The following is a 56091-nucleotide window of genomic DNA, read 5'->3' on the forward strand; positions in this document are numbered from 1 at the left end:
CGCCCGCCTTGCCCGCCCCCCGGGCAGCGCCTAAGACCGGAAGGCACAAGCCGCAGGAAGGGGAAGCCCATGAGATCGACCCTCAGCTACATGACCTGGCCCTTCATCGTCACCGGCGCCGGGCTGGCGCTGGCCGCCTTCCTCGGCTGGGAATATCACGGCACCGGCTCGGGCGCGCTGGCCTTCTTCCTGATCGCCGGCATCCTGGCGGTGCTGGAGATCTCGCTTTCCTTCGACAACGCCATCGTCAACGCCAACAAGCTCAAGCAGATGACGCCGAAATGGCAGCGCCGCTTCCTGACCTGGGGCATCCTCATCGCGGTCTTCGGCATGCGGGTGATCTTCCCGCTGCTGGTGGTGGTGATCGCCGCGCGGCTCGCGCCATGGGAGGCGGTGCGCCTCGCCGCCACCCAGCCGCAGGAATATTCCCGCATCATCCACGAGGCGCATCTGCCCATCGCGGCCTTCGGCGGCGCCTTCCTGATGCTGGTGGCGCTGAACTATTTCTTCGACGAGGCCAAGGACGTGGACTGGATCAAGGGCGTCGAGGCGGCGCTGCGCAAGCTGGGCGAGATCCGCGGCATGGAGGTCGGCTTCGTGCTGATCTGCATGCTGGTGATCGTCGGCCAGCTGCCGGCGGAAAAGGAACACGCCTTCATCATCGCCGCGATCTGGGGGGTGATCACCTACCTGCTGGTGGACATGCTGGGCCATGTGCTCGACCGCTGGGGCGGCGCGCCGCAGCCCGCCGACATGGCGCGCGGCGGCTTCGGCGCCTTCCTTTATCTGGAAGTGCTGGATGCCTCCTTCAGCTTCGACGGCGTGATCGGCGCCTTCGCGCTGACGCAGAACCTGTTCCTGATCGCCATCGGCCTGGGCATCGGCGCGATGTATGTGCGCTCGATGACGGTGATGCTGGTCGAGCGCGGCACGCTTGCCGCCTTCCGCTATCTCGAGCATGGCGCCTTCTGGTCGATCTTCGTGCTGTCGGTGCTGATGTTCGTGCAGACCCTGCGCCCTATTCCGGAAGTCGTCACCGGCCTGCTGGGCGCCTGCTTCATCGCCATGGCCTTCTTCAGCTCGTTGGCCTGGCGCCGCCGCCACCCGCATGGCTAGCCCGGCCCGCGGACGGCCGGGCGCGGCGTGTCTTGTCTTCTCTGTTTCCTAAATACCCCTGCGGCCGTGCCCGGAGGCGGCGTCGCGGGGGTATTTGGACAACAGAGAAGCCGTGCCGCAGTGCCTCACCGGGTCGCGCAGCGGCTGCACTGTCGCATGGGTATTTGGAAAGCGGAAAGGATAGCAGTCAGGCGCTGCCGCCCAGCGGTCGCGTCGCCAGGAAGAGCCAGTCGCGCACCTCGCCCTCGACCAGCGGCGATATCTTTTCCCAGACCCGGGCGTGATAGGCGTCGAGCCAGGCGATCTCGGCCGGGGCGAGCAGTCCCGGCTCGATCAGGCGCCGGTCGATCGGGGCGAAGGTCAGGGTCTCGAAGCCCAGCATCTCGCGGCCATCCGGGCTTTCGCGCTTCTCGACCACGATCAGGTTCTCGATGCGGATGCCGAAGGCGCCCTCGCGGTAATAGCCGGGCTCGTTCGACAGGATCATGCCGGGCTGCAGGGGGATGTCCGAGATGCGCGAGATCCTGACCGGCCCCTCGTGCACCGACAGCCCGGCGCCGACACCGTGCCCGGTGCCGTGGTCGTAATCCATGCCCTCGGACCAGAGCGGCGCGCGGGCCAGGGCGTCGATATGGCAGCCGGCGACGCCCTTCGGGAACTGCACCTGCGACACGGCGATCATGCCTTGCAGCACCCGCGTATAGGGCCGGCGCACCGCCGGATCGACCGGGCCCATCGGCAGGGTGCGGGTGATGTCGGTGGTGCCGTCCTTGTATTGCCCGCCGGAATCGACCAGCAGCACATGGCTGGGCAGGATGCGCAGGTTGCTTTGCCGGTCGACATGGTAATGCGGGATCGCGGCATGCGGGCCGGTGGCCGCGATGGTGTCGAAGCTGATGTCGAGGATGCCGCGCGCGACGCGCAATTCCTCGAGCCTTTGCGCCACGTCGATCTCGGTCAGCGGCTCGGCGTCCAGATGCGGCGCGCGGCTGTCGAGCCAGCACAAGAGCTCCGTCACCGCCGCGCCGTCCTGCAGATGCGCGGCGCGCATGCCGGCGATCTCGGCCGGGTTCTTGCAGGCTTTCGGCAGGATCACCGGGTCGGGGGCCTCGGCGATGGGGGTGTTCATGCTTTCGATCAGCGCGAAGACCCGGTCGGGCGCGCTGGCGGGATCGACCCGCACCGGGCCGGCAAGGTTGGTCAGCGCCGGGGTCAGCGCGTCCAGCGGCAGCACCGAGACCGCGTTGCCAAGCGCCGCCCGCACCTCGGCGCCGAACTTGGCCGGGTTGGTGAAAACGGCGACATGGCCGTTCTCCTCGATGATGGCGAAGCATTGCACCACCGGGTTCTTCGGCACGTCGGCGCCGCGGATGTTCAGAAGCCACGAGACCGAATCGGGCAGGGTCAGCACCGCCGCCTGCTGCCCGGCCTCGCGCAGCGCCTGGGCGATGCTGGCGCGCTTTTCGGCCGCGGTCTCGCCGGCGATCGCGTCGGGCCAGAGCCGCACCGCGCCCACCGGCGCCTCGGGCTGGTCGGGCCAGATGGCATCGACCGGGTTCGTGTCGAGCGCGATCAGCGCGATGCCCGAACCGGCCAGGCCCTTTTCCATCTCGCGGATATCGCGCCGCGTGTGCAGCCAGGGGTCGTAGCCGATGCGCCCGCCCTCGGGCAGGGCCTCGCGCAGCCAGTCAGCGGGCCTGGTTTCCGGCCAGGGCACCGGCGTGAAATGCGCCGGGTCCACCTCGGCCTTGACCTGCACGCGATAGCGGCCGTCGATGAACACCCCGGCGCGGTCGGGGGTGACGATGCAGAAACCGGCGCTGCCGGTGAAGCCGGTCAGCCAGGCCAGCCGCGCGTCGCGGGAGGCGACATATTCGCCCTGATGCGCATCGGCGCGCGGCACCAGGAAGCCGTCGAGCTCGCGCGCCGCCAGTTCGCGGCGCAGCGCGGCCAGCCGGGGCGGATGCGCGGCGGGGTCGGAATGGCTGTCGTAATTCTGGAACATGCTCGCCTCCGGGTCTTGTTCTGGTTTTCAGGCGCGGGCCAGCGCCGCGCTTGCGCCGGGCAGGGTGCGCGCGAGGCCGTCGGCCACCGCCTCGGCGCTGCGGCGGTGGTGGAACTCGGCGGCGACGCGGGCGCGGGAGGCCTGCGCCAGCCGCCGCGCTTCCTCGGGATCGGCGTGCAGCCGGGCGATCTCCTCGGCCATGATCTCGGGCCGCTCGGGCGGCACCAGGATCGCGTCGCGGCCCGAGGTGATCAGCTCGTGATTGCCGCCGACATCGGTGACGACCACCGGCATCTCCATCGCCATCGCCTCCATGATCGCGACCGAGATGCCCTCGTTCAGGCTGGCCAGCGCAAAGACATGCGCGCGCTCCAGCCCCTCGCGCACCCGATCCTCGCTGACCGCGCCCAGCAGCGTGACGGCATCGCCGAGGCCCTTCCCGGCGATCAGCGCGTCGAGCTGGCGGTGATAGCCCGAGCCGCCTTGCTCGTCCTCGCCGGCGATCTCCAGCCGGGCGTCGATGCCCTGGGCGCGCAGCAGGGCGACCGTCTCGATCAGGTGGTCATGGCCCTTGACCGCGTTCAGCCGGCCGCAGCTGAAGATCCGCAGGGCCTCGCCGGGGGCAGGGGGCTGCCAGGGCGTCCGGCGGCGGATCTGGTCGAGGTCCACCCCCATCGGCGCGACATTGATGACGGCGGGGCGGTCGGTGCCGATCTCGCGCTCGGCCACGCGCGTCAGCAATTGCGAGATGATGGTGGCGAAGCGCGCGTGGCGCCATTTCTGCCGCTGGTTCGGGCCATAGCCCTCCAGCGTCGGCCCGTGCAGGGTCAGGCTGTAGCCGGGTCCGCCCAGCCGTTCCGCGAACATGGCGATATTGGCGCTGTCGGCGCAGCTGTGGACATGGACATGGTTCCAGCCCTGCTGGCGGGCGATGCGCTTCAGCCGCGCGCCCATGGCCAGCAGCGCCAGCATCCGCAGCCGGCCCTTGACGCCCTGCGCCTCGGCGCTCAGCGCCGCGCCCAGGCCGCGCGCCCAGCCGGCCGGTCCCGAGCGCAGGAATTCCGCGACGATGCCGAAGCCCTCGCCGCCCAGCGGCATCAGGTAGCGGGTCCGGGCCTGCGCCTCGGCCGCCCAGGCGTGCGAGGCGACGGCGCGCGGCGGCGGCCGGGTCGAAACCAGATCAGCCTCGATCCCCAGTTCGGCCAGCGCCTGTCGTTCGCGCCACAGGAAGATATGCGTCTGGCCCGGAAACTCGGGAATGAAAAAGCCGATCTTCAACACGTCAAAGCCCCTTGGCCTGCGAGGCTGAAAGCGGCCCCGGTCCGGCGAAATTGGTCGCACGGGATGCGGGGCAGATCAAGCAGCCGGAATGGACAGGCTATCCCGCCCGGCGCTGGTTCATGGCGCGGGCGCGCTTCCTGGGATCGGCCTCGAACAGCGCGGCAAGCTGTTCGGTGATGGCGCCGGCCAGCTGCTCGGCATCGGTGATCGTCACCGCGCGCTGGTAATAGCGGGTCACGTCATGGCCGATGCCGATGGCCAGCAGTTCCACCTGCTTCTTGCGCTCGATCATCGCGATCACGTCACGCAGGTGCTTTTCCAGGAAATTCGCCGGGTTGACCGAAAGGGTCGAATCGTCCACCGGCGCCCCGTCCGAGATCACCATCAGGATGCGCCGCGCCTCGGGCCGCCGGGCCAGACGCCGATGCGCCCATTCCAGCGCCTCGCCGTCGATGTTCTCCTTGAGCAGCCCTTCTTTCATCATCAGGCCCAGATTCGGGCGCACCCGCCGCCAGGGGGCATCGGCGGCCTTGTAGATGATATGGCGCAGGTCATTCAGCCGTCCCGGCTGCGCCGGCCGGCCGGCGGCCAGCCATTTCTCGCGGCTCTGGCCGCCCTTCCAGGCCCGGGTGGTGAAGCCCAGGATCTCGACCTTGACCTGCGAACGCTCCAGCGTGCGGGCCAGCACATCGGCGCAGATCGCGGCGATGGAGATCGGCCGGCCGCGCATCGAGCCCGAGTTGTCCAGCAGCAGCGTGACCACGGTGTCGCGGAACTCGGTGTCCTTTTCGACCTTGAAGGACAAGGGCGTCGTCGGGTTCGCCACCACGCGGGCGAGGCGGCCGGCATCCAGCACGCCCTCTTCCTTGTCGAATTCCCAGCTGCGGTTCTGCTGCGCCTGCAGGCGGCGCTGCAGCTTGTTCGCCAGCCGGCTGACCGCGCCGCGCAGGGGCTCCAGCTGCTTGTCCAGATAGGCGCGCAGCCGCTCCAGCTCGGCCGGATCGGCGAGGTCCTCGGCGCGGATCTCCTCGTCGAAGTCCTGGGTATAGACCTTGTAGTCGGGGCTTGCCTCGCTGACCTGCGGCGGCAGGTCGGGGGGCGTCTCGGCCTCGGACATCTCGGCCTCGTCCACCAGTTCCTCGTCGGACTGGTCGTCCATGCTGACCTGGGCCTGGCGTTCGTCCTGGGTCTGGTCCTGGGTGCGTTCCGGGCTGGCCTCGGCCTCCTCGTCCTGGTTCTGGTCGCGGGACTGGTTGTCGCCGGCCTCCTCGTCCTGCTCGGCGTTCTCGTCGGCCTCGTCCTCCTGCGGCTCGTCCGGGTCCTCGCCCAGCTGGTCGCCATAGCCCAGATCGGCGATCACCTTGCGGGCCAGACGCGCGAAGGCGGCCTGGTCGGCGATCACCTGGCCCACGCCTTCCAGATCGGCGCCGGCCTGTTCCTCGACGAAAGGCCGCCACAGGTCCGCGACATGCTGCGCGGCCGAGGGCAGGGCGCGGCCCGTCGCCGCCTGCCGCACGATATAGCCCGCCGCGACGGCCAGCGGCGCATCGGCGGGCGCCTTGATCTGGCCATAGCCCTTGCGCTCGGCCTCCTGGCCCAGCTTGGCGTCGATGTTCGACAGCGCCCCGGGCATGTCGCGCGCCCCCAGAGCCTCGCAGCGCGCGGTCTCCATCGCCTCGTAAAGGTCGCGCGCCATGGGCCCGGCGGGGGCGTATTTCGCATGGGTCGCGGCGTCGTGGTGGCGCAGCTTCATCGCCAGGGCATCGGCGGTGCCGCGCGCCAGCAGCACCTCGTCGCGGGTCATGCGGCGGCTGACCTGCGGCAGGCGCATGGTGTCGCCCGCCACGCCGGACGGGTCGGCGGTGAAGGTCACGTTCAGCTCGTGATCCTCGGCCAGCGCGCGGGTGGCCTCGGTCAGGGCCTTCTTGAACGGATCGGCGGGGTTGTCGGATTTTTTCATAATTGTTCCTCGACTTGAGGCGCCGGTCGCGTGATGGTGGCTATCTGATCCCAGTTTTCGCGATAACGGTCGAGCCAACCCGCCTTATAAGGCGTATCTGGCCCCATCAATCTGGTGTAATCCGGCAAGAGGCGCCGGATGCTGGAGTCGTTGCGCTTTTGACCTCGCGTTCCCGGATTGGAAAGCCAAGTCTGGTGGCTGCTGCGGATCACCTCGGCAACGATCTGGCTAGGAACCACATGCACGACCGGCACGACCGAGGCGTCTTTGCCAAGGTCCACGAAACAATAGAATATGCATGGATTCTGCAGATTCTCGTGCTTTTGCCGCATGTGCCAGCCGCCATCACTTCCCTTGGCCCATCGGGTCTTGACTTGAAAGGCGCATAGCTGGGTGCCTTCCACCGATGTGACGACGATATCAAAGTTTGGGACGCCTTGTGGAGCCAGAGCGGCAATGTAGCCCCGTGATAGAAGCCGCGACATGACCAGGTGCTCACCCGCGGCTCCGGTCACTGTTGTGGCGTCTATCGCGTTCATCACCCCGCCTTGACCGCCGCGCTTTCCGGCAGTTCCTCGTCGAAGAGCCGCTGATAGAACTCGGCCACCGTCTGCCGCTCCAGCTCGTCGCATTTGTTCAGGAAGGTCAGGCGGAAGGCGTAGCCCACGTTGTCGCCGAAGATGCGGGCGTTCTGCGCCCAGGCGATCACCGTGCGCGGGCTCATCACCGTGGACAGGTCGCCCTGCATGAAGGCGGTCCGCGTCAGGTCGGCCAGCGTCACCATCTGGCTGATGATCTTGCGACCCTTTTCCGTGTTGTAGGTCGGGTTCTTGGCCAGCACGATGGCGGCCTCGGCGTCGTGGCTCAGATAGTTCAGCGTCGAGACCAGCGACCAGCGGTCCATCTGGCCCTGGTTGATCTGTTGCGTGCCGTGGTAAAGGCCGGTCGTGTCGCCCAGGCCGACGGTGTTCGCGGTGGCGAACAGGCGGAAATAGGGATTCGGCGTGATGACCTCGTTCTGGTCCAGCAGCGTCAGCTTGCCGTCGGCCTCCAGCACGCGCTGGATCACGAACATCACGTCGGCGCGGCCGGCGTCGTATTCGTCGAAGACGATGGCAGTCGGGTTGCGCAGCGCCCAGGGCAGGATGCCCTCGTGGAACACCGTGACCTGCTTGCCCTCGACCAGCTTGATCGCGTCCTTGCCGATCAGGTCGATGCGGCTGACGTGGCTGTCCAGGTTCACCCGCACGCAGGGCCAGTTCAGCCGCGCCGCCACCTGCTCGATATGGGTGGATTTGCCGGTGCCGTGATAGCCCTGGATCATCACCCGGCGGTTGTAGGCAAAGCCCGCCAGGATCGCCAGCGTGGTGTCGGGGTCGAACTTGTAGGTCGGATCGATGTCCGGCACCCGGTCGGACCGCTCGGCAAAGCCCTTGACCTTCATGTCGCTGTCGAGGCCGAAGACCTCGCGCAGGTCGATTTCCTCGGTCGGTTTCGCGTTCTGATCCAGCATGGGGCGGCCCTTTCGATTGTTCCATGCTTGATGAATGATTCCCCGCGCGGGTGCAAGCCGGGCGGGGCGCGGGAACCATTGCCGCGGCTGCGAATTGCGCATGGGTGCGCCGCCGCCTAGAGTGCCGCGCGGAAACCTGGGACAGGACGGATTGGCATGAGCGGATTGCTGGCGCTCTTGGACGACGTGGCGGGGATCGCCAAGATCGCGGCGGCTTCGGTCGACGATGTGGCCGGGCAGGCGGTCAAGGCCGGCGCCAAGGCGGCGGGCGCGGTGATCGACGACGCCGCGGTGACGCCGAAATACGTGCATGGCTTTTCCGCCGCGCGCGAGGTGCCGATCGTGATGAAGATCGCCCGCGGCTCGCTTTTCAACAAGCTGGTGATCCTGCTGCCCATCGCGCTGGTCCTGTCGGCCTTTGCGCCCTGGGCGATCACGCCCCTGTTGATGCTGGGCGGCTCCTACCTGTGCTTCGAGGGGGCCGAGAAGGTCCTGCATGCGCTCAGCCACCAGCAGGTCAATGAGCCGCATCTGACCGTCACCGAGGAAGGCGCCGCCGGGCTGGAAGAGGAGCGGGTGCGCGGCGCGATCAAGACCGACTTCATCCTCTCGGCCGAGATCATGACCATCGCGCTGGCCGCGATCCCGAACGGCGACGCGATCTGGATGAAGGCGCTGATCCTGGCCGTGGTGGCGGTGGGCATCACCGTCGCGGTCTACGGCTTCGTGGCGCTGATCGTGAAGGCCGACGATTTCGGCCTGCACCTGCACGAGCGCGGCGGCCCCGGCGCGGCGCTGGGGCGCGGCATCGTGCATGTCATGCCGGGCTTCATGAAGGTGCTGACCGTGGTCGGCACCGCGGCGATGATCTGGGTCGGCGGCCAGATCGTCATCCACGGGTTGCACGTGCTGGGCCAGCACCAGCCCTATGAATGGATCCACCACGTGGCCGAGGCCGCCGCCCGGGCCCTGCCCGCCGCGCCCGGCTTCGCCGCCTGGGCCACCACCGCCTTCTTCGACGGCATCTTCGGGCTGGTCTGGGGCATGATGCTGATTCCGGTGGCGCATTACGCCGTCACCCCCGCCATCGAGGCGGTGAAGGGCGCGGTGGGCGCAAAGTCCTGACCGCGGCTTGCCCTTGGCCGGCTGCCGCGACTATCAACTGCCATACCAATGCCGCAGGAGATGTCCATGCCGATTCCCGCCCCGGCCCTCGACGCGCTTTGTGCGCTTCTGGGCGCGCGCCTGTCCACCAGCGGCGCCGACCGCGACCTGCACGCCCAGTCCGAGACCTTCCACCGCGCCCCGCCGCCCGACGCGGTGGCCTGGCCGGTCTCGACCGAGGAGGTCTCGCGCATCGCCGCCATCTGTCACGACCATCGCGTGCCGATGATCGGCTGGGGCACCGGCACCTCGCTCGAAGGGCAGGCGCTGGCGCCGCAGGGCGGGCTGGTCATCGACCTGTCGAAGATGGACCGGGTGCTGGAGATCCGGGCCGAGGACATGCAGGTCAGCGTCCAGCCCGGCTGCACGCGCGAGGCGCTGAATACCGAATTGCGCGCCACCGGCCTGTTCTTCCCGGTCGATCCCGGCGCCAACGCCTCGCTGGGTGGCATGGCGGCGACGCGGGCCTCGGGCACCACGGCGGTGCGCTACGGCACCATGCGCGACAATGTGCTGGCCTTGGAGGTGGTGCTGGCCGACGGGCGGGTGATCCGCACCGGCACACGGGCGGCGAAATCCAGCGCCGGCTATGACCTGACCGGGCTTTTCGTCGGCTCGGAGGGCACGCTCGGCCTCATCACCGAGCTGACCCTGAAGCTGCACGGCCAGCCCGAGGAGGTCGCCTCGGCGGTCTGCGGCTTTCCGACGCTGGAACAGGCGGTGGAATGCGTCACCGCGACGATCCAGTCGGGCATCCCCATGGCGCGGATCGAGTTCATCGACGCCGACGTGGTGCGCGCCTTCAACCGCGCTTCGGGCACGCAGATGCACGAAGGCCCGCACCTGATGGTCGAGTTCCACGGCGCCCCCGCCTCGGTCCGGGGCGACGCCGAAACCTTCGGCGCGCTGGCCGCGGATTTCGGCGGCACCGACTTCGACTGGGCGACCACGCCCGAGGCCCGCGCCGCGCTGTGGAAGATGCGGCACAACGCCTATCGTTCCTGCCTGGCCTTGAGGCCGGGGGCGACGGCGGTGGTGACGGATGTCTGCGTGCCCATGTCGCACCTGCCCGCCGCGGTGGCCGCGGCAGCCGAGGACATCCGCGCCGAGGGCCTGCTGGGCCCCATCGTCGGCCATGTCGGCGACGGCAATTTCCACGCCCAGATCCTGGTGATGCCCGGCGACGAGGCCGAGCTGGCCGCCGCCAAGCGCGTGGCGCTGCGCATGGCCGAGCGCGCCATCGCGGTGGGCGGCACCATCACCGGCGAGCATGGCGTGGGCATCGGCAAGAAGCCCCTGATGCCCGCCCAGCACGGCGCGGCCATCGGCGTGATGGCGGCGATCAAGCGGGCGCTGGATCCGCAGGGCATCATGAACCCGGGCAAGCTGGTGCCGGGGGTGGATTGAGGCCGCCGCGCCCTCTCGCGAAACGAAACCGCGATGCGGCTTGCGCATCCAGCCGGGCGGCCGCCTGCTTGCAGCGCCGGCCAGCCCCAAGGGCGCCGGCCGATCTCGTGCGGCGGCTGGGCCATCCGCCCTGCCGTGCGCTGCATTGGCCCATGGCCTGCACTCAGCCAAAGATGAAATCGCCCGCGTCCAGCGCGGCCGAGTTGACGCCCACCAGCAGGATCGAGCCTCCGCTCGCCAGGTCGATCCGGCAATCCGCGCCAATGTCGGTGAGCACCAGATCGCCAAACCCCGCGCCGCCGGCGCCGGTAAACCGAATCTTGTCGCTGCCGTCGGTGTAATCTTGAATTCGGTCGCTGCCCTCGTTGGCATTATATTTGAAAAGGAACGTGTCGTTGCCGGTGTATCCCGTCAAGACGTCATTGCCGGCATCACCTGACAAGGTATCGTCTCCGGCCATGCCAAGCAGATAATCATTCCCGGCCATGCCGTTGATCTGATCGTTTCCGCCGCCGCCGATAATCGTGTCGCTATGCCAGGAAAAATCGAAGCCGTTGATCGTGTTATTTCCAGAGCCACCCCAGATTTGACCAAGAGAACCGCCCGCGGTCGAATAGAACTTTATGGGTGAAACATCTATGAGTCCGGTTCCTTCGATGATCAGGGTCTTGTTGGTCGTATTGACTAACCATTCCCCGAAGGAAACCTGCCCAAGCCTTATGGTGCAAAGCGTTCCACTGCTGCTGGTGGTTTCCGCATAGATATAATCAGTTCCTTCCCCTCCATTAATAATGTCGCCTGCGCTGGTAAAATAGTCGCTTGCGTCAGTCACCCTTATCGTATCGTCTCCCGCATCGCCATAAATGGTGTCCCGGCCATTTCCGCCCAGAATGACGTCATTGCCTCTTCCGCCCATAATCAGGTCGGCACCATCCATGCCGTAAAGCGTATCGTTTCCATCGCCGCCCGAAATATAGTCGTTGCTGCTGCTGCCGGTGATGCTGTCATTTCCAGAGGTTCCGTAGTAATTTGCCATGTTTATCTCCTGAGTTTGGTGAAAAATCTAATCAACTTCTGATTGCTGGCGTAGCCAAATCTGACTACGATTTCGACAAGGCGCAACATGTTTAACTGAACGGAATCGTTTTCATGCAACTCTCGTCAGCGAGCATAGCTCTCACCATTCTGAACTCAGGCAATTCGCCCTCGGCGCTCGTCGGGCAGGGCGTGGTGGCGGCAGACGCTTCGTCCGTCCATCAGCTTTCGCGGGCTGCTGCACCTGAGGTTGCCGCCGAGTTGTCGGGTTCAGACAAATATGTCCCGGCAGAGGTCGTTGCAGACATGGAAAGGTTTGAAGAAATTCAGGCCAGATTTGGCCAGATGGGAGAGTTCAACTATGCGCTCATGGAGGGCTCGAAAAGCCCGTTCGATGCAGAAATAATCGAATATACCGGCGCGCGGCGGGCGTGGGTGACCAGCAACTCCGACTCTCGCCTCGCTTTTCCCGGTGTGTTCATCTCCTCGCCGGGCGTAGCTGCGGGCACCCAGGCGCCGCAGCGCGATGCGGATTTCCCGTCGCGGCGCGATGCCATGGCCAATGCCTATCATTTCGCGAGCGCGTTGGTGGAAAACGTGAAATACGTCGTCTCGGATGCGCGCGAGATCGCCTCCGATCCCGACAAGTATCTGGACGCCTCCGGCCAGCTTTACGGTGCGGGCCCGGGGGGCGGAACCGCCGGCGGCGACTGGCAGGTCGCCATGGCGAAGGGCACAGACATGATGTTGTTCTACCGCGACAGGATGGAAAGCATGGCCGCCTCGCTGGCGAATATGTTCAGCTTCGATTCGACCAGCGTGACCGTTCCGGCCTATGACGGCGGCTTCCAGGGCTTCAGCATCACCCACGGCACGCTGGGCAAGATCATGGACGTGGCCCGGGACGGGTCGATCACGCTTTACGACGCCGAGGGCACGGCCTATTCGGCCGAGGAATATAATGTGGCCAATATCGACGGCGGCATCCCGCAACTGCACAACGACCTGATCAGGCAGGCCGACGACCGTGCCGCACTTGCCAGCCGCGGTCTCCGCAGCGAGGTATCGGGCGGGATCGTGCGCCTTTGACAGCGGCCTCTGCCGCCGCTGACAAACTCGTGACTGTCACGCCATCGTGACAGAGCCCTGCGCCTTTGCGATAAGGGCGGGAAGCGCCGAACACAGGCGCCAGGGCAGAGCGTCGGAACGGCGCGGGGCAGAGGGCAGACATGAAACTTCTGGGCAAGATTTTGACGGTGCTGGCGCTGGTCGCGCTGGCCGCCTGCGCGCGCGGGCCATCCAGCGGGCCGGCGGTGATGGCGGGGCAGGGACGGGGGCCGCAATTCGGCGACAGCGCGCCGCATCCCTGGGTCGGCGGCCATCCCTATGATCACCTGGTCCACGGCATCGACGTCTCGCGCTGGCAGGGCGACATCGACTGGCACCGGGTGCGCAATGCCGGCATCAGCTTCGCCTTCATCAAGGCGACCGAGGGCGGCGACCACGCCGATCCGAACTTCCGCCGCTACTGGTACGAGGCGGGACAGGCCCGCATCCCGCGCGGCGCCTATCATTACTTCTATTTCTGCCGCTCGGGGGCGCAGCAGGCCGCCTGGTTCATCGCCAACGTGCCCAAGGAACGCGGCGCCATGCCGCCGGTGCTGGACCTGGAATGGACCGCCTCCAAGACCTGCCCGCATCGCCCGCCCAGCCACGAGGTGCTGCGCGAGGCCAGGATCTTCAAGGACATCCTGCACCGGCACTATGGCCAGCGGCCGATCATCTACACCACGGTGGACTTCTACCGCGACAACAACCTCGGCTCCTGGCCCGAGGAGTTCTGGCTGCGCTCGGTTGCCGGCCATCCGCGCATCGTCTATCCTGGCCAGCCCTACAGTTTCTGGCAATATACCGGGACCGGAATCGTGCCGGGAATCAGGGGGAACGTGGACCTGAACGTGTTTGCGGGCTCGCCCGCCCAGTGGCGGATATGGCTGAACCGACGGCTGCAATAGAGCGCGGCCTTCTCTGGGCCGAATTCGCGGCGCTCTATCTGGGGGCGCCGCTGGTCATCGCGCTGTTCCTGCCGGGCCACCTGCTGTTCGAGGCGCTGGCGGTCTTCAGCCTTGCCGGGCTGGGCCTGTTGTGGCGCACCGGCGGCTTTCACTGGCACAGCCTGGTGCGCGGCTGGAGCCGGCTTCCCTGGCACGAGGTCCTGGCCATCGCCACGGCCACCCTGCTGGCGGGGCTGGCGATCCTGTGGTTCAGCAGCCCGAATTCGATCTTCCAGATCGTGCGCAACCGGCCAGAATTCCTGCTGGTGATCTGGGTCTTCTACCCCGTTCTCTCGGCCCTGCCGCAAGAGCTGATCTTCCGCCCGCTGTTCTTCCACCGCTATGCCGTGCTGCTGCCGGCGGGACAGGGGGCGATCGCGCTGAACGCGGCGGTGTTTTCCTTCGCGCATCTGATGTATTGGTCCTGGGTGGTCGCGGCCCTGACCTTCGTCGGCGGCTGGGTCTTTGCCCGCGCCTATCTGGAGCGGGGCTTCCCCTCGGCCTGGGTCTTGCATGCGGTGGCGGGCAACGTGCTTTTCGCGGTGGGGATGGGGGTCTATTTCTACACCGGCAACGTGGTGCGGCCGTTCTGATTGCTTGACTTCCCCCGCGCGGCGCGGTTCATGCGTGGCCGATACGCAAGGGGAAAAACGATGAGCGCCTATCGCAGCCATACCTGCGGCGAGCTGACCGCCGCTGCCGCCGGGTCCGAAGTCCGTCTGTCCGGCTGGGTCCACCGGGTCCGCGACCATGGCGGCGTGCTGTTCATCGACCTGCGCGACCATTACGGCATCACCCAGGTGATCGCCGACAGCGACAGCCCCGCCTTTGCGGCGCTGGAAAAGCTGCGCGCCGAGACGGTGATCCGCATCGACGGCCGGGTGAAGCTGCGCGACCCGAGCCTGGTCAACCCCAAGCTGCCCACCGGCGAGATCGAGGTCTATGCCACCGCGATGGAGGTTCTGGGCGCCTCGGACGACCTGCCCCTGCCGGTCTTCGGCGACCAGGACTATCCCGAGGAGACGCGGCTGGCCTATCGCTTCCTCGACCTGCGCCGCGAAAGCCTGCACAACAACATCATGCTGCGCTCGCGCGTGGTGAAATGGCTGCGGGACGCCATGTGGCAGCAGGGCTTCACCGAGTTCCAGACCCCGATCATCACCGCCAGCTCGCCCGAAGGCGCGCGCGACTTCCTGGTGCCCTCGCGGCTGCATCCGGGCAAGTTCTACGCCCTGCCGCAGGCGCCGCAGCAGTTCAAGCAGCTGATCATGGTCGCGGGCTTCGACAAGTATTTCCAGATCGCGCCCTGCTTCCGCGACGAGGACCCGCGCGCCGACCGCTCGCCCACCGATTTCTACCAGCTTGACATGGAGATGTCCTTCGTCGAGCAGGAGGACGTGTTCCGCGCCATCCAGCCGGTGATCCAGGGCCTGTTCGAGGAATTCGGCGGTGGCCGCCCCGTCGATGCGACCTGGCCCCGCATCCCCTATGCCGAGGCGATGCTGAAATACGGCTCCGACAAGCCCGACCTGCGCAACCCGATCGAGATGCAGGTGGTCAGCGACCATTTCCGCGGCTCGGGCTTCGGCATCTTCGCGAAGCTGCTGGAGCAGGAGGGCACCGAGGTCCGCGCCATTCCGGCGCCCACCGGCGGCTCGCGCAAGTTCGCCGACCGCATGAACGCCTTCGCGCAACAGCAGGGCCTGCCGGGGATGGGGTATATCTTCTGGCGCAAGGCCGAGGACGGCTCGACCGAGGCCGCCGGCCCCATCGCCAAGGCGCTTGGCCATGACAAGACCGAGGCGATCCGCCTGCAGCTGGGCCTGGGCGAGGGTGACGCCGCCTTCTTCCTGGGCGGCAAGCCCGAGGCTTTCGAGGCCGTCGCCGGCCGCGCCCGCAACGAGATCGGCCGCGAACTGGGCCTGACCGACGAGAACCAGTTCAAATTCGCCTGGATCGTCGATTTTCCCATGTATGAGAAGGGCGAGGACGGCCGCATCGACTTCAGCCACAACCCGTTCTCGATGCCGCAGGGCGGGCTCGAGGCGCTGGAGGGCGACCCGCTTGCGGTCAAGGGCTATCAATACGACCTGGCCTGCAACGGCTATGAGTTGGTCTCGGGCGCCATCCGCAACCACCGGCCGGAAATCATGTTCCGGGCCTTCGAACTGGCCGGCTATGGCCGCGACGAGGTCGAGAAGCGTTTCGGCGGCATGGTCAAGGCTTTCCGCTACGGCGCGCCGCCGCATGGCGGCTGCGCGGCGGGGATCGACCGCATCGTGATGCTGCTGGCCGACGAGGCGAACATCCGCGAGGTCATCATGTTCCCGATGAACCAGCGCGCCGAGGACCTGATGATGGGCGCCCCCAGCGAGCCGACGAACGAGCAGCTGCGCGAATTGCGCCTGCGCGTGCTGCCACGCGAGTGACGGTTCGGCGGCGCCTTGCCGCAGCGCCGCATCTGAAGAAAGCGTGAACTGACCTTCGGCCGCGATCATGCCATACCTTGCGCATGGGGGCGATTTCCCCCGCGAGGATGTCCGCAAGGATGATTGCATGAGCTTTGGATTTCCCGAGCTGGCGGCGATCCGCCTGGGTTTTGGCCTGTCGCCGCGAATGCCCGCGCCCGCCGATGCCGAAGCGGTGCTGGCCAGCGCCGCCCAGACCGGCCCCGGGCCGCAGGCGATGACCACCGAAAGCGCGATGGACATGGCCAACCGCTTCCGCGCCGCCGCCCCGCTTCGGCGCGAGGGCGAGGCGCAGGAGAAAGAGTTCCAGCAGGCCAACCACGGGCTGATGCGGCTGCCCTTCCAGGACCTGCAGCGCCGGGTGGCGCGCGCCGTCGACGATCCGGTCGGCTTCGGCGAAAGGCTGGTGCAGTTCTGGAGCGACCATTTCACCGTGCGCCCGCTCAACAAGGTCGCCAACGGGCTGGCCATGGCCTTCGTGGACGAGGCGATCCGCCCGCATGTGAACGGCCGGTTCGAGGACATGTTCTTCGCCGCCGACACCCATCCGATGATGCTGATCTATCTGGACCAGATCTCGAGCCGGGGCCCGAATTCGCCCTTTGTCAGGAACCGGCCGGCGCGCCATCTGGGCCTGAACGAAAACCTCGCCCGCGAGGCGCTGGAGCTGCATTCGCTGGGCGTGGGCGCCGGCTACGACCAGAAGGACGTGCGCGAGCTGGCCGAGCTGCTGACCGGGCTGAGCTTTTCCTACAAGGAGGGCTTCGCCTTCAAGGCCGTCTGGGCGGAGCCGGGTGCCGAAACCGTGCTGGGCAAGTCCTATGGCAGTGGCCGGCGCGGCGGGCTCGAGGACATCCGCGCCGCCTTTCGCGACATCGCCCGTCACCCCGACACGGCGCGGCACCTGTCGCGCAAGCTGGCGGTGCATTTCGTCTCGGACACGCCGTCCGAGGATCTGGTCGACGCCATGGCGGCGGTCTGGCGCGACAGCGGCGGCGATCTGCCCCAGGTCTATCGCGTGCTGGTCAGCCATCCCGAGCTTGCCTCGTCCCTGCGGCAGAAGGTGCGCCAGCCCTTCGACCTGGCCGTGGCCGGGCTGCGGGCCTTGGGCATCCGCGGCGAACAGGTCGCGGGGCTCGACATTCCGGTCCTGCGCCGGGCGCTCTGGACGCCGATCGAGGCCATGGGCCAGCCCTGGGGCCAGCCCAAGGGACCGGACGGCTGGCCGGAAGAGGCCGGGGCCTGGATCGCGCCGCAGACCCTGGCCGCGCGCATCAACTGGTCGCTGCGCATTCCCCGCATGCTGCTGGACGAACTGCCCGACCCGCGCGAGATGCTGGTCTCGGCCTTCGGCGGCACGCAATCGGCGGAACTGGCCTGGGCGGTGCCCAAGGCGGAAAGCGCGGCCGAAGGCGTGGCGCTGATCCTCGCCTCGGGCGATTTCAACCGGCGATAGGAGCGACGGATGCTGACACTGGACCGACGCCTGTTTCTGAAAAGCGCGGCGCTGATCGGCTGCTCGGCCGCGGCGCATCCCTTCCTGAACTCGATGACCTTCGCGGCGCTGCCGGGCGAGAACCGGCTGGTGGTCATCATCCTGCGCGGCGCCATGGACGGGCTGGACGCGATCCAGCCCTATGGCGACCCGATGCTGCGCAAGCTGCGTCGCGAGCTCTCGGTGGGGCCGGAAAACGGCGCGCTGGACCTCGACGGCTTTTATGCGCTGCATCCGCGGCTCGAGCCGCTCCTGCCCTTGTGGCAGGCAGGCGAGCTGGCCTTCGCGCATGCGGTCTCGACCCCCTATCGCGACAAGCGCAGCCATTTCGACGGCCAGGACGTGCTGGAGGCCGGGACCGGCAACGACCTGCCGGTGGACCGCCGCATCGGCGGCTGGCTGAACCGGCTCTTGCAGGCCACGCCCGGCGCCAAGGCCGAGACCGCCTATTCCGTGGGCGTCGAGCAGATGCGGATCCTGGCGGGCGAGGCGGCGCATCTGAGCTGGGCGCCCCGCGCCGCGCTGACCCTGTCGGCGCAGGCGCAGACGCTGCTGGAGCATGTCTATCACGACGACCCGCTGTTTCGCGACGCGGCGCGGGATGCGGTGCAGATCGGTGCCGAGACCTCGGATGATGTCGGCAAGATGCAGGGGCCGACCGCCGATGCCCAGGCGCTGGCGGCCTTTGCGGCCAGCCGGCTGAATGGCGAAAGCCGCATCGCCGCCTTCTCGATCCCCGGCTGGGACAGCCATGCCAACCAGCCGGCGGTGCTGGGCCGGGCGCTGGACCGGCTGGCCGCGGCGATCCTGAAGCTGCGCGAGGGGCTGGGGCCGAACTGGGGCCGGACCACGGTGCTGGCCATGACCGAATTCGGCCGCACGGTGCGCGAGAACGGCTCGGGCGGCACCGATCACGGCACCGGCGGCGCCCTGCTGATGGCGGGGGGCGTGATCCGCGGCGGGCGCGGCTATGGCGACTGGCCGGGGCTGGGCGAGGGTCAGCTTTACGCCGAGCGCGATCTGATGCCCATGCGCGACATCCGCGCCTATGCCGGCTGGGCCATGCACGGGCTGTTCGGGATCGAGCGCGACCGGCTGGAGCGCACGATCTTCCCGGGCCTCGAGCTTGGCGACGATCCCGGGATGCTGGCCTGAGCTTCTCGCCACAGCGCGCCTGACGGCAAGGGCTCGGCGAGCCTGGCGAGGGGCGCGGGGCGTCTGCGTCGGCACCTGGCTGGCGGCCTAGGGCGGGCGCGGGGCTGGCGAACTTTCCGCCAAGGCCTTCCTGACGATCCGGGCGCGCGGTCCCGCGCATCGCCGGAAGATGATCCGGCTGCCGGTCCGCCATCCGGAGGCCGCGGCTGCGGCGGTTCAGCCACGCCCGTCTCGGGCCCCGGATTTCCCGGTGTCCCGACCTGAAGCGCCATGCTGGAGCGGGCGCCTTGCTCGGCCTTTCCTCGCCGATGACCCGGGGGGCGCCAAGTCTTGACGGCATTCGCGCGGTTGGAATGCTCTTAGCAACCAGCAACCAGCAACCAGCAACCAGCAACCAGCAACCAGCAACCAGCAACCAGCAACCAGCAACCAGCAACCAGCAACCAGCAACCAGCANCGCTCGATGACCATCATGCTGGTCGAGCGCGGCACGCTGGCCGAATACCGCTTCCTGGAACACGGCGCCTTCTACGCCATCATCGCGCTGTCGGTGATCATGTTCGTGCAGCCCTTGGTGCATATCCCCGAGGTCATCACCGGCCTGGGCGGCGCGACGCTGATCGGCATCTCGTTCTGGTCCTCGATCCGCTGGAACCGCAAGAACCACGCGGTCGAGGCATAAGCACTGCCTGAAAAGCCTGTCGGCCGCCGCCTTTCGGGGCGGCGGCCTTTTTGCTATCCCTGATCCCGTGGTTCGGAACGAGGGATGGACATGCGTTACCTGCTTGCCCTGCTGGTCGTCGTCGCGCTTGCGGCGCTGTTCTACTGGCGCCATGCGCAAAGGGCCGGGGCGGTGCCGGATGACGGCGCCGATGTGCAGGCGCTTTACCAAGCGGGCCGGGCGCTGCCGCAGGGACCGCTGCGGGTCTATCACCTGGGCCACAGCCTGGTCGGGCGCGACATGCCGGCGATGCTGGCGCAACTGGCCGGGCAGGGGCACGATTACGCGCTGCAGCTGGGCTGGGGCACGGCGCTGCGCGAGCATTTCCAGGGCCCCGACGCGATCAACGGCTACGAGCAGGAAAACGCCACCCCCCGCCACCGCGAGGCGCATGAGGCACTGCAAAGCGGCGATTACGACGCCTTCGTCATGACCGAGATGGTGCGGCTGCAGGACGCGATCCAATACAAGGAAAGCCGCCTCTATGCCGGGAAATGGGCGGCCGAGGCGGCGGCGGCCAATCCCGAAGCGCAGATCTTCCTTTACGAAAGCTGGCACGCGCTGGACGACCAGCCGGACTGGCTGTCGCGCCTGCCCGACGACCTGGAGACGATGTGGAAGCCCGCCCTGCTGTGGCCCGCCGCCCGCGCTGCCGACAGGCCGGTCTGGTTGATCCCCGTGGGGCAGGTCATGGCCCGGCTGGTGGCCGAGGCCGAGGGCAAGGGCGGCATCGCCGAGATGACCTCGCGCGAGGACCTGTTCGCCCGCAATCCCGACGGTTCGCTGGACAGCATCCATCCGAACGACCTGGGCTCCTATCTGGTGGCGTTGACGCATTACGCGGTGCTTTACGGCAAAAGCCCGGTCGGGCTGCCGCATCAGTTGCTGCGCGCCGATGGCAATCCGGCCGAGGCCCCCTCGCCCGAGCTGGCGCGGCGCATGCAGGAGCTGGTCTGGGAAGTGGTCAGCGCCGAGCCGCTGACCGGCCTCTGACCCGCACGGAAGCCGAATTCTGCTTTTACGGATCGTTGAAAACATTCCCATTGATCCGGCGGCGATTCTGCCCTCTTGGCAGGCATGGCTGATCGCATTCCGGGCAATTGCCCGATCCGCGGTCAGGCTTGCGCAGGAGGTCCAATGCTTACCGGGTTTGTGCTGTTCTATGTCGGCGCCGTGCTGTTTCTCAACGGCCTCTGGCTGATGGGCCGGATCGCCGATCGCGAGATCGTCGTCATCAACATCGTCACCGCGCTGGTTTCGGGCGCGGCAGTGCTGCACGACGCCTTCGGCGCCGGGGCCGGCGCCGCCAGCATCCGCAACGGCGCGCTGAGCCTCTTGTTCTGCACCACCTATCTGTGGGTCGCCTATAACCGGTTCAGCGGCGCGGACGGGCGCGGCCTGGGCTGGTTCAGCCTGTTCGTCGCGGTGACGACCGTGCCGGTGTTCCTGCGCGGGCTGGCCGAAGCCGCGACCGCGACCGAGCTTTGGCTGGCGGCGAATTGGGCCGTCTGGGGCGTGCTGTGGTTCCTGTATTTCCTGCTGCTGGCGCTTGGCCGCCCGATCCAGCGACAGACCGCCTGGGTCACGCTGCTGGCCGGGATCTTTACCGGCTGGCTGCCGGGCTTCCTGCTGCTGGACGGGCTGATCTGATCACCAGAACAGATGCGCCTCGTCGATGGCGCGGCGCCAGAAGGCGTCGCGGTCGGCCTCGGGCGCCCAGCCCAGCAGGCGCTTGGGTTTGGCATTGTCGAAACGCGACAGGTGCCCGCGCGACTTCCAGTCCGCCAGCGAGGCGGGCGCCGCGCCCTTCTTGCGCAGGGCATGGCGCTTCAGCCCCTGCTTGACCGCATCGACCGCCCAAAGCGCGGTCAGGTTCGAGCCGCTGACCTTCAGCCGCGCCCCGGTGCGGCGGTGGATGGCGTCGAAATAGTCGCGGCCGGAAAACATCGGCTCGCCGATCAGGTTGAAGCTTTCGCCGATGGCCTCGTCGCGCTCCATCATCGCGATCAGCCCGTCCGAGACGTCGTCGGCCAGCACGAAGGGCAGGATGTTGCGGCCATTGCCCCACAGCCGCACCGCCCCCGCCCCGTGCCAGCGGCCGATGCCCCAATGCTGCAGGGGCCCGCCGTCGCCCAGCACGATGCCGGGCCGTGCGATCACCAGCCGCAACCCCTGCGCCTGCATCGCGATCAGCCGGCGCTCGCCCTCGGCCTTGGACCGGGCATAGATGTTGCGGCTGTCCATCTGGCCGAAATCGCTGGCCTCGGTGATGGCGCGGGCCGGGTCGGACATGTCGTATGAGGCGATGGTGCCGGTATGGACCAGCCGCCCGATGCCGGCGCGGATCGCGGCGCGGCCGATGCGCTCGGTCGTGGCCACGTCGTTTTCCAGCGCCGCCTGCCAGCTCTTGTCGGTGGATTTCGCCAGGTTGAAGACGCAATCCATGCCCTGCATGGCCTGGGCCAGCCCGTCCTCGTCGCGCAGCGACACGGCCAGCGTCTCGACATGGTCGGCGATGTCGGGAAAGGGACCGTTGCGGCCGCGCGACAGCACCCGCACGTCGTGGCCGCGCTGGACCAGCCGCCGGGTCAGGTTGCGGCCGATGAAGCCGGTGCCGCCGATCACCATGACGCGCGGCCGCGGCGTGCCCACGGGCCGAGCCGGGACCGGAGGCAGGGCGGGCAGGCTGACCAGCGCATCCTCGATCCCCTGCATCACCGCCCGGGCCGAGGCGGGCGCAAGGCGCGGGTCGGGTTGCCCGGCGCGGATACCGTCGTAGAAGGCGGCGATGGTGGCGCGGAAGCTCAGCCCATAGGGGCTTTTCTGGTTCAGCGAGGCGGCCTGGCGGAAGGCGTTGCGCAGCCCCTCGCGCAGATGCGCCCCGGCGCGGGACAGTTCCTTGATCAGCGGGTTCAGCACCAGATCGGCGGTGTTGTCGCGCGTGACCACCAGCGCATCCGCCGCATAGTCCAGCCGCGCCATGCCCGAGGAGCCGCGCAAGCTGACCGAACGGTCGTCGAAGGTCTCGACCAGCGACAGGGCGATGGTCACGTCCACCTTGCCGGCGCGGGCCAGGATGCGCCAGCTTTGCGGCCGCTCTTCGCCGCCGGGCAGGGTGATCCATTGGCCCAGGCTGACATGCTCGACCTCCAGCGGGCCGAACAGGTCCACCGCGAACGAGAAGGGATGCGCGCCAAGCTCCAGCAGCAGGTTCTGCGTCTGCCGCAGCATCCACAGCCCGTAAGGCCCCGAGCGCAGGGGCACCAAGGGCAGCGCCCAGTTGATCTGCGCGGCCGAGACCAGGCCCAGATCGCCCGCCTGCACCGCCTGCTTGAGCCGGCCGTAGCCGGGCAGGCCCAGAAAGTTGTGGCAGGCGCCCAGCTGGCGGCCGGCGGCCCGGGCCGCGGCCTCCATCTCGTCGATCTCGGCGACGGACAGCGCCACCGGCTTCTCGACCAGCACATGCAGGCCCGCGCCCAGGCATTTCACCGCCAGGTCGCGATGCAGGTTCGGCGGCGTCAGGATATGCACCACATCGCAGACCCCGGCGGCGATCATCTGGTCCAGGTCGGCAAAGGCGGCGACGCCATGGCTGGCGGCCAGCGCCTCGGCCGCGTCGATGGCGGGGTCGCAGATCGCGACCAGCCGCGCGCCCGGCGCGGCCTTGATCGCATCGGCATGCCACGAGGCGATGTAGCCGGCCCCGACAATGCCGACGCGCAGGTCCGAGGTCATGAAAAACTCCTATTTATACTCGATAATACGCATGGCGTCGCCCTTGCGGCGGCGCCGGTGGTAAGTCATCATTCCCAAAAGGTTAGGGATCTTGGCCAGCGTCAGCAGCGCGGCCTGCCCTGCCGCCATCGGCCGGCCCTTCAGCCCCTTGAGGGTCTTCCAGAAGGACAATGCGTAAAGCCCCAGCACCGCCAGCGAAAGCCAGAGGCTGGTAAACAGCCCCAGCAGGAAAAGCAGCGGCAGCGCCAGCCCATAGACCCAGACCCGCACCTGCTCGCGCCGGAAATGCGGCGGGTGCATGCGGCCCACCTGCGCGAAGCCGTGGCCGTTGCGGATGGTGCGCTGCCACCATTGGGAAAAGCGGGTCATGTCGGCATCGTGCCAGGTCATCTGCACCGGCAGGCGCTGCAGCTTCCAGCCGGCCTTGCCCAGGCGCAGGCAGAATTCGTCGTCCTCGGCCGCGATCACCGCCGGGTCGAAGCCGCCGATCTCGCGGAAAGCCGCGACGCGCACCATCATGTCGCCGCCGCAGGCCACGATCGGGCCGGCGGGCCGGTGCCAGTCCACCTCGCACATCTGGTTGTAGACCGTGGCCGTGGGGTGGATCTCGGAGCGCCAGCCGGTGACGAGGCCCAGCCCGGGGTCGTCCTGCATGGCGGCGATACCGGCCTCCAGCCAGCCGGGCTCGACCCGGCAGTCGCCGTCGACGAATTGCACCAGGTCCAGCGTGCCGCCGGCCAGCAGCGCGTCGAACCCGGCATTGCGGGCGCGGGCGGCGGTAAAGGGAACCGAGCTGTCCAGCTCGACCACGGTGACGCCCAGGCTGCGGGCGAAACCGACGCTGTCGTCGCGCGAGCCGCTGTCCACATAGACCACCCGCTCGCAAAGCGGCACCAGAGAGCGCAGGCAGGCTTTCAGCCGCTCGCCCTCGTTGCGGCCGATCGCCACGGCGCCGAGCGTGGGACGGGTCATGATTCCCCCAGGGTTGTTCCGGTCAGGGAAACCTATCCCTGCCGGGCCGCTTTCTGCAATGCGGCGCGGCCTGTCGTTATCGGCATGTCCGGGCGGGATCAGGGTGCCGGCAGGTCCTGCCGCAGGCTCTGGCGGGCCAGGGCCGAGATCAGGTCGGTCTGGGTGACGATGCCGACGATGCGCGGCCCGTCCAGCACCGGCACCGCGTCGCATTCGCCCGAGGCCAGCATCGGCAGCAGCGCCCCGATGGGGGTATCGGGCGCGACATGCGGCGGGTCGGTCTGCATGATCTCTCGCGCGCGGGTCGGCATGCCGCGCCTGGGGTTCAGCAGGTCCGACATGGCGACGGAAAACCGCCGGTCGTGGCGAAAGGCGTCGTCGCGGGCGCGGCGGATCAGGTGCAGCTGGAAGATCACGCCCAGGAACCGGTCGCCGTTCTCGACCACCGGAAGCGAGGTGAAGCCGTGCCTGCGGAAGATGTCGGCGACGCGCACCAGCCGGGTCTGCGGGCCGACGGTGACCAGGTCCCGCGACATCACGTCCGCTGCGGTCAGCGGTCCGGTGCGGTGGGTGGCGGCCTGCAATTCCGCGGCGCCGATCAGCCGGGCAAGGTCCTCGACGCCCAGGTTCAGCGACTGGCGATAGCGTTGTAGGATCTCGGTCAGCTCGTCCTTGGACAGGCCCAGCCGCTCCATCGCCGGATGGTCGGCGGTGCCATGCGGCCCCGGCTCGTCGAACTGGCGGAAGGGATAGCGCCGCCCGGTCAGCCGCGCATAGATCATCGCCAGGCCGACCAGGGCCAGCGTGCCGACCAGCACCGGCGCCAGCACGAAGTGGAAGCCGAGCTCGCGGATCGCCTCGGGGTTCAGCGCGGCGGTCATGGCGACCGCGCCGGCGGGCGGATGCACGGCGCGCAAAAGGATCATCGCGGTGATGGTGATGCCCACCGCCAGCGCGACGCAAAGCGCCGCGTTGGGCGTCATCATGCAGGCCAGCACCCCGACGGCCGCGGCGACGCCGTTGCCGACCACCGCCGACCAGGGTTGCGCCAGCGGGCTGTTCGGCACCGCGAAGACCAGCACCGAGGTCGCGCCGAAGGGCGCGATCATGTAAAGCCCCAGCCGCAGGTCGGTCGCCGGAGACAGCAGGAACAGGCCCGAGACGCCCAGCCCCACCAGCGCGCCGATCCCCGCCCGCAGGGCCTCGCGCGGCGAGCCGGGCGCGATCGCCGGGCCGAGGGCCTGCGTGATCTGGTGCAGCACGGCCCCGGCCGGTCTGGTCATCTGATCTGTCCTTCGCGCCTGCCCGGAAAACGGGCTTCCGATGTGCTTAATTGTCGCAGGAACGGGCAGGGCGCAAGTCCCCGGTAGGGCTGACCTGCGGCGCCGTCAGCCCAGCCGGGCAAAGGCCTCCAGCACGGCGCGCTCGGACTGGGTCAGGTAATCCTCCAGCATGCGGGCGGCGCCGGCCGGGTCGCCGGCCTCCAGCCTGCCCAGAATCTCGGCATTGCGCGAGATATAGGGGCGGTGCAGCAGCTCGGGGCTGTCCAGCAGGCCGAAGGCCAGCCGCAGCTCGGCAATGATCTGGGTGAAGAACTGGATCAGCCGCGGGCTGTCGGTCAGCGCCACGATGGCGGCGTGGAATTCCATATTGGCGCTGCCGACGCCGCGCCAGTCGGGGATCGCCTGCAGCGCCTCGGCCCGCGCGACGGCGGCGCGCATCCGGGCCACGGCGGCATGGCCGGGCCAGGCTTGGGCCAGGGCCGGCACCTCGATCAGCCGCCGCACCCGGTAGATGTCCAGGATCGAGGCCATCGAGGGCACGGCGACGAAGACGCCCCGGTTCGGCTCGTGCCGCAGGATGCCCTCGCGCGTGAGCAGGCGGAACACCTCGCGCAGCGTATTGCGCGAGATGTCCAGCTCGGCCGCCAGCCGGGCCTCGGACAGGCGTTGGCCGGGCACCAGCGCGCCGCCGGTGACCTGGTCGCGCAGCCGGGCGGCGATGCCTTCGGCGAGGCTCGCGGCGGGGCTGGGGGCGGTTTCGCGGGCTTCCGCCATCGCGGCAGGTTCCTTGGTCATGGGGGCGGATGTCGTCAGGGCGTCGGTGCGGTTTCGCGGATCGGCCGATCTTGGCCGAGAGGCCGGGGGCAAGGCAAGGCGGCCCGCGCCGATTCGTCCGGTTTTCGGCATCCTGAAGGGACGGTGGCCGCCACCCGAGCGGGCAGGACGGGCCGGAACTGCCGATGATCCGGGCAGATTATCCCTGCTTTGCAGGCATGTTGTTCAACAATTTAATCATACATGTCAAATTATCGTTGACGGATTGTCTTGTTGAATTCACAGTCGAGCTATTCCCAAGACGCACTCCACCCTTGCAGCAGGAGCAGACCGATGGCCGAATCCGTCACCTCCCCCTCTGCCGCCTCGGCTGCCGCGCGCGGCGGTTTCATGGCGGCGATCTTCCTGATGGCGACTTCGGCCATCGGGCCGGGCTTCATCACCCAGACCGCGACCTTCACGGCAAAGCTGGGCGCCGCCTTCGCCTTTGCCATCCTCGCCTCGATCGTGATCGACTTCGTGGTGCAGCTGAATATCTGGCGCATCACCGCGCTGACCCGGCGCAACGCCTCGGACACCGCGAACGCGGCGATTCCCGGCGCGGGCTATCTGCTGGCGGTGCTGGTGCTGGTCGGCGGGCTGGCCTTCAACATCGGCAACATCGCCGGGGCGGGGCTGGGCCTCAATGCCATGTTCGGGCTGGACCCCAAGATCGGCGGCGCGCTGTCGGCGGCGCTGGCCATCGGCATCTTCCTGTCGCGCCGGGCCGGGCTGCTGCTCGACCGTTCGCTGATCGGGCTGGGCCTGCTGATGATCGGCATGACGCTGGTCGTCGCCTTGGTCTCGAACCCGCCGGTCGGCGATGCGATGCGGCAGATGGTGCTGCCCGAGATCGTCGATTTCGCCACCATCACCACCATCGTCGGCGGCACGGTCGGCGGCTACATCACCTATTCCGGCGCGCACCGGCTGCTCGACAAGGGGCTGGTGGGCGAGCAGAACCTCGCCGCCGTCACCCGCGCCTCGCTGACCGGGATCGCGGTCACGGGCGTCATGCGCTTCATCCTGTTCCTGGCCATCCTGGGCGTCGTCGCCTCGGGCGTGACGCTGGACCTGTCCGGGCAGGCCGCGAACCCCGCCGCGCAGGCCTTCGCCGTGGTGCTGGGCGAATGGGGCATGCGCATCTTTGGCCTGATCTTCTGGGCCGCCGCCGTCACCTCGGTCATCGGCGCGGCCTACACCTCGGTCAGCTTCCTGGTCGCCTTCCGCACCATGGGCGACCGCGACCGCAACATCGCCACGGTGATCTTCATCGCCATCTCGCTGGCGGTCTATCTGTCGCTGGGCACCGCGCCGGCCGCCATCCTGGTCTTCGTCGGCGGCTTCAACGGGCTGATCCTGCCCATCGGCCTGACCATCTTTACCTATGTCGGCTTCGCGCGGGCCGACCTGATGGGCGGGCATGTCTATAACCGCCCGCTGCTGATCGCCAGCGCCGTGGTTTGTGCGCTGACCTGGTATATGGGCTTCAACTCCATCGGCCCGATCTTTGCCTTCCTGGCCGCCTGAGCCATGATCGCGGCAGGCCCCTCGCGGGCCCGCCGCCCCAACGTCCCGGAGGAACACATGACCCGCAACATCGACCTGAACAGCGACCTGGGCGAGGGCTATGGCGCCTGGAAGATGGGCGACGACGCCACCATGCTGGGCATCGTCAGCTCGGCCAACATCGCCTGCGGCTTTCATGCCGGCGACCCGCTGACCATCCTGGCCACCGTGCGCGAGGCGGCGGCGCGGGGCGTGGCGGTGGGCGCGCATGTCTCCTATCCCGACCGGGTGGGCTTCGGCCGCCGGCCGATGGACGTGACCCATGCCGAGCTGGTCGCGGATGTGATCTATCAGATCGGGGCGCTGCAAGGCATCTGCGCCAGCGCCGGCACCCGCGTCAGCTATGTCAAGCCGCATGGCGCGCTTTACAACACCATCGCCGTGGACCCGAAACAGGGCGCGGCGGTGATCGAGGGCATCAAGGCCGTCGATCCGGGGTTGGCCATGATGGGCCTGGCCGGGACGCAGATCCTGCGGCAAGCGGCCGAGGCCGGCTTGCCCACCATTGCCGAGGCCTTCGCCGACCGCGCCTATCGTCCCGACGGCCAGCTGGTCTCGCGCCGCGAGGCCGGCGCGGTGCTGCACGACCCCGAGGCCGTCGCCGCCCGCATGCTGCGGCTGGCGACCGAGGGCGAGATCGAGGCGGCGGACGGCTCGACCCTGCGCCTGCAGGCCGACAGCATCTGCGTGCATGGCGACAGCCCCGGCGCCGTCGCCATGGCCGCCCGCATCCGCGAGGTGCTGCTGGCGGGCGGCGTCTCCATCGCCCCGGCTGCGGGGGGCGCGGCATGACCCTGCTGCCCGATCCCGCCTCCGCCCGCGCCGCCCGGCTGGCCTGCCGCGAAGGCGCGCCCCGTCCCACGGCGGGCATGGCGCCGGGCTTCACCCAGTGCAACATGATCTCGCTGCCCAAGGACTGGGCCTGGGATTTCCTGCTTTACGCGCAGCGCAACCCCAAGCCCTGCCCGGTGCTGGACGTGACCGATCCCGGCAGTCCCCGCACCGCGCTTGCGCCGGATGCCGACCTGAGGACCGACATCCCGCTTTATCGCATCTGGCGCGACGGCGTGCTGGCCGAGGAGACCCCCGACGCCAGCGCGGCCTGGGCCGAGCATCCCGATCTGGTGACCTTCCTGATCGGCTGCTCGTTTACCTTCGAGACGCCCCTGCAACAGGCCGGGATCGAGATCCGCCACATCGCCGAAGGCTGCAACGTGCCGATGTTCCTGACCGACCGCGACTGCCGGCCGGCGGGGCGGCTGCATGGCAAGATGGTGGTCTCGATGCGGCCGATCCCGGCGGGGCGGGTGGCCGAGGCGGCGATGATCTCGGGCCGCACGCCGGCGGTTCACGGCGCCCCGGTGCATATCGGCGCGCCCGAGGCCCTGGGCATTGCCGACCTGTCGCGTCCCGATTTCGGCGACCCGGTGCCGATCCGGCCGGGCGAGGTGCCGGTGTTCTGGGCCTGCGGCGTGACCCCGCAGGCGGCGCTGATGGCGTCGAAACCGCCCTTCGCCATCACCCATGCGCCGGGCTACATGTTCATCACCGACGTGCCCGACACGCATTGGCAGGTGTGACCATGCGCTTCCTGCCCATCGGACCCCGGACCCTGCTGGCGGAACTGGACGACCTGGACCAGACGCTGGCGCTGTTCGACGCGCTCGTGGCCGATCCGGTGCCCGGCGTGGCCGAAATCGTCCCGGCCGCCCGCACGCTGATGATCCGCACCGCGCCGGGCACCGCCGCCGACGCGCGGTTGGCCGGCGCGGTCCTCGCCCGCCAGCCCGCCCCCGGCACGCCGCCCAATGCGCGCGCCAGCGAGACGGTCGAACTGCCCGTGACCTATGACGGCGAGGATCTGGCCGATGTCGCGGCCCATATGGGCGTGACCGCGGCCGAGGTGATCGCCGCCCATCAGGACACCACCTGGCAGGTGGCCTTCTGCGGCTTCGCGCCCGGTTTCGCCTATATGACCTGCGACGATGCCCGCTTCGACCTGCCGCGCCGCCCGGCGCCGCGCACCCGCATCCCGGCGGGTTCGGTGGCGCTGGCCGGGCGCTTCTGTGGCGTCTATCCGCAGGAGACCCCGGGTGGCTGGCAGCTGATCGGCCGCACCGAGGTGCCGATGTGGGACCTGTCCCGCGACCCGCCGGCGCTGCTGCGCCCCGGCGTGCGCTGCCGCTTTGTCGCGCGCAGGGCCGAGGTCCACGCCTCGGCCGCCGTCCCGCAATCGCAGCCCCAGCAGGGCCTGCGCGTGCTGTCCACCGCCTTTCCCATCGTCTTTCAGGACGAGGGGCGGCCGGGGCAGGGCGGGCAGGGTGTCTCGGCCTCGGGCGCGCTGGACATGGGCGCGGCGCGCCGGGCCAATCGCGCCGTCGGCAACCCTTCGGACGCGCCGGTGCTGGAGATCACGCTGGGCCCCGTCCGCCTGCAAGCCGACCAGCCGATGACTCTGGCCCTGACCGGTGCGGCGCAGGCCAGCATCGCCGGCCATGCCGTGCCACGCGGCGCGGCCTTCGCCGTCGATGCGGGCGACGAGATCGCCATCGACCCGCCCGGCGCGGGCATGCGCAGCTATCTCGCCCTGCGCGGCGGGTTCCGGGTCGCGCCGGTCCTGGGCTCGGCCGCCACCGATACGCTGGCCCATGTCGGGCCGGGGCCGATCACGGCGGGCGCGGTGCTTGCCCCTGCGAACCGTCCCGCCGTCGCTGCTGCCGCCGCGGAAGCCGAACCCGCCTTGCCGAAACCCGGCGATCTGGTCGAGCTGCCGGTGACGCTCGGCCCCCGCACCGACTGGTTCACGCCCGAGATGGTCCGGCATTTCCTGACACAGGAATGGCTGGTGACGCCGCAAAGCTCGCGCGTCGGCATCCGCCTGCAGGGCGATGCGGTGACGCGCGAGGATGCGACCGAGCTGCCCTCGGAAGGGACCGAGACCGGCGCCATCCAGATCCCGCATTCCGGCCAGCCGGTGCTGTTCCTGGCCGACCATCCGCTGACCGGCGGCTATCCGGTCATCGCCACCCTGCGCCCCGAGGCGCTGGACCTGGCCGGGCAGATCCCGCCCGGTGCCCGCATCCGCTTTACCGCCAGCGCCGATTTCGCCCCCATCACGCCAGAGAGGCCCGCATGACCATCTTTGCCACCGGCCCCACCCGCCCCATCCGCCGCCTGCTGATCGCCAACCGGGGCGAGATCGCCGTCCGCGTGATCCGCGCCTGCCGCGACGAGGGTATCGAAAGCGTCGCCGTCTATGCCGATGCCGACCGCGACGCGATCTTCGTGCGCATGGCCGACCAGGCGCGCGCTCTGGGGGGCGACAAGCCCGCCGAGACCTATCTGGATGCCGGCAAGATCATCGCCATCGCCCAGGCGGCGGGGGCCGACGCCATCCATCCGGGCTATGGCTTCCTGTCCGAGCGTGCCGAATTCGCGCAGGCGGTGCAGGATGCCGGGCTGATCTGGATCGGCCCCGATCCCAAGGTGATCGAGGCTCTGGGCGACAAGATCGAGGCCCGCCGCATCGCCGAGGCCGTCGGCGCGCCGCTGGTCGCCGGCACCCCCGGGCCGGTCGAAAGCGCCGCCGAGGCGCTGGCTTTCGCCAAGCAGCATGGCCTGCCCATCGCCATCAAGGCCGCTTTCGGCGGCGGCGGGCGCGGCATGAAGGTCGCCTGGCGGCTGGAGGAGGTCGAGGAGCTGTTCGAATCCGCCACCCGCGAGGCGCTGACCGCCTTCGGCCGTGGCGAATGCTTCATCGAGCAGTTCCTCGACCGTCCGCGCCATGTCGAGGCGCAGGTGCTGGCCGACAAGCACGGCACCGTCAAGGTGATCGGCACCCGCGACTGTTCCCTGCAGCGCCGCAACCAGAAACTGGTCGAGGAAGCGCCGGCGCCCTTCCTGACCGACGAGCAGCGCGCCCGCATCCACGACTCGGCCCGCGCCATCTGCGCCCATGCCGGCTATTCGGGGACGGGGACGGTGGAATACCTGCTCTCGGCCAATGGCACGATCTCGTTTCTGGAGGTGAACACCCGGCTGCAGGTCGAGCATCCGGTGACCGAGGAAACCACCGGCATCGACCTGGTGCGCGCCATGATCCGCGTGGCGCAAGGCGCAAGGCTGGCCGACGAGACGGTGCCCGAACCGCGCGGCCACGCCATCGAGTTCCGCATCAATGCGGAAGACCCGGCCCGGGGGTTCCTCCCCACTCCCGGGCCGGTCGAGGTCTTCGATGCGCCCTCGGGGCCGGGCATCCGCATGGATAGCGGCGTGGCGCAGGGCTCGGTGGTGCCGGGCAGCTTCGATTCGCTGATGGCCAAGCTGATCGTCACCGGCGCGACCCGGCAGGAGGCCCTGCAGCGCGCCGAACGGGCGCTGCGCGAGTTCCGCATCGAGGGCGTGGCCTCGGTGCTGCCCTTTGCCCGCGCCGTGCTGGCCCAGCCGGATTTCCGCGCCGAGGACGGGGATTTCCGCGTCCATACCCGCTGGATCGAGACCGATTTCGCCGAGGCGCTGGCCGAGGCGGTCGCCCCCCATGCCCGCGTCGCGCCGGCCGCGCCGGCGCCGCTGCTGCGCCTTGCCGTCGAGGTCGACGGCAAGCGGCACGTGCTGGGCCTGCCCGCGAACCTGCTTTCGGCGCTGCCCGCGGGCGGCGGCGGACCCGCCCCGCAACCCGCGTCCGAGGCGGATGAGGCGCTGCTGACCGCCCCGGTCCCCGGCACGCTGACGCTGTGGCAGGCCGAGGACGGGGCCGAGGTCGAACAGGGCCAGGTCGTCGCCGTCATCGAGGCGATGAAGATGGAGACCCGCATCGAGGCGCATCGCGCGGGCAAGCTGACCCGCATCGCCGCGCAGGGCGAGGTGCTGGGATTCGGCGCGGCCCTGGCGCGGATCGGCTGAGCCGCTTTGACATTCCCCGGCGGGCCGTGCCAATTCGGCCTGCCGGCGCGCGGGCGCCGGATGCCTGCCGGGAATGACGATGAGCTTGCCGAAACGCCGTATCCTGACCTTCGTTCTGGCCGCCCTGGGCGGCGCGGCCTTCCTGCTGCTGCATCTGCCGCTGCCCATGCTGCTGGGGCCGATGCTGGCCTGCCTGATCGCGGCGCTGGCCGGTGCGCCCCTGGCCGGGGCCGGCCAGTTCGGCATCTTCATGCGCACCATCCTGGGGGTGGCGGTCGGTGCCTCGATCACGCCCGGCGTGCTGGCGGAGCTGCCGGATGTGGCGGCATCGCTGCTGTTCGTGCCGGGCTTCATCGGCGTGATCGCGCTGGTCGGCTATCCGCTGTTCCGCCGCGCCTTCGGCTTCGACCATGCGACGGCCTGGTATGGCGCCATGCCCGGCGGCTTGCAGGACATGCTGGTCTTTGGCGAAGAGGCCGGGGGCGACATCCGCGCGCTGTCGCTGATCCATGCGACGCGGGTGCTGGTGATCGTCACCGTCGCGCCGCTGATCATGACCGGCTGGTGGGGCGTGGACCTGTCGCAGCCGCCCGGCGCGCCGATGCGCGCCACCGGCGCGGCCGAGATCGCGCTGATGCTCGCCGCCGGGCTGGTGGGCTGGAAGGGGGCCGAGCGGCTGGGCGTCTTCGGCGCCTCGATCCTGGGGCCGATGGTGCTGACGGCGGCGCTGTCGCTGTCGGGCCTGATCACCCATCGCCCGCCGGCCGAGATGATCCAGGCCGCGCAATTCTTCATCGGCATCGCCGTCGGGGTGAAATATGCCGGCATCACCCTGCGCGAGCTGCGGCTGCATGTCACGGCGGGGCTGGTCTATGCGCTGCTGCTGGCCGCGATCAGCCTGGTCTTCATCGAGGTGATCGTGCATCTGCGGCTGGCGCCGGGGCTCGACGCCTTTCTGGCCTTCCTGCCGGGCGGGCAGGCCGAGATGGTGGTGATCGCGCTGATCGCCGGGGCGGACCTGGCCTATGTGGTCAGCCATCACCTGCTGCGCATGGTCATCGTCATCGTGCTGGGGCCGGTGGTGGGCAAGGTCCTGGGCCGGCGCATCTAGGCCCCGTGCCGCAACCAGAGGAGGAGGAGACGCATGAGCCATCGCATCCTGAAAGCCGCCGACCATCGCCGCATGCCGTGGAAGAACGGCCGCGGCGAGACGGTCGAGATCGCGGTTTACCCTGAAGGCGCGGGTCTGGCCGATTTCGGCTGGCGCGTCAGCATGGCGGGCGTGACCGAGGACGGCGATTTCTCGCTCTTTCCGCAGATCGACCGCACGCTGGCGGTGCTGACCGGCGAGGGGATCGAGCTGCAGGTGCAGGGGCAGCCCACGCAGCGGCTGACCCCGGAAGCCGAGCCGCTGGCCTTTCCGGCGGATGTGCCGAGCTCGGCGCGGCTGCTGGCGGGGCCGATCACCGACCTGAACGTGATGACCCGGCGCGGCGCCTTCACGCATCGGCTGGTGCGGTCGACCGAGGCGGACGGGGGCGCGGCGGAATGGCGGCTGCTGCTGGCGACCGCGCCGGTGGTGCTGGATTTCGCAGGCGAAACCGTGGTGCTGGAGCCGCTCGATGCGCTGTTCTGCGAAGGCCCCGAGGCGGCGCTGCCCCTTGGCCCGGTCCCGGATGCCTGGCTGATCGAGATCGACCGCGCCTAGTCCCGGCGGTTGCCGAGCAGCAGGTCGCGGCCGGCGAACAGGCCGCCGACGCATTCCATCTGAAACCGCTCCATGTCGCGGCCGCGGATCTCGGCCATGACCTCCTCGACCTCGTCCGGGTCGTCGCCAAGCTGCAGCAGCGCCTCGCGGCCCATGGCGAAGGCGCTTTCCAGCGTCTCGCGCAGCTGATAGTCGGCGCCGGCCTCGACCAGTTCCCGCGCATGTTCGCGGTCGAAGGCGCGGGCGATGACCGGAACCAGCGGGAATTCGTGCTTGACCAGCGCGACGATGCGGGTGGTGGCCTGGCGGTCGCCGGGCACGGCGACGATCAGGCTGGCATTGCCGGCCCCGGCGGCGTGCAGGATGTCCAGCCGCGCGCCGTCGCCATACCAGACCTTGAAGCCGAATTCGTCGGCATCGCGGATGGTTTGCGGATCGCTTTCGATGATCGAGATGGAATGCCCGCGCGCGATCAGCGGCTGGCTGACGATCTGGCCCATGCGGCCGAAGCCGATCATCAGCACCCGCGCCTCCAGCCCCTCGGCCGCCTCGACCCCGTCGAGCGAGGGGGCGGGTTTCGGCGCCAGCCGGTCGTGCAGGATGATCATCAGCGGCGTCAGCACCATCGAGACGATGACGATGGCGGTCAGCACGGCATTGTCCTGGCCGCTGATGATGCCGAACTGCATGGCGCTGGAATACAGCACGAAGGCGAACTCGCCGCCCTGCGCCATCAGCACCGCGCGCTCCAGCGCCTCGGCGCGGCTGGCGCGCAGCACCCGGCCGACGGTATAGATCACCAGCATCTTCAGCAGCATATAGGCCGGCACGCAGATCGCGATCAGCGCCCAGTTGGCGGCGATGATCCGCAGGTCCAGCGCCATGCCGACGCCCAGGAAGAACAGGCCCAGCAGCAGGCCGCGAAAGGGTTCGACATCCGCCTCGAGCTGGTGGCGGAAGCTGGATTCCGACAGCAGCACCCCGGCCAGGAAGGCGCCCATCGCCATGGACAGCCCGCCCCATTGCATCAGCAGCGCCGCGCCCAGCACCACCAGAAGCGCGGCGGCGGCCATCACCTCGCGCCCGCCGAACCGGGCAAGCAGGCCGAACAGCGGGTTCAGCAGATAGCGCCCGGCCGCCACCAGCACGGCGATGCAGCCCAGCCCGACGGCGATGCCCAGAAGGCGCTGGGGCAGGGTCACTTCCTCGCCTCCCGGCGCGAGAAAGGCGACCAGCGCCAGCAGCGGCACGATGGCCAGGTCCTCGAACAGCAGGATGGCGATGATGCGGCGGCCCTTGGGCAGCGCCATCTCGCCCCGCTCGGCCAGCATCTGCATGACGATGGCGGTCGAGGTCAGCACGAATCCGGTCCCCGAGACGAAGCTGGCGGCGACCGGAAAGCCGAGCGCCAGCCCGACGCAGGTCAGCGCCGCGATGGCCAGCAGCACCTGGGCAAGGCCCAGCACGAAGATCTCGCCCCGCATCGCCCAAAGCCGCGAGGGCTGCATCTCCAGCCCGATCACGAACAGGAACAGCACCACGCCCAGCTCGGCGACATGGATGATCGCCTGCGGGTCGTGGAAAAAGCCCAGCCCGAAGGGCCCGATCGCCAGTCCCGCCGCCAGATAGCCCAGCACCGAGCCCAGCCCCATCCGGCGAAACAGCGGCACCGCCAGAACCGCCGCCGCCAGCAGCACGACCACGCTCAGCAGCGGCACCCCGCCGCCATGTGCCGCCGCCCCGGCGGCGGCCGTCACCTCTGTCGCCATCCGTCCCCCGTTCGCGCTGGTTTCCGGGGCAAAGCCTATACCCCGTCCCCGCGATCACAAAGCCCCCCGCTCAGCGCCAGCCGAGCGCGGGCGCGACGTGTTTCAGCACCGCCTCGATCACATGGGCGTTGTAATCGACGCCCAGCTGGTTCGGCACGGTCAAGAGCAGCGTGTCGGCCTCGGCGATGGCCTCGTCCTCGCGCAGCTCCTCGACCAGCCGGTCCGGCTCGCCGGTATAGCCGCGGCCGAAGATCGAGCGGGTCTCCTCGATGAAGCCGATCTGGTCGCCTTCCTTGCCGCCGCGGCCGAAATACATCCGGTCGCGGTCGTCCATCAGCGGAAAGATCGAGCGGCTGACCGAAACCCGCGGCGCGCGCTCGTGCCCCGCCGCCGCCCAGGCCTCGCGATAGGCGCGGATCTGCTCGGCCTGCTGGATGTGGAAGGGCTTGCCGTTCTCGTCCGTCTTGAGGGTCGAGCTTTGCAGATGCATGCCCAGCTGCGCCGCCCAGCGGGCGGTGGCGTTCGAGGCCGCGCCCCACCAGATGCGGTCGCGCAGGCCCGGCGAATGCGGCTCGATCCGCAGCAGGCCGGGCGGGTTCGGGAACATCGGCCGCGGGTTCGGCCGGGCGAAGCCGTGCCCCTCGATCACGTTCAGGAACACCTCGGCATGGCGGCGCGCCATGTCGGCGTCGCTTTCCCCCTCGGCCGGGGAATAGCCGAAATAGCGCCAGCCCTCGATCACCTGCTCGGGCGAGCCGCGCGAGATGCCAAGCTGCAGCCGCCCCTGCGCGATCAGGTCGGCCGCCCCGGCATCCTCGGCCATATACAGCGGGTTTTCATAGCGCATGTCGATGACCGCCGTGCCGATCTCGATGCGGCTGGTGCGCGCCCCCACCGCCGCCAGCAGCGGGAAGGGCGAGGCGAGCTGGCGGGCATAGTGATGGACGCGGAAATAGGCGCCGTCCGCGCCCAGTTCCTCGGCGGCGACGGCCAGCTCGATGGATTGCAGCAGCACGTCCTGGGCGCTGCGGGCCTGCGAGGCGGGCTCGTCCGACCAATGGCCGAAGGACAGGAAGCCGATCTTCTTCACGCCAGGTTTCATCAGGGGGCGACCTTTGGGGTTGTGGGTTCCCGGGATATGGGGTCGCGGCGGCCCGATCCCCAGCCCGCCTGCCAGGCCGGGCTGTGCAGTTCCGCGGCCAGATGGTCGATGAAGCGGCGCAGCTTGGCCGGCATGGGCTGGACTGGCGGCCAGACCGCGACGATGGGCAGCGGCCTGGTGCCGAAGCCGGTCAGCACCCGTTCCAGCCGCCCCTCGGCCAGCGCGGGCGCGACGATGAAGCCGGGCAGGATGGCCAGCCCCAGCCCCTCGATGGCCATGTCGCGGATCGCCTCGCCGTTGTTCATCGACAGCCGCCCCTGCACCAGGGGCGAAACGAAGCGGTCGCGGTCCTGGAACTGCCAGAGCTGGCTGTTCGGCAGGTGGCTGTAGCCGATCACCTCATGCTCGCGCAGGTCGGCCAGGGACTGCGGGCGGCCCCTGCGGTCCAGATAGGCGGGGCTGGCGCAGGCGACGCTTTCATCCTCGCACAGCTTGCGCTGCATCAGCGCCTTGTCGCGCATCTTGCCGATGCGGATGCCGATGTCGAAGCCCTCGCGCGCCAGGTCGCGGCTGCGGTCGTCGTAATCGACGCTGATCTCCAGCTCGGGGTTCTGGGCGGCGAAGCGGGCGATGATCGGCCCCAGATGCAGCACGCCGAAGCTCATCGGCGCGGCGATGGACAGGCTGCCGCGCAGCGGCGCCAGCCCGTCCATGTCCCAGGCGGTGCTTTCGGCAGCCGCGACCAGCTCGGCCAGCGCCGGGCGCAGCCGCTCGGCCAGGCGCAGCGCCGCCTCGGTGGGGGTGATGCGGCCGGCATTGCGGCGAAACAGCGCCGCGCCCAGCGTCGCCTCCAGGTCGGTGATGCGCTTGCTGACCACGGATTTCGACAGGTTCAGCCGCGCGGCGGCGGCGGTGACGGTGCCCAGCTCCATCACCGTCAGGAAGGTTTCCAGATCGTTCAGGTCGTAACGCATGGCCCGAGCTTACCCGGTCCCGCGCCGTTCGCAATCGGCGAACGCAAGGTTCGCGGCCGCTCCGGTGGCGGAAACGGCCGCGATGCCCGATATTGATGCCAAGAGAGAAAGGAGGCCCATCATGGAGCTGACCGGAATTCACCACCTGACGGCGATCACCGCCGATGCGCCCGGCAACAAGCGGTTCTATACCGACACGCTGGGGCTGCGGCTGGTCAAGAAGACCGTCAACCAGGACGACACCAGCGCCTATCACCTGTTCTATGCCGACGGGCTGGCCCGGCCCGGCACCGACCTGACCTTCTTCGACTGGCCGGCGGCGCCCGAGCGGCGCGGCACCCATTCGATCAGCCGCACCGGGCTGCGGGTCGCCGGCGACAGCCTCGACTACTGGGCCGGGCGGCTTGCGGATCGCGGCCTGACCCTGGGGCGGATCGCCGAGATCGACACCCGCGCCAGCCTCGATTTCGAGGACCCCGAGGGCCAGCGTTTCCGCCTGACCGCGGATGCGCCCGATGCCGAGCCCGCGCCCTGGGCGAAAAGCCCGGTGCCGGTGCAGCACCAGATCCACGGGCTGGGGCCGATCACCATCTCGGTGCCGGACCTGGCCCCGACCGAGTCGGTGCTGACCCGGGTGATGGGCATGCGCAAGGTCCGCGACTATGCCAGCCCCGACGGGCATGGCACGGTTCATGTCTACGAGATGGGCCGCGGCGGCCCCGCGGCCGAGCTGCATGTCGCGGTCCAGCCCGACCTGCCCACGGCGCGCCAAGGCGCGGGCGGGGTGCATCATGTCGCCTTCCGCGTGCCCGACAAGCCGGCCATTCACGAATGGGCCAAGCGGCTGACCGGGATGCGGGTGCCCAATTCGGGCGAGGTCGAGCGTTACTATTTCCGCTCGCTCTATTTCCGCGAGCCGGGCGGCAACCTGTTCGAGATCGCCAGCGACGAGCCCGGCTTCGCCGTAGACGAGCCGCTGGAGAGCCTGGGCGAGACGCTGTCCCTGCCGCCCTTCCTGGAAGGGCAGCGCGCGCAGATCGAGGCGCGGCTGAAGCCGCTGGACTGAGCCCTGCCGAACCGAAGGAAAGGCCGCCGGAGCGATCCGGCGGCCTTTTCCCTGCGCGCGGGAATCCGCCAGCAGCCGGCGGGCCTGTTGCCGCATCGGCGATTTCGCCCCATGCTCCCGACCGCGGCAGGACGGAAGGGAGCGACACGGCATGAGCCAGCCGGAAACGGAACAGCCCGCCTCGCAGCTGATCGATGCGCGGATCAAGGAACTGGGCGATTGGCGCGGCGAGACCCTGGCGCGGCTGCGCACCCTGATCCACGAGGCCGATCCCGAGGTGGTCGAGGAATGGAAATGGCGCGGCGTGCCGGTCTGGTCGCATGACGGCATCCTCTGCACCGGCGAGACCTACAGGCAGGTGGTCAAGATGACCTTCGCCAAGGGCGCGGCGCTGGAAGATCGATCCCGCGGGCCTGTTAAACGCCAGCCTGGAGGGCAATACCCGCCGCGCCATCGACCTGCGCGAGGGCGACCGGATCGATGCCGGGGCGCTGAAGGCGCTGATCCGCGCCGCCGTGGCGCTGAACACGGCCAGCAAGAAAAAGGGGCGGTCGAAGTGACCGCCCCCCTGCGCTGCGTGACCCGGATGCCTCAGGCGGTCCTGGCGCGCTGCGCCATGGTCGCTTCGGCCCACCAGCGCAATTCGTCCAGCATGGCGTTCAGCGCCGGCAGCAGGTTCGCCTCGACCTCGGCCATCTCGCCATTGGCGCCCAGCGGCGAGACCTTGAAGAAATCGCCGCCGCCCAGATGCACGGCATTGCGCAGCGGCACCATCTGCAATTCGACGGCGATGCCGCGCAGGTGCTCGATGGCGCGGGCGGCGCCGACGCCGCCATAGCCCATGGCCGCCGCCGGCTTGTGGTTCCACTCCTTGTAGGCCTGGTCCAGCGCGTTCTTCAGCGAACCGCTGACCGAATGGTTGTATTCCGAGGTCAGGAAGACATAGCCGTCGAACCCGGCCAGCTTCTGCTGCCATTTCACCGCCCGCGGGTCCTGCGACGGCACCCAGAGGTTCGAGGCGACCTCGTCGAACAGCGGCAGGTCGTAATCGCGCAGGTCCACCAGCTCGAAGCTCATGTCCTCGCGCTTTTGCGCGTTTTCCAGCAGCCAGGCGGCGGGCTTGTCGGCAAAGCGCGCGGCGCGGGTCGAGCCGATGATGATGGCGATATGCGGCTTCTTGCTCATGGGGTCAGGTCCTTCGTGATGGTCTTGCAGGCCGTCGCGGCCTCGGGATCGGATGTCGTGCCCTCAAACTGGCCCTCGCGGGGCTTTCGGGCAAGCCAACCGGAATCGGAAGCGGCGTTCGAAAATCGGAAACAAGTCCTCGGAAAGGAACGGGCGGGCCTCGCGACCCGCCTGTCCGCCTTCTCTGTTTCACAAATACCCATGCGGCAGCGCGGAGGGTCGCCGCGCTGCCGGTCCGGCCCTCAGCCGCGGCCCAGCCAGTCGGCGGCCAGCGTCAGGTCCTCGGGCTGAAGCTCGTGCCCCGCCTCGACGGCCCGCGCTTCCAGCGCCGCGCCGCCGTCCTGCAAGGCGCGCTCCAGCGCCGGGGCCATGCGGGCGAAGGGATCGCGGGCGCCGGTCAGCATCAGCACCCGGCTGCCGGCCAGGGCCTGCGGCTCCAGCGCCGGCGGCTCCTCCAGCACCTGCACGGCGCGCAGCAGAACCGCGCGGCCGATCAGGCCGGGATGCAGCTGCATGACCGCGCCCAGCAGGTTCGCGCCGTTGGAATAGCCCAGATAGGCCAGCGCCGCGGGGTCCAGCCCGTAGGCCCGCGCCGCCTCGTCGATGAAGCCGGCAAAGGCCCCGGCCTCGGCGCGGACATCGGTCTGGTCATAGGTCACCGCGTCATAGCGGCGGAACCAGCGATTGATGCCTTCCTCGGTCGAGCGGCCGCGGACGCCCAGCAGCGTGGCGCGGGGCGCGATCCGATGCGCCAGCGGCATCAGGTCGGATTCGTTGCCGCCGGTGCCGTGCAGCAGGACGATGGTGCTGCCGTCCGGGTTTTCCGGCCGGTGGAAACGGTGGATGAAATGCAGATCGCGCATCGGGCTCCTTTCCTCGCCCGGCAGGGCGAATTGCGGCAGGATCACGCGCAGGTCCTCGGCGCGGGCCGCGTCATGGGGCGGGACGAACAGCGTCTCGCCCAAGTGCTCGGCCGCCTCGTCCACGGTGAACCCGGGGGCGTCGGTGGCATATTCCAGCAACGTCCCCGCCGGCTCGCGTACATAGAGCGACAGGAAATATTTCCGGTCATGCACGCTGGTCGCGTCGGTATCCTGCAGCGCCAGCCGCATCCGGCGCACGGCATCGGCGTCCGGCGCCCGGAAGGCGACGTGATCCAGGATGCCGGTGCCGGGAATGCCCGGAAAGAAGCCGGTGGCGTCGCGGATGTCGACGACATCCGTGTCGGATTCCATGCGCTGCACCGCGCCCTCGGCCGCGCCGGGGCGATAGCCGAAGCGGGTCAGGAAATCGCGCGTTGCCGCGGGCTGCTCGGTCAGGATGGTGACGCCGCGCAGCCGCGTCGGCGCGATCGGATCGGGCAGGGGTGCCGCGGCCGGCAGCTCCGCCCCCACCAGCTTGACGATCACGCCGTCGGGATCCTTGAGGCGCAGCACCGTCTCGCCCCGCTCGCGCAGCGGTCCCTCGACCGGCACGCGCGCGGTCATGGCGCGGGTCAGCCAGTCGCCGATGCTTTGGGGCGGCACGGCCAGCGCGATCTCGGCAACCTGGCCATGGCCGACCCGGCCCGGCGCCCCGTCCTCCCACACCAGGAAGGTGACGAGCGAGCCGGGCGAGCCGAGCGCGTCGCCATAGAACAGGTGCAGTTGCTCGGCATCCTCGAAGCCGCCGGTGCGCTTGACCAGCCGCAGGCCCAGGAAGCCGGCGTAGAAATCGACATTGGCCTGCACCCGGCGGGTGATGCCGGTGACGTGATGGATGCCGGTGGGCATGGGTCTATCTCCTTATGCGCCCTCTTCGCGGGCAAGGACGGTCTGCACGGCCGGATCGGCCGCGATGCGGTCATGCAGGGCCTGCACATTGGCCCAGCCATCGGTCCCCTCGGGCAGCAGCTTCGCCGCCCAACGCAGCATCGGAAAGGCATAGGCGTCGATCACCGAGCGGCGGCCCAGGATCCAGTCGCGCCCCTCCAGATGCGCGTCCAGCAGCGCCAGCCGCTTGCGGACCAGCTTGCGCGCGGCCTCCTGCACCGCCTCGCGGTCGGCCTGCTCGCGGCTGGTGGTATAGCGCTGCGGCGTGAACAGCGGAAAGAAGGCCGGATGCAGGTCGCCGGTGAAGAAGCTCGACCAGCGGTCGAGTTCCGCCTGTGCCCGCAGGTCGTCGCCGCCGGCCAGATCGGCCTTGGGATGCTTGCGCGCCAGGTGGTGCAGGATCGCGCCCGCCTGGGTCAGGATCCAGCCGTCATCCTCGCGCAGCACCGGCACGGCGCCGGCCGGGTTCACCGCCAGCAGTTCGGCCGAGCCGAATTCGACCGCCACCGCCTGATAGGGCGCGCGGGTCCATTCCAGCACGATATGGGGCGCGAGCGAGCAGGCGCCGGCATGGTAGAACAGGGTGGGCATGAAATCCTCCGTCTTGCGATGCGTCCAAGATAGCGCCGCGCCGCGTTTCCCCAACCGGCAAAGCCGGGAACGCGGCGTTCTGCACTGTCGAACGCGCCGGGCGGAGGATCGGTTCAGGCGCTGTGCGCCCCCCGGGCAAGATCGGCGACGAAGGACAGGATCTCGGGCACCGGCCGGCCCTCGCCGATCAGCTTGACGATGGCCGAACCCACGACGCAGCCATCGGCCACGCCCGCGACCGCCTGCGCCGCCTCGGGGGTCGAGATGCCGAAGCCCACCACGACCGGCAGTTTCGCGCTGGCGCGGATGCGGGCCACCTCGGGCGCGACCTCGGCCGCGTTCGCCGCAGGACCGCCGGTGATGCCCGTGACCGAGACGTAATAGACGAAGCCCGAGGTGTTCTTCACCACCGCCGGCAGGCGGCGGTCGTCGGTGGTCGGCGTTGCCAGGCGGATGAAGTTCAGCCCGGCCTCGCGCGCCGGCAGGCACAGCTCGGCATCCTCCTCGGGCGGCAGGTCGACGACGATCAGCCCGTCTACCCCGGCCGCGGCGGCCTCGGACAGGAAGCGGTCGACACCGCCCGCGCGGGCATAGATCGGGTTGTAATAGCCCATCAGAACGATCGGCGTGGCGTTGTCGGTTTCGCGAAAGGCGCGCACCATGTCCAGCACCCGGCTGACGCTGCCGCCCGCCGCCAGCGCCCGCTGGCCCGCCGCCTGGATGGTGGCGCCGTCGGCCATCGGGTCGGTGAAGGGCATGCCCAGCTCGATGACGTCCACGCCCGCGCCGGGCAGGCCGCGCATGATCTGCAGCGAGGTGTCGAAATCCGGGTCGCAGCCCATCATGTAGGCGACGAAGGCCTTGCCGCCGGTTTCGGCCAGCCGCGCGAAAGTGTCGTCGATTCTGCTCATGCGCCCCGTTCCCTCTTGTTCCGCCCAGCCCTAGCCCGCGCCCGGGGCAAGATCAACGGCCCGCCACTGGACTCGGGCGACGCCGCCCCATAATAAGCGCGGAAATCCGGGAAAAGGGGTGCATCATGGGCTTTCGCATGGGGATCGTCGGCCTGCCGAACGTGGGCAAATCGACGCTGTTCAACGCGCTGACGAAAACCGCCGCCGCGCAGGCCGCGAACTTCCCCTTCTGCACCATCGAGCCGAACGTGGGCGAGGTCGCCGTGCCCGATCCGCGGCTGGACAAGCTGGCCGAGATCGCGGGCAGCAAGCAGATCATCCCGACCCGCATCACCTTCGTCGACATCGCCGGGCTGGTGAAGGGCGCGAGCAAGGGCGAGGGCCTGGGCAACCAGTTCCTGGCCAATATCCGCGAGGTCGATGCCATCGCCCATGTCCTGCGCTGCTTCGAGGATGGCGACGTCACCCATGTCGAGGGCCGCGTCGATCCCATCGCCGATGCCGAGACCATCGAGACCGAGCTGATGATCGCCGACCTGGAATCCGTCGAGCGGCGGCTGGCCAATATCCAGCGCAAGCTGAAGGGCGGCGACAAGGAGGCCGTGGCGCAGGAAAAGCTGCTCAGGGCCGCGCAGGCGGCGCTGGAATCCGGCAAGCCCGCCCGGACCGTGCAGGTCGCGGACGAGGACCGGAAAGCCTGGGACATGCTGCAGCTGCTGACCGCCAAGCCGGTTCTGTTCGTCTGCAATGTCGAGGAAGACAAGGCCGCCACCGGCAACAGCCAGTCCGAGCGCGTGGCGCAGATGGCGGCCGAGCAGGGCGCCGGCCATGTGGTGATCTCGGCCCGGATCGAGGAAGAGATCAGCCAGCTTCCCGCCGAGGAAGCGACGATGTTCCTTGAGGAAATGGGCCTGCACGAGGCGGGCCTCGACCGGCTGATCCGCGAGGGCTACAAGCTTCTGGGCCTGGAGACCTATTTCACCGTCGGGCCCAAGGAAGCGCGCGCCTGGACCATCCACAAGGGCACGCTGGCCCCGCAGGCGGCGGGCGTGATCCATGGCGATTTCGAGCGCGGCTTCATCCGCGCCGAAACCATCGCCTATGACGACTACGTCACCTACAGGGGCGAGGCCGGCGCGCGCGAGGCCGGCAAGTTCCGCGTCGAGGGCAAGTCCTACGAGGTCAAGGACGGCGACGTCCTGCATTTCCTCTTCAACGCCTGATTGCCCGGATTTCCAGAAGACGCCGCCTAGGACCGGTCCTGCAAGGACGGGTCCTGTCGCCGCGCGTCCCCCGGGCCGTTCAGTGCAGGCCGAACTTGCCCATCAGCCGCTTGCGCAGCTGCACGAATTCGGCCGAGTTGCGGTCGCGCGGCCTGGGCAGCTCTACCGGAATCGTCGTCGGGGCCGCGCCGTCGGTGGACAGCACCAGAACCCGGTCCGCCAGGAAGATCGCCTCTTCCAGATCGTGGGTGACCAGGATCGTGGTGACGTTCTCCTCGGCCCAGATGCGGGTCAGCTCTTCCTGCATGGTCAGCTTGGTCATCGCGTCCAGCGCGCCCAGCGGCTCGTCCAGCAGCAGGATCTCGGGGCGGATGGTCAGGGCGCGGGCGATGCCCACGCGCTGCGCCATGCCGCCGGAAAGCTGGCGCGGATAGGCGTTCTGGAAATCGGTCAGGCCGACCAGATGGATGTAATGCCGCGCCTGCTCGCGGGCCCGGGATGCGGGCAGGCCGCGAACGTCCAGCCCGAAGGCCACGTTGTCCAGCACCGTCAGCCAGGGCAGCAGCCGCGGCTCCTGATAGATCACGGCGCGTTCGGTGCCCACGCCCGAGACCGGGCGGCCGTCGATCAGCACCTCGCCCCGGTCCGGGGTCTCCAGCCCGGCCAGCAGCCGCAGCAGCGTGGTCTTGCCGCAGCCGCTGGGGCCGACGATCGCCAGCGCCTCGCCGCTGCGGATATGCAGCGAGAGGTCGCGCAGGACCGGCCGCATCGCGCCCTGCAGCGGAAAGGATTTCGACAGGTTGCGCACCGCAACCTCGCCGCGGATGCTGTCGGCCGCCCGGGTCATTTCGCCGCCACCGTGCTGCCCGGCGCGAAGAGCACCTTTTCGGCCGAGAGCTGGCCGGGTTGCAGCTTGCCCTCGCGTTCCAGCACCTCGATCCAGAACTCGACGTCTCGCGGCACGGCGCGGCCGCCCTCGCGCACGCCGAACCCGGCGAAGAAGGCGGCGACGGCGGGATTCTCGCCGCGCTCCTCCAGCGCCCTGGCGATCGCGGCGCGGGTTTCCTCGGGATGCTCGCGGGCATAGTCCAGCGCCCGGGCGGATTGCTCGACATAGGTGCGGGCGGCCTCGGGATGGGCCTCGACCCAGTCGCGCCGCAGCACGGTGAAGCCGCCGGCGATCTCGCCCAGCACGTCGGTGTCGTCGAAGATCGCCCGCAGCCCGCCGGCCTCGCGCGCCACGCCCTCGAAGGTGGTCTGCCAGTAGCCGAAGGCGGCCACGTCGACCTGCCCCGAGCGCAGCACCTGTTCCAGCTGCGGCCCCGGCACCGTCACCAGATTGGCGGCGTTCTGCGCCAGGCCCTTCTGATGCAGGGCCTCGCGCACGGTATAGTCCAGATGCGCGCCCAGCGTGTTCACGGCGACGGTCTTGCCGGGCAGGTCCTCGATGCCTTGGATCGGGCTGTCTTCGAGCACGTAGAAGATCGACTGGACCTGATCGTTGATGCCGTTCGTCGGATAGGCGGCGACGAAATCGTTGCCGCCGGCGATCGAGTTCAGCACCGCCGCGGTCGCCGCGCTGCCGATCTCGATCGAGCCGCCGGCCAGTGCCATCAGCGATTCCGGGCCGCCCGAGGCATAGCCGACGTTTTCCAGCGTGATGCCGGTGCCCTCGAAATAGCCCAGCTCCCAGGCCAGCTCATGGGCGTTCAGCCCGCCATGGCTGGCCATGAAGCGCATGGTGACCTCTTCGGCATGGGCGGCCGTGGACAGAAGCGCGGCAAGGGCAGAGCCCAGGGCGATGCGGGTAAGGGGATGGGTCATCGTTTCGTTTCCTTGGAATTGCGTCGCGAGAAGGGGGTCAGGCCTGGTCCAGCGACCAGCGGCACAGCCGCCGCTGCAGCCAGATCAGCACCGCATTGGCGGCCAGCCCCAGCCCGGCCATCAGGAAGATCGCCGCGAACATCAGCGGAATCTGGAAATTGTACTGGGCATTCATTACCTGAAAGCCGATGCCCTTGTTCGTGCCGATCATCTCGGCCGCGATCAGCAGCAGCAGGGCGGTGGTGGCCGACAGCCGCAGCCCGACGAAGATCGCCGGCACCGAGGCGGGCAGCACGACGCGGCGGAAGATCTGCAACTGGCTGGCGCCGTAGCTGCGCGCCATCTCGATCAGCTTGCGGTCCACCTCCTTCACGCCGCCGATGGTGGCCAGAAGGATCGGGAACAGCGTCGCCCAGAAGATGACAAAGACCTTCGAGGCCTCGCCCAGCCCCAGCAGCAGGATGAAGACCGGATAAAGCGCCAGCGCCGAGGTCTGGCGGAACAGCTGCAGGATCGGGTCCAGCGCGCGCTCGGCCGGGCGCAGCTGGCCCATCAGCAGGCCAAGCGGGATGCCCAGCCCCACGGCGCCGAAAAAGGCCAACCCGGCGCGCTGCAGGCTGATGGCGATGTCGTCGACCAGCGCCCCGCTGGCCAGCCCCTGCCAAAGCGCGGCCGCGATCCGGTCCAGCGGCGGAAACACCGCCGGGCTGATCCAGCCCAAGGTGCTGGAGAGCTGCCACAGCACCAGGAAAACCAGCACGAGGCCATAGCGGGACAGGAAGCCGGCCACCGGCGGCATGGGCAGGCCGCGGCGCGGGCTGCCGCTGCGGCGGCGGGGCAGGTCCAGGGTTTCCAGGCTCATGGTGCTACTCCGCGGCATTGGCGGCCGCGCGGATGGCGGCGTGCCGGTTGACGGGGAAGGGCAGGCCCAGGTTCTCGCGCAGGGTCCGGCCCTCGTATTCGGTGCGGAACAGGCCGCGGCGCTGCAGTTCGGGAATGACCAGGTCGACGAAATCGCTCAGCCCGGTGGGCAGCCAGGGCGGCAGGATGTTGAACCCGTCCGCGCCCTCGTTCTCGAACCATTCCTGCAGCGTGTCGGCGATCTGCACGGCGCTGCCGATGATGGTGAAATGCCCGCGCGCCGAGGCGATCCATTGGTAGAGCTGGCGGATGGTGAAGCCGTTCTCGTCGGCGATCTGCCGGATCAGCGCCTGGCGCGACTTCATGCCCTCGGTCGGGTCCAGCGGCGGCAGCGGGCCGTCGAGATCCGCCCCGGTCAGGTCCAGCGTGCCGCCGGTCAGCCCCCTGATCAGCGCGGTGCCGTCCTCTTCCAGGATCAGGCTGGTGAGACGCTCGTATTTCTCGCGCGCCTCGGCCTCGGTCCGGCCGACGAAGGGCGCGACGCCGGGCATGATGAGCACATGCCCGGGATTGCGGCCCTGCCCGCGGGCGCGGGCCTTGATGTCGCGATAGAATTCCTGCGCGGTGTCAAGGCGCTGATGGGCGGTGAAGATCACCTCGGCGGTGGCGGCGGCAAGGCCGCGCCCGTCCTCGGACTGGCCCGCCTGCACGATGACCGGATGGCCCTGCGGCGAGCGCGGGACGTTCAGCGGCCCCCTGATCTTGAAATGCTCGCCCTCGTGATCGGTGAAATGCACCTTGCCGGTGTCGAAGAACACGCCGGTTTCCTTGTCGCGGATGAAGGCGTCGTCCTCGAAGCTGTCCCACAGCTTGCGGACCACCTCGACATGCTCGGCCGCGCGGCGATAGCGCCAGGCATGGGGGTGCTGCCGGTCGAGGTTGAAGTTATGCGCCGCGCTTTCCGTGGCGGTGGTCACCACGTTCCAGCCGGCGCGCCCGCCCGAGATCAGGTCGAGCGAGGCGAACTTGCGGGCCAGGTTGTAGGGCTCCTCATAGGTGGTCGAGGCGGTGGCGATGAAGCCCAGGTTGCGGGTCAGCGGCGCCAGCGCCGAGAACAGCGTCACCGGCTCGAACCCGGCGACCTTGGCGTTGCCGCCCTCGATGCCGCCGCCGAAGGCGATGGCCAGGCCGTCGGCCAGGAAATAGGCGTCGAACAGGCCGCGCTCGGCCTCTTGCGCCAGCTTCACATGGAAGTCGAAGCTGGTCGCGCCCTCGGCCGGCTGGTCGGGGTGGCGCCAGGCGGCGATGTGCTGGCCGCCGCCGGGAAGAAAGGCGCCTAGGCGGATCTTGCGGGTCATCTCGTCATCACTCCTTGCTGCGGCCTTGGGCGCGGGGCTTGGTCAGGGCGGTGCTGGGCCGGCCGTCCGGTCCGACCGGAATGTCGCCCTGGATCGTCACCCGGCGCACGACGCGCGGCGCATCGCCGTAGTCGTTCACCGCGACATGCTGGGTGGCGCGGTTGTCCCAGATCACCACGTCGCCGGCCTGCCAGCGCCAGCGCACGGTGTTTTCCGGCGCGGTGACATAGGATTGCAGGATCTCCAGTATCTTCTGCGATTCCTCGCGCGAGAGCCCGGCGATGCGCTGCACGAAGCTGCCCAGCACCAGCACCTTTTCTCCGGTCTCGGGATGGATGCGGACCACGGGGTGCTCGGTCTCGTAGACCTCCGAGGCGAAGACCTCGGCATGGTGCCGCCTGTCGGCCTCCGAGGCCCGGGGGCGTTGCCCGGCATAGTCATAGGCGTTCGAATGCACGGCGCGCAGCCCGTCGGCCAGCACGCGCAGCGGCTCGGGCAGGTCGGAATAGGCGGTGGCGGTATTGGCCCAGATCGTGTCTCCGCCCACCGGCGGGATGACGACCCCGCGCAGCACCGACGCCTTGGGATAGGCCTCGACGAAGGTCACGTCGGTATGCCAGCGATCCGCGCGCCCGCCGCCGCGCCGGGAATCCAGCTCCAGCACCGAATCCGTGCCGGTCACCACCGCCTGGGTCGGATGCGGGACCAGCGCGCCCAGGCGCCGGGCAAAGGATTCTTGCGCCGCATTGTCCAGATGGGTCTGCCCGCGAAAGAACAGCACCTTGTGGCGCAGAAGCAGGGCCTCGATGGCGAGGACGGTTTCTTCCAGCAGGTCGCCGGCAAGGGCGACGCCGCGGATCTCGGCGCCGATGCGCGGGGTGACGGGATGCACCCGCTCGGCGGGGATGGCGAGGCTGAAGGTTTCGTGGCGTGTCATGGGAAATCCTTTCCAAAGCCATGCAGGGGCCGGTCCCGGTCCGGCCGGGCCTTCCTGTCAGGGCTCATGTCTGTCAGTGCGAGGAGGGCGGGCGGCTCAGCGGATGCGACACCGGCGCGGGCCGGCCGGCATGCCGGGCATGGCCGGCATCGCGGGGCGCGTGGCGGGGGCTGGCATTCGGATGGACATGTCCGTCTCCTTATCACGACTGCGTTGGTAGATATTTAGGCTGCTTTGCGGCTTTCGCCGATTCCAAACTTCTCCGGGAAAAGAGAAACGATTGCTCGCAGACCCCCGCTGCGCAGCATGAAATTTCCGCCGACCTTCCGGCAGGTCCGGCCGCCGCGCGGCAGGACCGGCCTGCCGGGAACAGGGGGCGGGGCTTCGTCTCACCCCCGTTCCGGGCCGAAAGAACCGGGCGGACAAGGCCCTGTCGCGGATTTTTGCGGCGCGGGCCGTCCGGGGTTTCCTGAAGCAGGCAGCGACCGGCGTCGCCGGCGCAGGCCGCCCGAATCGGGCCTTGGGCGATGAGCCCGGCTGACCGCGCTGCGCGACGCGTTGCGGCGCATGCTGGATCATTGCGCCAGCCATACCATCGCCGATTGCCGGGTGATCGAAGTTCTGGGCGACCACGCGCTTTGCGCCCAGGACCACGACATGCCGCAAGAGAGGGCATGGCCGGGGATTGAGCGCGGCGGCGCCTCCGGTCGCCTCTTCCCCCCGTCGCGCCGAAGCCCTAGATTGCCGCCATGCGCTGGACCTTGCCCAATCTCCTGACCGTTCTGCGACTTGCGGCCGCGCCGCTGGTGCCGCTGATGTTTTTCTTCCTCAGCCGGCCCTTCGCCGATTTCGCGGCGCTGGCGCTGTTCCTGATCGCTGCCGTGACCGACTGGTTCGACGGCTACCTCGCCCGGGCCTGGGGGCAGGAAAGCCGCTTCGGCGCCGCCATGGACCCGATCGCCGACAAGGCCATGGTCATCATCGCCGTGGTGGTCATCACCGGCTATTCCGGCATGAACCCCTGGCTGATCCTGCCCGCGACGGTGATCCTGTTCCGCGAGGTCTTCGTCTCGGGCCTGCGCGAATTCCTGGGCGACAAGGCCCGGCTGCTCAAGGTCACCAAGCTCGCCAAGTGGAAGACCACGGCGCAGATGGTGGCCATCGCCGTGCTTTTCCTGGGCACCGGCCTGAACTATTATGAGACCGGCCACCCGCCCCTGGTGGGCGAGACCAGCCTGCCCTGGTCCGACAGCTGGTCGGATCTGGCGACGCAGGCCGGGCTGGCGCTGATCTGGATCGCCGCGGTGCTGACCGCGATCACCGGCTGGGACTATTTCGCCAAGGCCCGGCCCTTCCTGAGGGATGACCATGGCGCTTGACGTGCTTTACTTCGCCTGGCTGCGCGAGCGCATCGGCCAGCCGCGCGAGCGGATCGAGACCGAGGCCGCGACCGTGCGCGAACTGGTCGCGCAGCTTGCCGCCATGGACGAATGGCACGCCGCGGCGCTGGCGGATCTGTCTGCGGTGCGCGTCGCCGTCGATCAGGAGCTGGCCGATCTGGACGCGCCGCTTTCCGGCGCGCGCGAGGTCGCCTTCTTTCCGCCGATGACCGGGGGCTGAGATGTCGGCCCGGGTCCAGAGCGCGCCTTTCGACCTTGGCGCCGAACTGGCGGGTTTCGGCGCGGGCTCCGGCGCGGTCGTCACCTTCACCGGCCTGGTGCGCGACGAAGGCGGCCGGCTGCAGGCGCTGGAGATCGAGCATTACCCCGGCATGACCGAAAAGGCGCTGGCCGCCTATGGCGAGCAGGCGGCGCGGCGCTTCGGGCTGGACGACTGGCGCATCCTGCATCGCCACGGGCGGCTGGCGGCGGGCGAACCGATCATGATGGTCGCCACCGCGGCCCGCCATCGCGAGGCGGCCTTCCAGGCGGCGGAATACCTGATGGACTGGCTGAAATCCCGCGCGCCGTTCTGGAAGCGCGAGATCGGCCCGGACGGCCCCGGCGCCTGGGTCGAGGCCCGCGCCGAGGACGAGGATGCATTGTCGCGGTGGCAAGGCTGACGTTGCAATCCGGGACTGCCGCAAGCATATAGACCGCAACCAGACCGGATGACAGCGCGGAGCCCTGAATGACTTACCTGGAGTTCGAGAAGCCCCTTGCCGATCTTGAGGGCAAGGCCGAGGAACTGCGGGCACTGGCCCGGAAGGGCGAAGGCGTCGATCTGGAGAAGGAGGCGGCGGCGCTGGACCGCAAGGCCGAGGAGATGCTGCGCGACCTCTACAAGCAGCTCGATCCCTGGCGCAAGACGCAGGTCGCCCGCCACCCGGAACGGCCGCATTGCCGCGACTATATCGAGCAGCTCTTCACCGAATACACGCCGCTTGCCGGCGACCGCGCCTTTGGCGAGGACCACGCGGTGATGGGCGGGCTGGCGCGCTTCAAGGACCAGCCCTGCGTGGTGATCGGCCATGAGAAGGGCAACGAGACCAAATCGCGGATCTTTCACAATTTCGGCATGGCCCGGCCCGAGGGCTATCGCAAGGCGATCCGGCTGATGGACATGGCCGACCGCTTCCGCCTGCCGGTGATCACCCTGGTCGACACGCCCGGCGCCTATCCCGGCAAGGGCGCCGAGGAACGCGGGCAAAGCGAGGCCATCGCGCGCGCGACCGAGAAATGCCTGCAGATCGGCGTGCCGCTGGTCTCGGTCATCATCGGCGAGGGCGGCTCGGGCGGCGCCGTGGCCTTCGCCACCGCGAACCGCATCGCCATGCTGGAACATTCGATCTATTCGGTGATCTCGCCCGAGGGCTGCGCCTCGATCCTGTGGAAGGATGCCGAGAAGATGCGCGAGGCGGCACATGCGCTGAAGCTGACGGCGCAGGACCTGAAGAAGCTGGAGGTGATCGACCGCATCATCTCCGAGCCGGTGGGCGGCGCGCAGCGCGCGCCGGCCGAGACCATCGCGGCGGTGGGCGAGGCGATCGCCGCCATGCTGGGCGAGCTGGCCGGCAGGAAGCCGGCCGAGCTGATCAAGGACCGGCGGCAGAAGTTCCTGAACATGGGCGCGAAGGCCCTGGGCTGAGCGCCCGGCCGCTCCCTCGCACGGGGATTCGGGAAACGGAAAAAACGAACGACACTGCCCGGCGCGGTTGCGCCAGGATCCGGGCCTTTGCGTCTTCTCTGTTGCCCAAATACCCCTGCGACGGTGCAAGCCGGCGCTGCCGCATGGGTATTTGTGCAGCGAAGAAGCGCCGGGAAGAAGCGCCGGGCGCGCCGCGGTTTGCGTGGCGGTTCTTTCCGTTTTCCGAATACCCAAGCGACGCTTCCCCTGGGCGCGGCCGCGGGAGTATTTGCGAAACGGTGAAGACGCGCGATCAGCCGCGGGCGGCCCGGATCGACTCCTCGAGGATGTCGAGCGCCTCGTCGAAGACGTCTTCCTGGATGGTCAGCGGCGCAAGAAAGCGGATCACGTTGCCATGGACGCCGCAGGTCAGCAGGATCAGCTTGCGGGCGAGCGCCTCTTCGCGGACGCGGTTGGCGAAATCCGGGCTGGGCCTGTCGGTGCCGGCGATGTTGAATTCCACGGCGTTCATGAAGCCGGGACCGCGGATGTCGACGATCTCGGGCACCCCGTCGGCGATGCCGGCCAGGCGCTGCTTCAGCCGCTGGCCGAGGCGGGTGGCGCGGTCGCACAGCCCTTCCTCCTCGATCACGTCCAGAACGGCATGGGCGGCGGCGACGGCCAGCGGGTTGCCGGCATAGGTGCCGCCAAGGCCCCCGGGGGCCGGGCTGTCCATCACCTCGGCCCGGCCGGTCACGGCGCTGATCGGCAGCCCGCCCCCCAGCCCCTTGGCCATGGTGGTCAGGTCGGCCGCCGCGCCGTGGTGTTCCATCGCGAACAGCTTGCCGGTGCGGGCGAAGCCGGTCTGCACCTCGTCGGCGATCAGCACGATCGAATACTGGTCGCAGATCTGCCGCAGGCGCTGGATGAAGCCCGCCGGCGCCTCGTAGAAGCCGCCCTCGCCCTGCACCGGCTCGATGATGATCGCGGCGACGCGCGAGGGGTCGATATCGGCCTTGAACAGCCGGTCGAGCGCCGCCAGCGCCTCCTCGGCCGTGACGCCGTGCAGCGGGTTCGGAAAGGGCAGGTGCCAGATATCGTTCATCATCGGCCCGAATCCGGCCTTGTAGGGCTGGACCTTGCCGGTCAGCGACATGCCCAGGAAGGTGCGGCCGTGGAAGCCGCCGGCGAAGGCCACCACCCCGGCGCGGCCGGTATGGTGGCGGGCGATCTTGACCGCGTTTTCGACCGCCTCGGCCCCGGTGGTGTAGAAGGCGGTCTTTTTCGGTCCCTCGCCGGGGACCAGCCGGTTCAGCCTTTCGGCCAGGGCCACGTAATTCTCATAGGGCACGACCTGGTGGCAGGTATGGGTGAAGCGGTCGAGCTGGGCCTTGACCGCCTCGATCACCCGAGGATGGCGGTGGCCGGTATTGACCACGGCGATGCCGGCGGCGAAGTCGATATAGCGGTTGCCGTCCTTGTCCCAGATTTCGGCATTCTCGGCGCGCTCGGCATAGATCTGGGTGGTCATCCCCACCCCGCGCGAGATGGCGGCGTTCTTGCGGTCGGTCAGGCTGGTCATCGGCCCCTCCTCGATGCGATTCGGGGCCGATGCTATACGCGGGCCAGCGATCCGAACAGGGCCGCTTGCGCGCGCCCATGCGATGCTTCAGGCTGTGGCCATGTTCCCGATCCGCGACCATAATCCTTCCGAGCGCACGCCCTATGTGACCAACGGGCTGATCTTCCTGAACCTGGTCATGTTCCTGGTCACCATGCCCTGGGCCGGCGGCCAGGTCGGGCTGTGGGACCGGCTGGCGCTGTATCCGGTCGCAATCATGCATGGCGAATGGCTCTGGGGCCTGGCCACGCATATGTTCCTGCATGCCGGGATCATGCATATCGCCGGCAACATGCTGTTCCTGTGGGTCTTTGGCGACAATCTCGAGGACCAGATGGGCCATGCCGGCTTCCTGGTCTTCTATCTGGTCTGCGGGCTGGCGGCGGCGGCGGGCCAGATCGCCACCGATCCGATGAGCGACATTCCCATGGTCGGCGCCTCGGGCGCCATCGCCGGGGTGATGGGCGGCTACCTGCTGATGTTCCCGCGCGCGCGCGTCGACGTGATCGCGATCATCATCGTCATCATCCGCCGCTTCACCATGCCGGCCTGGGTGCTGCTGCTGGCCTGGTTCGGCATCCAGCTCTTGTCGAGCGCCGGCATGGTCGACGACGGCGTGGCCTATGTCGCCCATGCCGCCGGGTTCCTTGCGGGGATGGTGCTGGCGGTGCCGGTCTTCCTGCGCCGGGGCGGGCCGGATTTCTGGCGCCGCACCCATGGCCGCCCGCCGCATGCGCCGACCTATGCGCCCTCGCGCATCCCGCCGGTCCGGCGCTAGAGCCGGCCGCGGCTCATGTGGCGCTTGCCCGCGAAACCGGGCGCGCGCGTGACTTCGAACCCCGCCGCCGCCAGCGCCCGGCGCACATGGCCCGCTGCTGTATAGGTGGCGAAGGTGCCGCCCGGCGCGGTGTGGCGGGCGACCTCGGCCATCAGCGCCTCGCCCCAGAGTTCGGGGTTCTTGGCGGGAGAAAACCCGTCCAGGAACCAGGCATCGGCAAGGCCGTCCCAGCCGGGCAGCGCCTCGCGGGCATCGGCCTCGATGATTTCGGCCTCGACCAGGCCCACGGAAAGGCGGCGTTGCGGCCATCCGTCGCGCAGCTGTTTCGCCAGCGGCGCCAGCTCGGGGAAGGCGGCATGGGCCCGGGCCAGTTCCCCGGCGGCCATCGGGAAGGCCTCGAAGCTGGTGAAACGGACCGGCACCGTGGCGACCTGCGCCAGCGCCAGCAGGTTCAGCCCGGTGCCGAAGCCCAGTTCCGCCACATGGAAGCCGGGCCGCAGCCGCGCCGGCAGGTCATTGCCGGCCAGAAAGACATGCCGCGTCTCGTCCAGCCCACCGTTCAGGCTGAAATAGGGATCGTCGAAACGGCGCGAGACCGGAATCGCCCCCTCGCGCCAGTCCAGGTCGGCGCTGCTCTGGTCGCGCTCATCCATCCGCG

49 protein-coding genes and 3 pseudogenes are annotated in these 56091 nt (G+C 69.1%); 28 read left to right on the top strand and 24 right to left on the bottom strand.

Annotated features, from left to right (window positions below):
• Positions 1-69: 69 nt before the first annotated feature.
• Positions 70-1116, top strand: coding sequence for a DUF475 domain-containing protein (locus L632_RS0100575; protein ID WP_028711987.1), 1047 nt, complete (start codon positions 70-72; stop codon positions 1114-1116).
• 187 nt (positions 1117-1303) lie between these two features.
• Here L632_RS0100575 and L632_RS0100580 read toward each other — a convergent pair whose 3' ends face one another.
• The 5 genes from L632_RS0100580 to cobS form a co-directional block, all read right to left on the bottom strand.
• Positions 1304-3121: an aminopeptidase P family protein gene (locus tag L632_RS0100580; RefSeq protein ID WP_028711988.1), complete on the bottom strand. Its 1818-nt coding sequence runs from the start codon at positions 3119-3121 to the stop codon at positions 1304-1306.
• 27 nt (positions 3122-3148) lie between these two features.
• On the bottom strand, positions 3149-4402 hold the full coding sequence (gene epsE / locus L632_RS0100585; RefSeq protein ID WP_028716155.1) for an exopolysaccharide biosynthesis GT4 family glycosyltransferase EpsE: 1254 nt from the start codon (positions 4400-4402) through the stop codon (positions 3149-3151).
• Between the two features lie 97 nt (positions 4403-4499).
• Positions 4500-6362: a cobaltochelatase subunit CobT gene (gene cobT, locus L632_RS0100590; RefSeq protein ID WP_028711990.1), complete on the bottom strand. Its 1863-nt coding sequence runs from the start codon at positions 6360-6362 to the stop codon at positions 4500-4502.
• Entirely contained in the window at positions 6359-6901 is a 543-nt protein-coding gene (locus L632_RS23670; RefSeq protein ID WP_198021785.1) for a hypothetical protein, read from the bottom strand. The genes cobT and L632_RS23670 overlap by 4 nt, the downstream gene beginning before the upstream one ends.
• On the bottom strand, positions 6901-7875 hold the full coding sequence (gene cobS / locus L632_RS0100595) for a cobaltochelatase subunit CobS (protein ID WP_028711993.1): 975 nt from the start codon (positions 7873-7875) through the stop codon (positions 6901-6903). The genes L632_RS23670 and cobS overlap by 1 nt, the downstream gene beginning before the upstream one ends.
• 156 nt (positions 7876-8031) lie before the next feature.
• Between cobS and L632_RS0100600 the strand changes: the two genes are divergently transcribed.
• Positions 8032-9000 (top strand): DUF808 domain-containing protein, encoded by a 969-nt coding sequence (locus L632_RS0100600; protein WP_036696948.1) that lies wholly within the window; start codon positions 8032-8034, stop codon positions 8998-9000.
• Between the two features lie 66 nt (positions 9001-9066).
• Complete coding sequence (locus tag L632_RS0100605) at positions 9067-10446, top strand: FAD-binding oxidoreductase (RefSeq protein ID WP_028711995.1); 1380 nt, start codon at positions 9067-9069, stop codon at positions 10444-10446.
• Positions 10447-10609: 163 nt separating this feature from the next.
• On the opposite strand, the gene L632_RS23675 is transcribed toward L632_RS0100605, so the two are convergent.
• Entirely contained in the window at positions 10610-11482 is an 873-nt protein-coding gene (locus L632_RS23675; protein WP_084637778.1) for a calcium-binding protein, read from the bottom strand.
• Between the two features lie 113 nt (positions 11483-11595).
• Here L632_RS23675 and L632_RS0100615 point away from each other — a divergent pair, with 113 nt between their 5' ends.
• From L632_RS0100615 to L632_RS0100655, 9 genes and pseudogenes are all read left to right on the top strand, one after another.
• Positions 11596-12570, top strand: coding sequence for a hypothetical protein (locus tag L632_RS0100615; protein WP_156929426.1), 975 nt, complete (start codon positions 11596-11598; stop codon positions 12568-12570).
• A 140-nt stretch (positions 12571-12710) separates the two neighbouring features.
• A complete protein-coding gene (locus tag L632_RS21795) occupies positions 12711-13496 on the top strand; it encodes a GH25 family lysozyme (RefSeq protein WP_036696951.1) in 786 nt (261 codons plus the stop codon).
• Positions 13472-14128 carry a type II CAAX prenyl endopeptidase Rce1 family protein gene (locus tag L632_RS0100625; protein WP_028711997.1) on the top strand — a complete coding sequence of 219 codons (657 nt, stop codon included), beginning with the start codon at positions 13472-13474 and terminating at the stop codon, positions 14126-14128. The genes L632_RS21795 and L632_RS0100625 overlap by 25 nt, the downstream gene beginning before the upstream one ends.
• A gap of 60 nt (positions 14129-14188) precedes the next feature.
• Positions 14189-15964 (top strand): aspartate--tRNA ligase, encoded by a 1776-nt coding sequence (gene aspS / locus L632_RS0100630; RefSeq protein ID WP_028711998.1) that lies wholly within the window; start codon positions 14189-14191, stop codon positions 15962-15964.
• 127 nt (positions 15965-16091) lie between these two features.
• Positions 16092-17459 (top strand): DUF1800 family protein, encoded by a 1368-nt coding sequence (locus L632_RS0100635; RefSeq protein ID WP_028716157.1) that lies wholly within the window; start codon positions 16092-16094, stop codon positions 17457-17459.
• Between the two features lie 9 nt (positions 17460-17468).
• The gene (locus L632_RS0100640) at positions 17469-18653 is read left to right on the top strand and encodes a DUF1501 domain-containing protein (RefSeq protein ID WP_028712000.1); all 1185 of its coding nucleotides are present in this window, start codon (positions 17469-17471) and stop codon (positions 18651-18653) included.
• 457 nt (positions 18654-19110) lie between these two features.
• A pseudogene (locus L632_RS0100645) lies at positions 19111-19335 on the top strand (DUF475 domain-containing protein); the annotation flags it as partial.
• 90 nt (positions 19336-19425) lie between these two features.
• A complete protein-coding gene (locus tag L632_RS0100650) occupies positions 19426-20367 on the top strand; it encodes a hypothetical protein (protein WP_028716159.1) in 942 nt (313 codons plus the stop codon).
• 144 nt (positions 20368-20511) lie between these two features.
• On the top strand, positions 20512-21024 hold the full coding sequence (locus L632_RS0100655; protein WP_028711541.1) for an AmiS/UreI family transporter: 513 nt from the start codon (positions 20512-20514) through the stop codon (positions 21022-21024).
• On the opposite strand, the gene L632_RS0100660 is transcribed toward L632_RS0100655, so the two are convergent.
• The 4 genes from L632_RS0100660 to L632_RS0100675 all read right to left on the bottom strand — a co-directional run bounded on the left by L632_RS0100660 (position 21025) and on the right by L632_RS0100675 (position 26138).
• Positions 21025-23109 (bottom strand): NAD-dependent epimerase/dehydratase family protein, encoded by a 2085-nt coding sequence (locus L632_RS0100660; RefSeq protein WP_028716160.1) that lies wholly within the window; start codon positions 23107-23109, stop codon positions 21025-21027. It lies immediately after the preceding gene.
• Positions 23110-23118: 9 nt separating this feature from the next.
• The gene (locus L632_RS0100665; protein WP_028716161.1) at positions 23119-24081 is read right to left on the bottom strand and encodes a glycosyltransferase family 2 protein; all 963 of its coding nucleotides are present in this window, start codon (positions 24079-24081) and stop codon (positions 23119-23121) included.
• A 98-nt stretch (positions 24082-24179) separates the two neighbouring features.
• The gene (locus L632_RS0100670; RefSeq protein ID WP_028711538.1) at positions 24180-25364 is read right to left on the bottom strand and encodes an HPP family protein; all 1185 of its coding nucleotides are present in this window, start codon (positions 25362-25364) and stop codon (positions 24180-24182) included.
• A 105-nt stretch (positions 25365-25469) separates the two neighbouring features.
• Positions 25470-26138, bottom strand: coding sequence for a GntR family transcriptional regulator (locus L632_RS0100675; RefSeq protein ID WP_028716162.1), 669 nt, complete (start codon positions 26136-26138; stop codon positions 25470-25472).
• A gap of 333 nt (positions 26139-26471) precedes the next feature.
• Here L632_RS0100675 and L632_RS0100680 point away from each other — a divergent pair, with 333 nt between their 5' ends.
• From L632_RS0100680 to L632_RS0100710, 7 genes are all read left to right on the top strand, one after another.
• Positions 26472-27707 (top strand): NRAMP family divalent metal transporter, encoded by a 1236-nt coding sequence (locus L632_RS0100680; protein ID WP_028716163.1) that lies wholly within the window; start codon positions 26472-26474, stop codon positions 27705-27707.
• 57 nt (positions 27708-27764) lie between these two features.
• Positions 27765-28538, top strand: coding sequence for a LamB/YcsF family protein (locus tag L632_RS0100685; protein WP_028716164.1), 774 nt, complete (start codon positions 27765-27767; stop codon positions 28536-28538).
• Positions 28535-29326 carry a putative hydro-lyase gene (locus L632_RS0100690; protein ID WP_028711534.1) on the top strand — a complete coding sequence of 264 codons (792 nt, stop codon included), beginning with the start codon at positions 28535-28537 and terminating at the stop codon, positions 29324-29326. Before L632_RS0100685 ends, L632_RS0100690 begins: the two co-directional genes overlap by 4 nt.
• A gap of 2 nt (positions 29327-29328) precedes the next feature.
• Positions 29329-30882, top strand: coding sequence for an urea amidolyase family protein (locus L632_RS0100695; RefSeq protein ID WP_036696954.1), 1554 nt, complete (start codon positions 29329-29331; stop codon positions 30880-30882).
• A complete protein-coding gene (locus L632_RS0100700; RefSeq protein ID WP_156933611.1) occupies positions 30879-32648 on the top strand; it encodes a biotin carboxylase N-terminal domain-containing protein in 1770 nt (589 codons plus the stop codon). The genes L632_RS0100695 and L632_RS0100700 overlap by 4 nt, the downstream gene beginning before the upstream one ends.
• A gap of 79 nt (positions 32649-32727) precedes the next feature.
• Positions 32728-33759 (top strand): AbrB family transcriptional regulator, encoded by a 1032-nt coding sequence (locus L632_RS0100705; RefSeq protein ID WP_028716166.1) that lies wholly within the window; start codon positions 32728-32730, stop codon positions 33757-33759.
• A gap of 33 nt (positions 33760-33792) precedes the next feature.
• Positions 33793-34356 (top strand): HutD family protein, encoded by a 564-nt coding sequence (locus tag L632_RS0100710; protein ID WP_028711530.1) that lies wholly within the window; start codon positions 33793-33795, stop codon positions 34354-34356.
• Here L632_RS0100710 and L632_RS0100715 read toward each other — a convergent pair.
• The 3 genes from L632_RS0100715 to L632_RS0100725 all read right to left on the bottom strand — a co-directional run bounded on the left by L632_RS0100715 (position 34353) and on the right by L632_RS0100725 (position 38201).
• Entirely contained in the window at positions 34353-36125 is a 1773-nt protein-coding gene (locus L632_RS0100715; protein WP_028711529.1) for a monovalent cation:proton antiporter-2 (CPA2) family protein, read from the bottom strand. The genes L632_RS0100710 and L632_RS0100715 overlap by 4 nt on opposite strands.
• 70 nt (positions 36126-36195) lie before the next feature.
• A complete protein-coding gene (locus L632_RS0100720; RefSeq protein WP_028711528.1) occupies positions 36196-37215 on the bottom strand; it encodes an LLM class flavin-dependent oxidoreductase in 1020 nt (339 codons plus the stop codon).
• An 11-nt stretch (positions 37216-37226) separates the two neighbouring features.
• Positions 37227-38201 carry a LysR family transcriptional regulator gene (locus tag L632_RS0100725; protein ID WP_028716167.1) on the bottom strand — a complete coding sequence of 325 codons (975 nt, stop codon included), beginning with the start codon at positions 38199-38201 and terminating at the stop codon, positions 37227-37229.
• A gap of 121 nt (positions 38202-38322) precedes the next feature.
• Between L632_RS0100725 and L632_RS0100730 the strand changes: the two genes are divergently transcribed.
• Together L632_RS0100730 and L632_RS24790 are read left to right on the top strand one after the other, a co-directional pair.
• Positions 38323-39267, top strand: a complete 945-nt coding sequence (locus L632_RS0100730; RefSeq protein WP_028711527.1) for a ring-cleaving dioxygenase — start codon at positions 38323-38325, stop codon at positions 39265-39267.
• A gap of 151 nt (positions 39268-39418) precedes the next feature.
• A pseudogene (locus L632_RS24790) lies at positions 39419-39610 on the top strand (DUF1801 domain-containing protein); the annotation flags it as partial.
• Between the two features lie 248 nt (positions 39611-39858).
• Here L632_RS24790 and L632_RS0100735 read toward each other — a convergent pair.
• The 4 genes from L632_RS0100735 to trpA all read right to left on the bottom strand — a co-directional run bounded on the left by L632_RS0100735 (position 39859) and on the right by trpA (position 43765).
• Positions 39859-40452: an NADPH-dependent FMN reductase gene (locus L632_RS0100735; protein ID WP_028711525.1), complete on the bottom strand. Its 594-nt coding sequence runs from the start codon at positions 40450-40452 to the stop codon at positions 39859-39861.
• Between the two features lie 242 nt (positions 40453-40694).
• Positions 40695-42224, bottom strand: coding sequence for a VOC family protein (locus L632_RS0100740; RefSeq protein WP_028716168.1), 1530 nt, complete (start codon positions 42222-42224; stop codon positions 40695-40697).
• Between the two features lie 12 nt (positions 42225-42236).
• Complete coding sequence (locus L632_RS0100745) at positions 42237-42854, bottom strand: glutathione S-transferase family protein (protein ID WP_028711523.1); 618 nt, start codon at positions 42852-42854, stop codon at positions 42237-42239.
• Between the two features lie 113 nt (positions 42855-42967).
• Positions 42968-43765, bottom strand: coding sequence for a tryptophan synthase subunit alpha (gene trpA, locus L632_RS0100750; RefSeq protein WP_028711522.1), 798 nt, complete (start codon positions 43763-43765; stop codon positions 42968-42970).
• A 125-nt stretch (positions 43766-43890) separates the two neighbouring features.
• Here trpA and ychF point away from each other — a divergent pair, with 125 nt between their 5' ends.
• Positions 43891-44988 (top strand): redox-regulated ATPase YchF, encoded by a 1098-nt coding sequence (gene ychF, locus L632_RS0100755; protein WP_028711521.1) that lies wholly within the window; start codon positions 43891-43893, stop codon positions 44986-44988.
• A 79-nt stretch (positions 44989-45067) separates the two neighbouring features.
• Here ychF and L632_RS0100760 read toward each other — a convergent pair whose 3' ends face one another.
• From L632_RS0100760 to L632_RS0100780, 5 genes are read right to left on the bottom strand one after another with little or no spacing between them, the layout of a single operon-like run.
• A complete protein-coding gene (locus L632_RS0100760; RefSeq protein WP_028711520.1) occupies positions 45068-45835 on the bottom strand; it encodes an ABC transporter ATP-binding protein in 768 nt (255 codons plus the stop codon).
• On the bottom strand, positions 45832-46812 hold the full coding sequence (locus tag L632_RS0100765; RefSeq protein WP_028711519.1) for an ABC transporter substrate-binding protein: 981 nt from the start codon (positions 46810-46812) through the stop codon (positions 45832-45834). The genes L632_RS0100760 and L632_RS0100765 overlap by 4 nt, the downstream gene beginning before the upstream one ends.
• A 37-nt stretch (positions 46813-46849) precedes the next feature.
• Positions 46850-47674, bottom strand: a complete 825-nt coding sequence (locus L632_RS0100770; protein WP_028716169.1) for an ABC transporter permease — start codon at positions 47672-47674, stop codon at positions 46850-46852.
• Positions 47675-47678: 4 nt separating this feature from the next.
• Entirely contained in the window at positions 47679-49031 is a 1353-nt protein-coding gene (locus L632_RS0100775) for an LLM class flavin-dependent oxidoreductase (protein ID WP_028711517.1), read from the bottom strand.
• Between the two features lie 7 nt (positions 49032-49038).
• A complete protein-coding gene (locus L632_RS0100780) occupies positions 49039-49968 on the bottom strand; it encodes a TauD/TfdA family dioxygenase (RefSeq protein WP_028711516.1) in 930 nt (309 codons plus the stop codon).
• A gap of 534 nt (positions 49969-50502) precedes the next feature.
• Between L632_RS0100780 and L632_RS24795 the strand changes: the two are divergent.
• From L632_RS24795 to L632_RS0100800, 5 genes and pseudogenes are all read left to right on the top strand, one after another.
• Positions 50503-50622, top strand: a pseudogene (locus L632_RS24795) (MerR family transcriptional regulator); the annotation flags it as partial.
• Between the two features lie 95 nt (positions 50623-50717).
• On the top strand, positions 50718-51347 hold the full coding sequence (gene pgsA, locus L632_RS0100785; protein ID WP_028716170.1) for a CDP-diacylglycerol--glycerol-3-phosphate 3-phosphatidyltransferase: 630 nt from the start codon (positions 50718-50720) through the stop codon (positions 51345-51347).
• Positions 51337-51588: a molybdopterin converting factor subunit 1 gene (gene moaD, locus L632_RS0100790; protein ID WP_028711514.1), complete on the top strand. Its 252-nt coding sequence runs from the start codon at positions 51337-51339 to the stop codon at positions 51586-51588. Before pgsA ends, moaD begins: the two co-directional genes overlap by 11 nt.
• 1 nt (position 51589) lies before the next feature.
• Positions 51590-52030, top strand: coding sequence for a molybdenum cofactor biosynthesis protein MoaE (locus tag L632_RS0100795; protein ID WP_028711513.1), 441 nt, complete (start codon positions 51590-51592; stop codon positions 52028-52030).
• Between the two features lie 68 nt (positions 52031-52098).
• The gene (locus L632_RS0100800) at positions 52099-53055 is read left to right on the top strand and encodes an acetyl-CoA carboxylase carboxyltransferase subunit alpha (protein ID WP_028711512.1); all 957 of its coding nucleotides are present in this window, start codon (positions 52099-52101) and stop codon (positions 53053-53055) included.
• Positions 53056-53347: 292 nt separating this feature from the next.
• On the opposite strand, the gene L632_RS0100805 is transcribed toward L632_RS0100800, so the two are convergent.
• Positions 53348-54616, bottom strand: coding sequence for a 4-aminobutyrate--2-oxoglutarate transaminase (locus tag L632_RS0100805; RefSeq protein WP_028716171.1), 1269 nt, complete (start codon positions 54614-54616; stop codon positions 53348-53350).
• Between the two features lie 100 nt (positions 54617-54716).
• Between L632_RS0100805 and L632_RS0100810 the strand changes: the two genes are divergently transcribed.
• Positions 54717-55433 (top strand): rhomboid family intramembrane serine protease, encoded by a 717-nt coding sequence (locus L632_RS0100810; RefSeq protein WP_028716172.1) that lies wholly within the window; start codon positions 54717-54719, stop codon positions 55431-55433.
• On the opposite strand, the gene mnmD is transcribed toward L632_RS0100810, so the two are convergent.
• The gene (gene mnmD, locus L632_RS0100815; protein ID WP_028716173.1) at positions 55430-56086 is read right to left on the bottom strand and encodes a tRNA (5-methylaminomethyl-2-thiouridine)(34)-methyltransferase MnmD; all 657 of its coding nucleotides are present in this window, start codon (positions 56084-56086) and stop codon (positions 55430-55432) included. The two genes, L632_RS0100810 and mnmD, sit on opposite strands and share 4 nt — an antisense overlap.
• Between the last annotated feature and the right edge of the window lie 5 nt (positions 56087-56091).

Origin of the sequence: Paracoccus sp. J39 (assembly GCF_000518925.1) — a bacterium.
Lineage (GTDB): Bacteria > Pseudomonadota > Alphaproteobacteria > Rhodobacterales > Rhodobacteraceae > Paracoccus.

What these genes read in the sequence shown, in the direction of transcription:
- L632_RS0100660 (WP_028716160.1), bottom strand. Translation starts at nt 23,109, where the DNA reads ATGACCTCGGACCTGCGCGTCGGCATTGTCGGGGCCGGCTACATCGCC.
- L632_RS0100640 (WP_028712000.1), top strand. Translation starts at nt 17,469, where the DNA reads ATGCTGACACTGGACCGACGCCTGTTTCTGAAAAGCGCGGCGCTGATC.
- L632_RS0100600 (WP_036696948.1), top strand. Translation starts at nt 8,032, where the DNA reads ATGAGCGGATTGCTGGCGCTCTTGGACGACGTGGCGGGGATCGCCAAG.
- L632_RS0100760 (WP_028711520.1), bottom strand. Translation starts at nt 45,835, where the DNA reads ATGACCCGGGCGGCCGACAGCATCCGCGGCGAGGTTGCGGTGCGCAAC.
- L632_RS0100605 (WP_028711995.1), top strand. Translation starts at nt 9,067, where the DNA reads ATGCCGATTCCCGCCCCGGCCCTCGACGCGCTTTGTGCGCTTCTGGGC.
- cobT (WP_028711990.1), bottom strand. Translation starts at nt 6,362, where the DNA reads ATGAAAAAATCCGACAACCCCGCCGATCCGTTCAAGAAGGCCCTGACC.
- L632_RS0100665 (WP_028716161.1), bottom strand. Translation starts at nt 24,081, where the DNA reads ATGACCCGTCCCACGCTCGGCGCCGTGGCGATCGGCCGCAACGAGGGC.
- L632_RS0100800 (WP_028711512.1), top strand. Translation starts at nt 52,099, where the DNA reads ATGACTTACCTGGAGTTCGAGAAGCCCCTTGCCGATCTTGAGGGCAAG.
- L632_RS0100635 (WP_028716157.1), top strand. Translation starts at nt 16,092, where the DNA reads ATGAGCTTTGGATTTCCCGAGCTGGCGGCGATCCGCCTGGGTTTTGGC.
- L632_RS23675 (WP_084637778.1), bottom strand. Translation starts at nt 11,482, where the DNA reads ATGGCAAATTACTACGGAACCTCTGGAAATGACAGCATCACCGGCAGC.
- L632_RS0100725 (WP_028716167.1), bottom strand. Translation starts at nt 38,201, where the DNA reads ATGCGTTACGACCTGAACGATCTGGAAACCTTCCTGACGGTGATGGAG.
- L632_RS0100770 (WP_028716169.1), bottom strand. Translation starts at nt 47,674, where the DNA reads ATGAGCCTGGAAACCCTGGACCTGCCCCGCCGCCGCAGCGGCAGCCCG.
- L632_RS0100670 (WP_028711538.1), bottom strand. Translation starts at nt 25,364, where the DNA reads ATGACCAGACCGGCCGGGGCCGTGCTGCACCAGATCACGCAGGCCCTC.
- ychF (WP_028711521.1), top strand. Translation starts at nt 43,891, where the DNA reads ATGGGCTTTCGCATGGGGATCGTCGGCCTGCCGAACGTGGGCAAATCG.
- mnmD (WP_028716173.1), bottom strand. Translation starts at nt 56,086, where the DNA reads ATGGATGAGCGCGACCAGAGCAGCGCCGACCTGGACTGGCGCGAGGGG.
- L632_RS0100795 (WP_028711513.1), top strand. Translation starts at nt 51,590, where the DNA reads ATGTCGGCCCGGGTCCAGAGCGCGCCTTTCGACCTTGGCGCCGAACTG.
- L632_RS0100655 (WP_028711541.1), top strand. Translation starts at nt 20,512, where the DNA reads ATGCTTACCGGGTTTGTGCTGTTCTATGTCGGCGCCGTGCTGTTTCTC.
- L632_RS0100710 (WP_028711530.1), top strand. Translation starts at nt 33,793, where the DNA reads ATGAGCCATCGCATCCTGAAAGCCGCCGACCATCGCCGCATGCCGTGG.
- L632_RS0100715 (WP_028711529.1), bottom strand. Translation starts at nt 36,125, where the DNA reads ATGGCGACAGAGGTGACGGCCGCCGCCGGGGCGGCGGCACATGGCGGC.
- L632_RS0100705 (WP_028716166.1), top strand. Translation starts at nt 32,728, where the DNA reads ATGAGCTTGCCGAAACGCCGTATCCTGACCTTCGTTCTGGCCGCCCTG.
- L632_RS0100650 (WP_028716159.1), top strand. Translation starts at nt 19,426, where the DNA reads ATGCGTTACCTGCTTGCCCTGCTGGTCGTCGTCGCGCTTGCGGCGCTG.
- L632_RS0100695 (WP_036696954.1), top strand. Translation starts at nt 29,329, where the DNA reads ATGCGCTTCCTGCCCATCGGACCCCGGACCCTGCTGGCGGAACTGGAC.
- L632_RS0100675 (WP_028716162.1), bottom strand. Translation starts at nt 26,138, where the DNA reads ATGGCGGAAGCCCGCGAAACCGCCCCCAGCCCCGCCGCGAGCCTCGCC.
- pgsA (WP_028716170.1), top strand. Translation starts at nt 50,718, where the DNA reads ATGCGCTGGACCTTGCCCAATCTCCTGACCGTTCTGCGACTTGCGGCC.
- L632_RS0100745 (WP_028711523.1), bottom strand. Translation starts at nt 42,854, where the DNA reads ATGCCCACCCTGTTCTACCATGCCGGCGCCTGCTCGCTCGCGCCCCAT.
- L632_RS0100575 (WP_028711987.1), top strand. Translation starts at nt 70, where the DNA reads ATGAGATCGACCCTCAGCTACATGACCTGGCCCTTCATCGTCACCGGC.
- L632_RS0100740 (WP_028716168.1), bottom strand. Translation starts at nt 42,224, where the DNA reads ATGCCCACCGGCATCCATCACGTCACCGGCATCACCCGCCGGGTGCAG.
- L632_RS0100730 (WP_028711527.1), top strand. Translation starts at nt 38,323, where the DNA reads ATGGAGCTGACCGGAATTCACCACCTGACGGCGATCACCGCCGATGCG.
- L632_RS0100765 (WP_028711519.1), bottom strand. Translation starts at nt 46,812, where the DNA reads ATGACCCATCCCCTTACCCGCATCGCCCTGGGCTCTGCCCTTGCCGCG.
- L632_RS0100580 (WP_028711988.1), bottom strand. Translation starts at nt 3,121, where the DNA reads ATGTTCCAGAATTACGACAGCCATTCCGACCCCGCCGCGCATCCGCCC.
- L632_RS0100615 (WP_156929426.1), top strand. Translation starts at nt 11,596, where the DNA reads ATGCAACTCTCGTCAGCGAGCATAGCTCTCACCATTCTGAACTCAGGC.
- aspS (WP_028711998.1), top strand. Translation starts at nt 14,189, where the DNA reads ATGAGCGCCTATCGCAGCCATACCTGCGGCGAGCTGACCGCCGCTGCC.
- L632_RS0100810 (WP_028716172.1), top strand. Translation starts at nt 54,717, where the DNA reads ATGTTCCCGATCCGCGACCATAATCCTTCCGAGCGCACGCCCTATGTG.
- L632_RS21795 (WP_036696951.1), top strand. Translation starts at nt 12,711, where the DNA reads ATGAAACTTCTGGGCAAGATTTTGACGGTGCTGGCGCTGGTCGCGCTG.
- L632_RS0100625 (WP_028711997.1), top strand. Translation starts at nt 13,472, where the DNA reads ATGGCTGAACCGACGGCTGCAATAGAGCGCGGCCTTCTCTGGGCCGAA.
- L632_RS23670 (WP_198021785.1), bottom strand. Translation starts at nt 6,901, where the DNA reads ATGAACGCGATAGACGCCACAACAGTGACCGGAGCCGCGGGTGAGCAC.
- L632_RS0100805 (WP_028716171.1), bottom strand. Translation starts at nt 54,616, where the DNA reads ATGACCAGCCTGACCGACCGCAAGAACGCCGCCATCTCGCGCGGGGTG.
- trpA (WP_028711522.1), bottom strand. Translation starts at nt 43,765, where the DNA reads ATGAGCAGAATCGACGACACTTTCGCGCGGCTGGCCGAAACCGGCGGC.
- L632_RS0100780 (WP_028711516.1), bottom strand. Translation starts at nt 49,968, where the DNA reads ATGACACGCCACGAAACCTTCAGCCTCGCCATCCCCGCCGAGCGGGTG.
- L632_RS0100700 (WP_156933611.1), top strand. Translation starts at nt 30,879, where the DNA reads ATGACCATCTTTGCCACCGGCCCCACCCGCCCCATCCGCCGCCTGCTG.
- L632_RS0100735 (WP_028711525.1), bottom strand. Translation starts at nt 40,452, where the DNA reads ATGAGCAAGAAGCCGCATATCGCCATCATCATCGGCTCGACCCGCGCC.
- L632_RS0100775 (WP_028711517.1), bottom strand. Translation starts at nt 49,031, where the DNA reads ATGACCCGCAAGATCCGCCTAGGCGCCTTTCTTCCCGGCGGCGGCCAG.
- moaD (WP_028711514.1), top strand. Translation starts at nt 51,337, where the DNA reads ATGGCGCTTGACGTGCTTTACTTCGCCTGGCTGCGCGAGCGCATCGGC.
- L632_RS0100685 (WP_028716164.1), top strand. Translation starts at nt 27,765, where the DNA reads ATGACCCGCAACATCGACCTGAACAGCGACCTGGGCGAGGGCTATGGC.
- cobS (WP_028711993.1), bottom strand. Translation starts at nt 7,875, where the DNA reads ATGCTGGATCAGAACGCGAAACCGACCGAGGAAATCGACCTGCGCGAG.
- L632_RS0100680 (WP_028716163.1), top strand. Translation starts at nt 26,472, where the DNA reads ATGGCCGAATCCGTCACCTCCCCCTCTGCCGCCTCGGCTGCCGCGCGC.
- L632_RS0100690 (WP_028711534.1), top strand. Translation starts at nt 28,535, where the DNA reads ATGACCCTGCTGCCCGATCCCGCCTCCGCCCGCGCCGCCCGGCTGGCC.